General features: G+C 34.5%; 50 protein-coding genes and 9 pseudogenes (2 of these 59 cut by a window edge). 5 read left to right on the top strand and 54 right to left on the bottom strand.

Translation table 11 applies throughout. The features are described 5' to 3' along the window. A pseudogene (locus OTJ99_RS12485) lies at positions 1-69 on the bottom strand (response regulator transcription factor) (it extends 638 nt beyond the left edge of the window). Between the two features lie 165 nt (positions 70-234). Between OTJ99_RS12485 and OTJ99_RS04800 the strand changes: the two are divergent. Next, entirely contained in the window at positions 235-1,626 is a 1,392-nt protein-coding gene (locus OTJ99_RS04800; protein WP_045165021.1) for a phosphoglucomutase/phosphomannomutase family protein, read from the top strand. Positions 1,627-1,670: 44 nt separating this feature from the next. On the opposite strand, the gene OTJ99_RS04795 is transcribed toward OTJ99_RS04800, so the two are convergent. After that, positions 1,671-3,095 (bottom strand): aminopeptidase, encoded by a 1,425-nt coding sequence (locus OTJ99_RS04795; protein WP_045165022.1) that lies wholly within the window; start codon positions 3,093-3,095, stop codon positions 1,671-1,673. 213 nt (positions 3,096-3,308) lie between these two features. On the opposite strand from OTJ99_RS04795, the pseudogene OTJ99_RS04790 reads away from it, so the two are divergent. Then, a pseudogene (locus OTJ99_RS04790) lies at positions 3,309-4,522 on the top strand (Nramp family divalent metal transporter). A gap of 57 nt (positions 4,523-4,579) precedes the next feature. On the opposite strand, the gene OTJ99_RS04785 reads toward OTJ99_RS04790, so the two are convergent. From OTJ99_RS04785 to OTJ99_RS04760, 6 genes and pseudogenes are all read right to left on the bottom strand, one after another. Continuing rightward, on the bottom strand, positions 4,580-4,780 hold the full coding sequence (locus OTJ99_RS04785; protein ID WP_013290141.1) for a DUF6485 family protein: 201 nt from the start codon (positions 4,778-4,780) through the stop codon (positions 4,580-4,582). 19 nt (positions 4,781-4,799) lie between these two features. Continuing rightward, positions 4,800-6,407, bottom strand: a complete 1,608-nt coding sequence (locus tag OTJ99_RS04780) for a B12-binding domain-containing radical SAM protein (protein ID WP_045165023.1) — start codon at positions 6,405-6,407, stop codon at positions 4,800-4,802. 126 nt (positions 6,408-6,533) lie between these two features. Next, positions 6,534-7,010, bottom strand: a pseudogene (locus OTJ99_RS04775) (DsrE/DsrF/DrsH-like family protein). Between the two features lie 15 nt (positions 7,011-7,025). Then, on the bottom strand, positions 7,026-7,250 hold the full coding sequence (locus OTJ99_RS04770) for a sulfurtransferase TusA family protein (protein WP_045165024.1): 225 nt from the start codon (positions 7,248-7,250) through the stop codon (positions 7,026-7,028). A gap of 198 nt (positions 7,251-7,448) precedes the next feature. Continuing rightward, entirely contained in the window at positions 7,449-7,706 is a 258-nt protein-coding gene (locus tag OTJ99_RS04765) for a metal-sensitive transcriptional regulator (RefSeq protein ID WP_045165025.1), read from the bottom strand. A 9-nt stretch (positions 7,707-7,715) separates the two neighbouring features. After that, positions 7,716-7,919 carry a 4Fe-4S binding protein gene (locus tag OTJ99_RS04760; RefSeq protein ID WP_045165026.1) on the bottom strand — a complete coding sequence of 68 codons (204 nt, stop codon included), beginning with the start codon at positions 7,917-7,919 and terminating at the stop codon, positions 7,716-7,718. A 221-nt stretch (positions 7,920-8,140) separates the two neighbouring features. Here OTJ99_RS04760 and OTJ99_RS04755 point away from each other — a divergent pair, with 221 nt between their 5' ends. Together OTJ99_RS04755 and OTJ99_RS04750 are read left to right on the top strand one after the other, a co-directional pair. Further along, entirely contained in the window at positions 8,141-9,253 is a 1,113-nt protein-coding gene (locus OTJ99_RS04755; RefSeq protein WP_045165027.1) for a S1C family serine protease, read from the top strand. A gap of 22 nt (positions 9,254-9,275) precedes the next feature. Beyond that, positions 9,276-11,150: a hypothetical protein gene (locus tag OTJ99_RS04750; protein ID WP_045165028.1), complete on the top strand. Its 1,875-nt coding sequence runs from the start codon at positions 9,276-9,278 to the stop codon at positions 11,148-11,150. Between the two features lie 198 nt (positions 11,151-11,348). Here OTJ99_RS04750 and OTJ99_RS04745 read toward each other — a convergent pair whose 3' ends face one another. From OTJ99_RS04745 to OTJ99_RS12480, 33 genes and pseudogenes are all read right to left on the bottom strand, one after another. Continuing rightward, positions 11,349-12,464: a THUMP domain-containing class I SAM-dependent RNA methyltransferase gene (locus OTJ99_RS04745; RefSeq protein WP_045165029.1), complete on the bottom strand. Its 1,116-nt coding sequence runs from the start codon at positions 12,462-12,464 to the stop codon at positions 11,349-11,351. Continuing rightward, entirely contained in the window at positions 12,461-12,772 is a 312-nt protein-coding gene (locus OTJ99_RS04740) for a YerC/YecD family TrpR-related protein (protein WP_045165030.1), read from the bottom strand. Before OTJ99_RS04740 ends, OTJ99_RS04745 begins: the two co-directional genes overlap by 4 nt. A gap of 98 nt (positions 12,773-12,870) precedes the next feature. Continuing rightward, a complete protein-coding gene (gene ytxC, locus OTJ99_RS04735) occupies positions 12,871-13,764 on the bottom strand; it encodes a putative sporulation protein YtxC (RefSeq protein ID WP_045165031.1) in 894 nt (297 codons plus the stop codon). A gap of 89 nt (positions 13,765-13,853) precedes the next feature. Further along, positions 13,854-14,606, bottom strand: a complete 753-nt coding sequence (locus tag OTJ99_RS04730) for a DUF6873 family GME fold protein (RefSeq protein WP_045165032.1) — start codon at positions 14,604-14,606, stop codon at positions 13,854-13,856. Beyond that, positions 14,603-15,157: an ECF transporter S component gene (locus tag OTJ99_RS04725; RefSeq protein ID WP_045165033.1), complete on the bottom strand. Its 555-nt coding sequence runs from the start codon at positions 15,155-15,157 to the stop codon at positions 14,603-14,605. The genes OTJ99_RS04730 and OTJ99_RS04725 overlap by 4 nt, the downstream gene beginning before the upstream one ends. A 188-nt stretch (positions 15,158-15,345) precedes the next feature. Continuing rightward, entirely contained in the window at positions 15,346-17,049 is a 1,704-nt protein-coding gene (locus OTJ99_RS04720; protein ID WP_045165034.1) for an IS1634-like element ISCsa8 family transposase, read from the bottom strand. A 288-nt stretch (positions 17,050-17,337) separates the two neighbouring features. Beyond that, positions 17,338-18,888, bottom strand: coding sequence for a methyl-accepting chemotaxis protein (locus OTJ99_RS04715; protein WP_045165035.1), 1,551 nt, complete (start codon positions 18,886-18,888; stop codon positions 17,338-17,340). A gap of 30 nt (positions 18,889-18,918) precedes the next feature. Continuing rightward, the gene (locus tag OTJ99_RS04710; RefSeq protein WP_045165036.1) at positions 18,919-19,401 is read right to left on the bottom strand and encodes a chemotaxis protein CheW; all 483 of its coding nucleotides are present in this window, start codon (positions 19,399-19,401) and stop codon (positions 18,919-18,921) included. 9 nt (positions 19,402-19,410) lie between these two features. Beyond that, entirely contained in the window at positions 19,411-21,312 is a 1,902-nt protein-coding gene (locus OTJ99_RS04705) for a chemotaxis protein CheA (protein ID WP_045165037.1), read from the bottom strand. 20 nt (positions 21,313-21,332) lie between these two features. Further along, positions 21,333-21,686: a response regulator gene (locus tag OTJ99_RS04700; RefSeq protein ID WP_013290864.1), complete on the bottom strand. Its 354-nt coding sequence runs from the start codon at positions 21,684-21,686 to the stop codon at positions 21,333-21,335. A gap of 137 nt (positions 21,687-21,823) precedes the next feature. Further along, positions 21,824-22,642 carry a purine-nucleoside phosphorylase gene (locus OTJ99_RS04695; protein ID WP_045165038.1) on the bottom strand — a complete coding sequence of 273 codons (819 nt, stop codon included), beginning with the start codon at positions 22,640-22,642 and terminating at the stop codon, positions 21,824-21,826. A 17-nt stretch (positions 22,643-22,659) separates the two neighbouring features. Continuing rightward, positions 22,660-23,832, bottom strand: coding sequence for a phosphopentomutase (locus OTJ99_RS04690; protein ID WP_045165039.1), 1,173 nt, complete (start codon positions 23,830-23,832; stop codon positions 22,660-22,662). A 34-nt stretch (positions 23,833-23,866) separates the two neighbouring features. Next, positions 23,867-24,529 carry a deoxyribose-phosphate aldolase gene (deoC, locus tag OTJ99_RS04685; protein ID WP_045165040.1) on the bottom strand — a complete coding sequence of 221 codons (663 nt, stop codon included), beginning with the start codon at positions 24,527-24,529 and terminating at the stop codon, positions 23,867-23,869. Positions 24,530-24,555: 26 nt separating this feature from the next. Continuing rightward, the gene (locus OTJ99_RS04680) at positions 24,556-25,881 is read right to left on the bottom strand and encodes a pyrimidine-nucleoside phosphorylase (protein WP_045165041.1); all 1,326 of its coding nucleotides are present in this window, start codon (positions 25,879-25,881) and stop codon (positions 24,556-24,558) included. 33 nt (positions 25,882-25,914) lie between these two features. After that, positions 25,915-26,085 carry a XapX domain-containing protein gene (locus tag OTJ99_RS04675; RefSeq protein ID WP_039764261.1) on the bottom strand — a complete coding sequence of 57 codons (171 nt, stop codon included), beginning with the start codon at positions 26,083-26,085 and terminating at the stop codon, positions 25,915-25,917. 39 nt (positions 26,086-26,124) lie between these two features. Next, a complete protein-coding gene (cdd, locus tag OTJ99_RS04670) occupies positions 26,125-26,532 on the bottom strand; it encodes a cytidine deaminase (RefSeq protein ID WP_045165042.1) in 408 nt (135 codons plus the stop codon). A gap of 4 nt (positions 26,533-26,536) precedes the next feature. Continuing rightward, positions 26,537-27,268 carry a GntR family transcriptional regulator gene (locus OTJ99_RS04665; RefSeq protein ID WP_083943505.1) on the bottom strand — a complete coding sequence of 244 codons (732 nt, stop codon included), beginning with the start codon at positions 27,266-27,268 and terminating at the stop codon, positions 26,537-26,539. Between the two features lie 20 nt (positions 27,269-27,288). Then, positions 27,289-28,217 (bottom strand): annotated as a pseudogene (locus OTJ99_RS04660) (ABC transporter permease). 1 nt (position 28,218) lies between these two features. Beyond that, a pseudogene (locus OTJ99_RS13015) lies at positions 28,219-29,292 on the bottom strand (ABC transporter permease). Between the two features lie 7 nt (positions 29,293-29,299). Further along, positions 29,300-30,810 (bottom strand): annotated as a pseudogene (locus tag OTJ99_RS13010) (ABC transporter ATP-binding protein). 19 nt (positions 30,811-30,829) lie between these two features. Beyond that, on the bottom strand, positions 30,830-31,564 hold the full coding sequence (gene mtnP / locus OTJ99_RS04645) for an S-methyl-5'-thioadenosine phosphorylase (protein ID WP_045165043.1): 735 nt from the start codon (positions 31,562-31,564) through the stop codon (positions 30,830-30,832). Between the two features lie 104 nt (positions 31,565-31,668). Then, positions 31,669-32,691, bottom strand: a complete 1,023-nt coding sequence (locus tag OTJ99_RS04640; protein WP_045165551.1) for a BMP family lipoprotein — start codon at positions 32,689-32,691, stop codon at positions 31,669-31,671. 183 nt (positions 32,692-32,874) lie between these two features. Further along, the gene (locus tag OTJ99_RS04635) at positions 32,875-33,588 is read right to left on the bottom strand and encodes a type 1 glutamine amidotransferase (RefSeq protein WP_083943537.1); all 714 of its coding nucleotides are present in this window, start codon (positions 33,586-33,588) and stop codon (positions 32,875-32,877) included. Between the two features lie 25 nt (positions 33,589-33,613). Next, positions 33,614-34,948, bottom strand: a complete 1,335-nt coding sequence (locus tag OTJ99_RS04630; RefSeq protein WP_045165045.1) for a MurT ligase domain-containing protein — start codon at positions 34,946-34,948, stop codon at positions 33,614-33,616. Positions 34,949-35,055: 107 nt separating this feature from the next. Beyond that, positions 35,056-35,931 carry a site-specific tyrosine recombinase XerD gene (gene xerD, locus OTJ99_RS04625; RefSeq protein ID WP_045165046.1) on the bottom strand — a complete coding sequence of 292 codons (876 nt, stop codon included), beginning with the start codon at positions 35,929-35,931 and terminating at the stop codon, positions 35,056-35,058. A gap of 53 nt (positions 35,932-35,984) precedes the next feature. Next, positions 35,985-36,206 carry a hypothetical protein gene (locus OTJ99_RS04620; RefSeq protein WP_269015426.1) on the bottom strand — a complete coding sequence of 74 codons (222 nt, stop codon included), beginning with the start codon at positions 36,204-36,206 and terminating at the stop codon, positions 35,985-35,987. 727 nt (positions 36,207-36,933) lie between these two features. Next, a complete protein-coding gene (locus OTJ99_RS04615; RefSeq protein ID WP_269015425.1) occupies positions 36,934-37,341 on the bottom strand; it encodes a stage II sporulation protein P in 408 nt (135 codons plus the stop codon). 37 nt (positions 37,342-37,378) lie between these two features. Next, a complete protein-coding gene (locus OTJ99_RS04610) occupies positions 37,379-38,068 on the bottom strand; it encodes a stage II sporulation protein P (RefSeq protein WP_235374620.1) in 690 nt (229 codons plus the stop codon). 95 nt (positions 38,069-38,163) lie between these two features. After that, positions 38,164-39,147: pseudogene (gene gpr, locus OTJ99_RS04605) on the bottom strand (GPR endopeptidase). Between the two features lie 136 nt (positions 39,148-39,283). Further along, positions 39,284-39,457: a small, acid-soluble spore protein, alpha/beta type gene (locus OTJ99_RS04600; RefSeq protein WP_045165048.1), complete on the bottom strand. Its 174-nt coding sequence runs from the start codon at positions 39,455-39,457 to the stop codon at positions 39,284-39,286. A gap of 78 nt (positions 39,458-39,535) precedes the next feature. After that, the gene (locus OTJ99_RS12720) at positions 39,536-40,339 is read right to left on the bottom strand and encodes a PepSY1/2 domain-containing protein (RefSeq protein ID WP_333782734.1); all 804 of its coding nucleotides are present in this window, start codon (positions 40,337-40,339) and stop codon (positions 39,536-39,538) included. A gap of 168 nt (positions 40,340-40,507) precedes the next feature. Continuing rightward, on the bottom strand, positions 40,508-40,870 hold the full coding sequence (locus OTJ99_RS12715; RefSeq protein ID WP_333782735.1) for a hypothetical protein: 363 nt from the start codon (positions 40,868-40,870) through the stop codon (positions 40,508-40,510). 126 nt (positions 40,871-40,996) lie between these two features. Then, positions 40,997-41,553, bottom strand: a pseudogene (locus tag OTJ99_RS12480) (cell wall hydrolase). Between the two features lie 127 nt (positions 41,554-41,680). Here OTJ99_RS12480 and OTJ99_RS12475 point away from each other — a divergent pair. After that, positions 41,681-42,793, top strand: a pseudogene (locus tag OTJ99_RS12475) (MGDG synthase family glycosyltransferase). 132 nt (positions 42,794-42,925) lie between these two features. Here OTJ99_RS12475 and OTJ99_RS04575 read toward each other — a convergent pair. The 13 genes from OTJ99_RS04575 to OTJ99_RS04515 all read right to left on the bottom strand — a co-directional run. Next, complete coding sequence (locus OTJ99_RS04575; protein ID WP_235374623.1) at positions 42,926-43,249, bottom strand: M23 family metallopeptidase; 324 nt, start codon at positions 43,247-43,249, stop codon at positions 42,926-42,928. Between the two features lie 220 nt (positions 43,250-43,469). After that, on the bottom strand, positions 43,470-43,808 hold the full coding sequence (locus tag OTJ99_RS04570) for a hypothetical protein (RefSeq protein ID WP_045165049.1): 339 nt from the start codon (positions 43,806-43,808) through the stop codon (positions 43,470-43,472). Between the two features lie 416 nt (positions 43,809-44,224). Then, positions 44,225-45,928, bottom strand: coding sequence for an IS1634 family transposase (locus OTJ99_RS04565; protein WP_045165050.1), 1,704 nt, complete (start codon positions 45,926-45,928; stop codon positions 44,225-44,227). 337 nt (positions 45,929-46,265) lie between these two features. Next, positions 46,266-47,561 (bottom strand): PDZ domain-containing protein, encoded by a 1,296-nt coding sequence (locus OTJ99_RS04560; protein WP_045165051.1) that lies wholly within the window; start codon positions 47,559-47,561, stop codon positions 46,266-46,268. 20 nt (positions 47,562-47,581) lie between these two features. Then, the gene (locus tag OTJ99_RS04555) at positions 47,582-48,760 is read right to left on the bottom strand and encodes a S41 family peptidase (protein WP_045165052.1); all 1,179 of its coding nucleotides are present in this window, start codon (positions 48,758-48,760) and stop codon (positions 47,582-47,584) included. Between the two features lie 15 nt (positions 48,761-48,775). After that, the gene (locus tag OTJ99_RS04550) at positions 48,776-49,912 is read right to left on the bottom strand and encodes a murein hydrolase activator EnvC family protein (RefSeq protein WP_045165552.1); all 1,137 of its coding nucleotides are present in this window, start codon (positions 49,910-49,912) and stop codon (positions 48,776-48,778) included. A 39-nt stretch (positions 49,913-49,951) separates the two neighbouring features. Continuing rightward, a complete protein-coding gene (gene ftsX / locus OTJ99_RS04545; RefSeq protein ID WP_045165053.1) occupies positions 49,952-50,836 on the bottom strand; it encodes a permease-like cell division protein FtsX in 885 nt (294 codons plus the stop codon). Then, a complete protein-coding gene (gene ftsE, locus OTJ99_RS04540; RefSeq protein WP_045165054.1) occupies positions 50,793-51,512 on the bottom strand; it encodes a cell division ATP-binding protein FtsE in 720 nt (239 codons plus the stop codon). The genes ftsX and ftsE overlap by 44 nt, the downstream gene beginning before the upstream one ends. Before the next feature lie 22 nt (positions 51,513-51,534). Continuing rightward, a complete protein-coding gene (locus tag OTJ99_RS04535) occupies positions 51,535-52,629 on the bottom strand; it encodes a PucR family transcriptional regulator (RefSeq protein WP_045165055.1) in 1,095 nt (364 codons plus the stop codon). A gap of 136 nt (positions 52,630-52,765) precedes the next feature. Then, entirely contained in the window at positions 52,766-53,878 is a 1,113-nt protein-coding gene (locus OTJ99_RS04530) for an ABC transporter ATP-binding protein (protein ID WP_045165057.1), read from the bottom strand. 197 nt (positions 53,879-54,075) lie between these two features. Further along, a complete protein-coding gene (locus OTJ99_RS04525; protein WP_045165058.1) occupies positions 54,076-54,351 on the bottom strand; it encodes a GlsB/YeaQ/YmgE family stress response membrane protein in 276 nt (91 codons plus the stop codon). Positions 54,352-54,411: 60 nt separating this feature from the next. Next, positions 54,412-55,047, bottom strand: coding sequence for a thiamine diphosphokinase (locus OTJ99_RS04520; RefSeq protein WP_045165059.1), 636 nt, complete (start codon positions 55,045-55,047; stop codon positions 54,412-54,414). A 32-nt stretch (positions 55,048-55,079) separates the two neighbouring features. After that, positions 55,080-57,671, bottom strand: partial view of a PolC-type DNA polymerase III gene (locus tag OTJ99_RS04515; RefSeq protein WP_045165060.1) — the 3' portion only. It continues 1,617 nt past the right edge of the window; the window shows 2,592 of its 4,209 coding nt (coding positions 1,618-4,209); its start codon lies beyond the right edge, outside the window; it ends in the stop codon at positions 55,080-55,082.

Genomic DNA, 57,671 nt, shown 5'->3' with positions numbered 1-57,671 from the left:
AAGATACTCAGAAATAATATTCAAAATATCTTTTTCATCATCCACAACATATATAAGATACCTTGACATTGACTATTTCCTCTCTTTTTAAAATATTTCGAAAAATACCTTCTGCTATTTGAAAATTTTTTGAAACTCTTGTATACTATATAGTGGTCAAGCATTCACAGCAAGACCACCTTTCAAGATTCATTATAGCATATTTTCAATTCACATTGCAGGAGGTGAAAAAAGATGATAAAATTTGGAACAGACGGTTGGAGAGCTGTCATTAGCAAGGATTATACCTTTGACAATGTAAAAATTGTTGCTCAGGCAATTGCTGATTATATCAAAGAGATTGACGACAAAAGACCTGTTTTGGTAGGATATGACACAAGGTTTATGTCAGAAGAGTACGCTCGTCTTTGCGCAGGGGTTCTTGTTGCAAACGGCATAAAGACATATCTTACAAAAAAGCCAACACCAACACCTGTTGTATCATTTACTGTCAAGAACATGAATTTAGCAGGAGCTATAATGATTACAGCAAGCCACAATCCACCACAGTGGAATGGTATAAAGTTTAAAGGCGATTATGGAGGTTCTGCTCTTCCTTCTATCATTGCAGAAATAGAGAAGCATTTATATAAAAATGAAGTAAAATTTGCTGAGCCAGAAAGTAGTAATCTCTTTTCTTATATAGACCCTGACAAAGAGTATTTTGAACACATTGAAAAGCTTGTGGATTTAAATCTTATTGCAAAATCCAAGCCTTTTGCTATAATCGACCCAATGCACGGCGCAGGAGTTGGATATGTTAAAACCTTGTTAGAAAAATATGGAATCAAACACATCCAGATAAGAGATGAGCGAAACCCATACTTTGGAGGAGTCAACCCAGAACCTATTTATAAAAACCTTGGAAAATTGATTGATACTGTTGTCCAAAACAAAGCAGACATTGGTCTTGCAACAGATGGAGATGCAGATAGAGTTGGCGCTGTTGATGAAAAAGGAGAGTTTATTGATTCACACAGAATATATGCACTGCTTCTGAGACATTTAGTTGAAGTAAAAGGTTTAAGAGGCGGGGTTGTAAAAACATTTTCAACAACCAATATGGTTCCTATTTTGGCAAACAAGTACGGGCTCAAAATCTACGAAACACCGATTGGTTTTAAGTATATATGTGAGCTTTTCTTAAAAGAAGATATTCTCATCGGTGGAGAAGAAAGTGGCGGCATTGGAATCAAAAATCACATACCTGAAAGAGATGGAATATTGTGTAGCTTGCTGCTCCTTGAAATTATGGCATACCATCAAAAACCAATCAGTCAAATACTTGACGAGCTTTTTAAGGAAATAGGTTATCACTACTATGACAGGGTTGACCTGCATTTGCCAAACGAAATCAAAGAAAAGACGTTGAAGATGATTTCCCAAAACACAGAGTTTGCAGGCAGAAAGATTAAAGAGATTCAAACATTAGACGGCTATAAATATATCTTTGAAGATGGCTCATGGATACTGTTCAGAGCGTCTGGCACAGAACCAGTTTTGAGAGTTTACACAGAACAGTTTACCAAAGATGAGGTCAAAAGACTTTTAGATGAGGCTGTGAAGTTGATAGAGGAGATGAAATAAAAAGGGCTCCTTTGGCGCAAAATGCCAAGAGCCCTTTTATTTTATTAAAACTTTCTCAAAAACTGGCTATAAAACTTATATGTCATATACACATCAACCTTGCTTGTTATTTCAAATGTTGAGTGCATAGATAAAACTGGAACGCCTGAGTCTATTACATTTATCATTTTTCTTGCGATAAACAGAGCTATTGTACCTCCACCGCCTTGATCAACTTTACCTAAAAGACCTGTCTGCCAGCAAATGTTATTTGAATTCAAAAAGTTTCTGATTTTGCCTACATACTCTGCTGTTGCTTCAGAACCACTATATTTGCCTCTAACCCCTGTATACTTTTCAATGGTGACACCATGGCCAATTAACGTAGAATTGAGCTTATCATAAGCACTTTCATATGTGGGGTCAAAGGCTGCTGCAACATCACCCGAAATTGCTGCTGAGTTTTCAAAGCAAATAGCCAAATCAAGGCTACTTTCATACTCACCTAAAGCCTTCAAAAGCTTTGCAACTGATATATCAAAAAAGCTTGCCTCAGCGCTTGATATTCCTACACTTCCTATTTCCTCTTTGTCAACCAAATAGACTATTGCAGTCTTTTCTGGAATTTCATCAATTGAGAATATAGCTTCTGCTGCCAAAAAACTGCATGCTCTGTCATCCTGACCATATGCACCAATTAGGCTTCTGTCAAGTCCCACATCACGCGCTTTTGCAGCCGGCACAACTTCAATGTCAGCTGAAATAAGATCTTCTTCTGTGATGCCATATTTTTCATTCAGGATTTTCAAAATATTGAGTTTTACCTTTTCTTTTACCTTCTCATCATTAAACGGCATACTTCCTATAAGCACATTCAAGTTTTCAGCTGGAATTGCTTCGCTTGCCTTTTTCTGAAGCTGATCAGAAGACAAGTGAACAAGAAGGTCTGTTATATAAAAAACAGGGTCATTTTCATCTTCACCAATTGTAATCTTTACTTTTGAACCATCACTTTTCACAACAACTCCGTGGATGCTAAGTGGTACATTTACCCAGTGATATTTTTTAATACCACCATAGTAGTGTGTCTTCAAAAGAGCAAGCTCACTTGACTCATATAGTGGCTTTGGTTTTAAATCAAGTCGTGGAGAATCTATATGGCTACCTATCAGATTAAATCCTTCTTTCAATGGTTTTTTCCCTATATGAGCAAGCAAAATGCTTTTGTAATTGTTGACAAAATATACCTTATCACCCGGCTTTAACTTTTGGATATTATTGTTAAATTCTATATACCCTTTTTCTTTAGCTCTTTCTATGAAATATTCAACTGCTTCTCTTTCTGTCTTTGCACAGTTCAAAAAGTGCTTATACTTTTCTGCCAAATCAAAAACAAAAGGCTTTTCTTCTTCTTTTAAAACTTCCCATGCATTTTTTGAAGTGTAGGATAATTTTTCATAAAGCTCTTGGCCGTAAGACTTCTCGCTCATTGTCCCTACCTCCAATATTTTAGTGTCGAAAATGCCAAGTTCCTATTTAAATATTTTTTTAGCTTCATATAAACTATGATATCACAATCCTCTTTTTTTGGGTATTAATTCTAATATAAGAGCTTGAGATAAGATTTACTATTTATCTATTCACCACTTTAGAAGATATTCCATAAAATTACTTGAGAAGAAAGGTGTGAAAGGCAGCACAAAATGAAAAACGCAAGGGAAATACTCAAATACATAGGACCGGGCCTTCTTGTCACAGTGGGATTTATCGACCCTGGAAACTGGGCATCAAACGTGGCTGCTGGGAGCCAGTTTGGTTTAAAGCTTTTGTGGGTAGTTTTACTATCAACCACAATTTTGATAGTACTTCAGCACAACGCAGCTCATCTTGGCATTGCAACAGGTCTTTGCTTGGCTGAAGCAACTTCAATCTATCTTAATAAATCTCTTGCCACACTGGTGCTTTCATCTGCCATGCTCGCAACAGTCTCAACTGCTATGGCAGAAATCTTAGGCGCGGCAATTGCTCTTGAGATGCTTTTTAAAATTCCTATTAAGCTTGGGTGTTTAATCATTTTGCCTTTTACTATATTTTTCTTATTTTCTAACTCATATAAAAAGGTTGAAAGGTGGATAATTGCGTTTGTGTCGCTGATAGGTCTTTCCTTTTTGATAGAGCTTTTTCTTGTGAAGGTCCCTGTAAAAGATGTGGTCTTTGGCTGGATAACTCCAAGCATACCTTCTGGTTCACTGGTTGTTGTTCTTTCAATACTTGGTGCGGTTGTCATGCCACACAATTTGTTTTTGCATTCTGAAATAATTCAGAGCAGGCAATGGAACACTCAAGATGAAAAGGTAATAAAACATCAGCTCAAATTTGAGTTTGTTGATACACTTTTTTCAATGTTTATAGGATTTTTAATCAACAGCAGCATGATTATAATAGCTCACGCAACCTTTTACACAAAAGGTATCATTGTTGAATCGCTACCACAGGCTCAGCAGATGTTAAAACCCATTTTGGGAAGTTTATCTGCAACAATTTTTGCATTCGCTCTATTGCTTTCTGGCATATCCTCAAGCATCACAGCTGCATATACAGGTGGAACAATCATGGCAGGCTTTTATAGAAGACCTTACAACATAGAAGAGTTGCCAACTAAGATTGGAATTACCATTCCCTTAGTTTTAGCATCCATTATCATACTTTTTATTTCCAACCCATTCAAAGCTCTGATAATCTCACAGATGCTATTGAGTGTTCAGCTGCCAATCACAATCATTCTTCAAATTTATCTGACGTCATCCAAAAAAGTCATGGGTAAGTTCGCAACTCCTTAGCAGATAAGATAATTCTTGGAATTGTGGCAGCTTTAGTAATAGGACTTGATGTTTTTCTACTCATAACTACTTTATAAAAATAAAAGTGGGCAGATGAAAAGAAAAACACTTTGTCTGCCCACTTCTTTTTTTTTTTACTTCCTTGAAGAATAGTCACGAATGAAGTTTTCTATTGAACGGTCATATGTCCTTTCTGCTTCTTTTGAAAAATAGCAAGCAGGAAGCTGTCCATTTTTCCTGTGATAGTGCAAACACTCGCAGCATCTTCCCTTTCTTGAACACGGCTCATAAGTACATGTGCAGATAGAAAGATTTTTGGAAAGTGTACACTCCATATTACCCTTTTCCCCCTTTTTACTGAAGTTTTATTTTCTTTACTTTCTCTTCGAAAAAGATGTATAAAAAATCTCCATTTTCAATTTTATTATCTTCTATAAACGTTTCAATGTCAAATCCGAATATGCAAGCCCTTGATCTTCTAATAATCTCTTTTGGTTCTCTGAGGTCTTGGTAGCTTGTTGCTTGATATATTGCTTGTCTAATTTTCTCCCTTTCCTCCCCGGATATTGCCAACTCTTCCGGTAAAAATTCTTCTGGAAACCTTCTTAAAATGTCAAATCTGAACAAGCTATCAAATACATCCTTGTCAAAATCAAAATTCTCTTTTATGACTCTGTAAAGCTCTTTTATAAACTCCCTTGTGTTTAAATTGCTATTCACTTTGCTTGAGAGCTTTTCAAAAAATTCTGAGGGAGAGATTTTCTGAAAGATGTATCTTAAAGTAAAATAGAGGTACTGCCTGTTGTAAATTTTGTCTATTAAATCTTCTATTTTTTTAAGCTCATAAATCTCTTCAAAGCTAATGAAGCTATTTGAGATAACCTCATACGGCGGGTCTTTGAAAAACTCATAATTGTATTTAGCTGCTTCTTCTCTTATCTTCGTTCCCTTTAACATTTTCAAAAATCCAAGCTGAACTTCATCAGCAAAATACAATATAGTTTTATCAAGACTTCTTTTAAAACTCAAAAAATCTTCATATGGCAGGCCCGCTATTAAGTCAAGATGAACAATGGCCTTTTTGTTTTCCATAAGCTTTTTCAAGTTTTTATCAATTCTATCTATGTCATAAAATCTATCTATTGCATCAAGAGTTTGTGGATTGAAACTCTGAAGACCTATTTCAAGTCTGAAAAGGTTATCTTTCGAAGTATTTATTGCAGTGATAATGTCACTATCTAAAAGTGTTGGGTCTATTTCAAAGTGAATTTGGGTAGCTTGCGACTTTTGTTTACAAAACTCTATTATTTTTATTGCTCTTTCTTTGTTTGCATTAAATGTCCTGTCAACAAACTTTATAAGTCTTACTTGTTTTTTAAAAAGATAGTCAAGCTCTTCAAACACCTTTTCAAGAGGCACAAATCGAACACCTTTTTCAATGGAAGAAAGACAATACGAACATCTAAAAGGGCAGCCTCTGCTGCTTTCATAATAATAGATTCTGCTTTGGTCTAACTTCTCGTCCTTGTATGCAAAAGGAAGCTTGTTCAAATCAAACGGCGGATACTCTTTTTGAGTATATTGCCTGCCAGCTGCAATATGATCACATAAATCTAAAAAAGGGTACTCTCCCTCTCCTCTGATTATTATGTCAACAAACTTCCACTCATCAAGGCTGTCAAAATACACCTCTGGCCCGCCAAGAATTATTTTTATGCTTTTTTGTGCCTTTTTTAATCCTTCAACAAGCTTTTCGACATAGCTTCTGTTCCAGATATATGTTGATATTGCAACATATTCAGGTTTTTTACTCAGAATCTCATAGATCACATCATGCAAAGACTGATTGATATTAAACTCAACATATTCGCATGGATAGTTTTCTTTACAGAGCTGATAAAGGTATCTGACTGCTAAGTTTGTATGAACATACTTTGAGTTTATTGCAACAAGCAGGATCATAGCGATTTTCCTTTCTGATAATAATAATTATCGTTCCATTATTATATCACAGTTTATATTTCAAAAGAGCAAAAAAAATAAAAAGGCAGGTTTTCTCCTGCCTCTATTAGTTAAGATTCCCCTAACTTAGATAAATAGATTCACACCTGCTTCGCTTGCCTCACCAAGGTATGTGGCAACACCGCCAATCTCAACACCATCAATTAACTCTTCTTTTTTTATTCCCATAACATCCATAGACATTGAACATGCAACCATCTTTATACCAAGCTCTTGCGCCTGTTTTATCATTTCAGGTAACATCATCACATTTTTCTTTTTCATCATATATTTCATAAGCTTTGGACCAATCCCCAAAAAGTTCATCTTGGAAAGTGGAAGCTTTTCAACCCCTTTTGGCATCATAGCACCAAACATTTTTTCCAAGAAAGATTTTCCCTGTGCTTTCTTTTTAGCATCTCTTAGAACATTCAAACCCTAGAATGTAAAGAACATTGTAACCTCATCGCCCATCGCAGCAGCACCAGTTGCAATTACAAACGCCGCCATCACCTTGTCCATGTCGTTACTAAAGACAATAATTGTCTTTTTATCCTCTCTCATCCTTAAAATCACCCTTTATGCTTTTTTTATTCTTGCTTTTATAACACCATTTGCCTCTTCTAAAGACAGGAGCTCATTTTTTGTCTTCTTGCACCAGCTTTCAACATCCTTTTTAAAAGCAGGGTCTGTTACCTCAATTGTAACTATGTCACCACTTTGAGCCTCTTTCATCTGTTTGAAAAGCTGAGTAATAGGCCCTGGACATTGAAGACCTTTTGCATCAATAAAATATTCTGCCATAATTGTACACCTCCACAGATTTTGTTTCTTAGTTTTCCATATTTGTTATCTTTTAGCAATAGAATCTTTTTAACAAAAGCCAAAAACAAAATTTTTTGCAAAAAAGTTTGTCAAAATAATAACACTCTTGGACAAAATACAATGTTTCAAGTAAGTTTAAGAAAGAAAAAAATACTCTCGTTATTTTTTAATGCACTTTTAGCTCAAAAACTTCATCATTATATTTAAAATCCTTTGAATAACCTCTTTGTTTTCTACGCTTGACAAACACTCTGCAGCATGGCTTTCAATTATAAAGTAGCCAACCTTTTCTATTGCTTTTTTTACTGCGGCTATTTGAAGCATAATCTCTTCACACTCTTTTTCCTCTTCTACCATTTTAATGATACCATCAATGTGGCCTCTTATATTTTTTAGTCTGCTAAGAATTTCATCTTTTTTTTCTTTATCAGACATTTCAAACACCTACTCTTCAATAATTTCAATTGCATCTTGAGGACAATACCTTGTACAAACCCCACATCCTGTACACTTTTCTTTGTCTATCTCAATCTCAACATCAAAAAACCCATGCACTTTTCTCTTTATTACTCCAAACTTGCACGAACGTGAAGCTGGACAAAACGGTGACCTATCACATAGATCTTTGTTAAGTACTGCCTTTTTCATTTCTTACACTTTGCTCCTCTCTAAAAATATTTTGTAACTTTTATTTGTAATCCCTATACCATGGGGGTGTATTTCAATTTACAAGTTTATTATAACTCAAAAAGGGAAAATAATCAACTACAAAAATGAAAGTTTGAAAAACCCCTTCTTAGGGTACAACATTTTTGGGTAAAATACGTTATAATTAGATAGTAACAAATCTATGCACGGGAGGTTTTATAATGAAGAAGCTATGTAAGATGTATATTGTTGTTTTTATTGTCTTTTCGCTCATTTCCAACGTGGTATTTGCTCAGTCAATTAAAGTAACTCCAAAAGTAATTGATGGCAAACTGTATGTGGATTTGGACTCTTTGAAAGATTTTTTCGGTTTTGATTATGTAAAATTCCAAGATGGAGTGATCATTCAAAAAAAGGACTTATCTGTAAGCGAAGTAATTGATAAAGTTAACAAATCTGTTGTAGCGATAATTGGTGACAGCAAAAAAATAAAAGCAGAGGACTTCTATTACAGCAAGATACCTGCAGGGCTTACGCACGGGTCTGGTGTTGTCATTGACAAAAACGGTTTAATTCTCACAAACAACCATGTTGTAGAAGACATGAAACAACCTTATGTGATTTTTTATGATGCTAAAGCATATAAAGCAACAGTATTGTATAGAAACAAAGACATAGATTTGGCTATTTTGAAAGTTAACCGTACAAATTTAAACCCAATTGAAATTGAAAATCCTAAAAACATAAAAGTTGGGCAAGAGGTATTAGCAATTGGAACTCCACTTTTCTTAGGTTGGCAAAACAGCGTAACAAAAGGAATAATCAGTGGCCTCAACAGACCAGTGGATGAATCCTATACATTCTTGCAAACAGATGCAGCTATAAATCCCGGAAATAGTGGAGGTCCTCTTGTAAACATGCAAGGAAAGCTGGTTGGCATAAATACCTTAGGTATTGAATATTTTCAGGGAATTAATTTTGCAATTCCTGCTGAAAATATTCTTTATTTTCTGGATCATTATAAAAAATTTGGGAAAATAAGAAGATGTTACCTAGGACTTGAATTTGAAGACAGCTGGCTTTCTATTGTTGGCTTGCCCTCTACACTTGGACTGAAAATAATTGATGTAAAAGAAGATAGCCCTTTAAAAGGATTTGTTCAAGAAAACGATATACTTGTCTCAATTGACAATTATTCTGTTAATTCAATTGCAGAATACAATCAGCTTCTGATGAGGTACCTTCCCGGAGATAAGGTAAAGCTTAAAATAAAGAGGAATGGAAAGATAATTGAAAAAGAAGTAGTTTTAAAAGAATATCCAGAAAATAAATAAAATATAGAGAGGATGGTATTTAATGGTGGCGAAATTAAAAAGGTTTTTTACAGCTTTACTTATTGTTACTTTTATCATATCTTCAACTACTTTTTTGAGTTATGCTCAAGATGACGATGGAGTTATCGACTTTTACACAGTTTTTTCAAAAGATGATGTCAACAAAAATAGAGTTGGAAATAGTATCTACAACTGGTCAATATACATGCCCCAAGATGCTTATATTAACAAAGACCCAAAAGGAAGTTATTTTTCAATGTCAAGCAGCAGTTATAAAGCAAATATAAGCGTTGAAGCAATTCCAAACAAAGAAGGCTTTTCTTCCTTAGATGAAATTTTGTTGTACGGCTCAGACATTATAAATAATTATGGCTCGGTTTCTAAAATATATTCGTTGAAAAAAGGTAAAGATAAAAATGGGCAAGAGTACATCGAAATCACAAGTGTCTATACAGATTCTTTTTACGTTTTTGTAGATGAAGAAGAAAGTTCTGGTAATTTTAATCTTACGCGAATTTACCTTAGCAAGAATAAAAAATATAACTATATTTACAGACTCACTATCAGCATGGACCTAAATTTCTATACCGAACACAAAAACCTTCTGTACAAAATAGCTGATTCATTTGAACTTCGGTTTGATTCAAAAAATCCTAATATAAAGGATTTAGCAGACAACGTAACAAGCTGGAGAGTTCATAAAAATACAAGTTACGGCTGGCAGATTGACCTGCCACCTTACTGGAAGTCAACCGATATTTACAATTTTGAATATAACTCATCAACTCAGTCTTTTGCACCACTTTATACAGACGAAGAAATGGGGTTAAATACTCAAAAACAGCAAGATGTGGTTACAACACCATCACAAGTCGAGCAGCAAGAGTATGACGAATACCTCTCTGTCAGTTTTGTTGCTAATTCAAATGCAAGTTTTGACAAATGGGTTGAACTTGAGATGAAAAATGTGAAGCTTTATAATAAATCTCTTTGCAAGATAACTTCTTCTAAGGCTTTAAATATAAACGGTGCAAAAGCCAAACTCTTTAAGCTCAATGTTAGAAAAAGCCTTCAAAAAAGTTTTATTGAAAAAAGAATGTATGTGGACTTCAATAACAACAAATATTTCGTGAAGCTTTATGTTAGAGAGGATAAATATAAGAAAGATAAACAAAAGTATGACAGGATTATAAATTCATTTAGGCCAATACCGACAAAGAGTAAATACCTCGATTCTATACTTTGGACAGGTGACTTAAAACCACAAAGTACTTTTAAAACTGTAAAGCTCAACAAAGCACCATTTGAAATGAATATATCCAAAGACTATAAAACAAATATTCCATACTATTACTACAGTTATTACACTCAAGTAATAAATGCATCTACTTTTCCAATTTCTCAAGGAATATCCGATGTTGAAACAATTATGCTTTACAATACACCATATTCAACTTTAACAATAAACGGGGGTATCAATCTTGATCCAGCTGAGAAAATCATAAAAAATACTATGCAACCTTGGATTGAAAGCAATGAATATAAAAGTAAAACAGCTGATATGAGCCTTCAAAAGTACTCAACTGGTGAACTTACAATTTACAAATTCACTTATGTATACAACCTAAGCAAATTATCTGACTTAGCAAAAGGAAATCTTAACCGAGACTTTAATTTCTTAAACCTCCAAAACAGGGTAATATACATGATAAAGTATAAGCAGTACTACTACACTATTGATTTATCTGTGCCTGTTCTTTATTGGAATAGTGTTACATTAGACGATTTTACAAAGTCAATAAATACAATCAAAATTGACAAAGTAAACTTCTCTAAACTGAATATGAAATTTGTCAATGAAGATTTAGAAAAGTTTAAGAAAAAAGATAATGAATAAAAGTCAAAAAGGGCTGCATATCAATTTAAAAGAAGCTGCAGCCCTTTTAGGTTCTTATCACTATGTACACTCTGGTTTCTTACTGATTCTGAGCAAGTTTTAAAATCCTTATTTCAACCTCTTAGCCCTTTAACATTACTTGTCACTCATTTTTGCTTTGCGCTCATCAGAAATAAATTATGGAGGTTTTTCATTTTATCATACTTGAATATAAAAATAAAGGTAAGTTTTAATCTTTCCATTGTAAAGTTTTCTATTTTTGTCTGCCTTTCTGCCAAACGCTTTTTCAAACTTATCATAGCCAGATAAAATAAAAAATCTCCAACCCCTAAAATCTCTTAGACATTTTCCAAAATCCCTATAAAGATTAAAAATGTCAATACTATCTATCCTCTCTCCATAAGGTGGATTTGTAATAATTATGCCTTTGTCCGAAGATTTTTTGATTTTTCTGCCATCTGCTCTAAAGAATTTTATATCCTTTTCAAGCCCCGCAGCTTTTGCATTGGTCTTTGCAATATAAATCATTTTTTCATCTATGTCAGAAGCTAAAATATTAAATTTACTGTTATAATCAATTTTTTCAATGGCAACAAGTCTTGCCTTGTTCCATAAATCTTGAGAAACAAAACTATTTTGCTCAGCTAAGAATGTCCTATTCAAACCTGGTGCAATATTTTTAGCAATCATAGCTGCCTCAATAGGAATTGTCCCAGAACCACAAAAGGGATCCCATAAAACCTCTTGCTGAGGTCTCCATCTACTTAAAATAACCATTGTGGCCGCTATGTTTTCTTTTAAAGGTGCAACTGATTGAAGCTTTCTATATCCTCTTTTATGCAAAGACTCTCCAGTTGTGTCAAAAAGTACATATGCAATATCACTTAAAAGAGCAATTTCAATCTTATAAAGATTTCCTGTTTCCTCAAGCCACGATACATTGTAGCTTTTCTTTAATTTTTCAACTATGGCTTTCTTTGTTACTGACTGGCAACTTCTTATACTAAAAAGCTTTGAGTTCTCTGACCTGCCAGTAACTAAAATCTTTGCATCGTTAGGAAGAATATCCTGCCATTCAAAGCTATAAACGCCTTCAAAAAGGTCATCAAAACTCTCTGCTCTAAACTTTCTAAGAACAGCAAAAATCCTGTTTGCAGACCTCAAATTTATGTTAAGCTTTGGAATATCTTCTAACTCTGCCTCCACAAATATCTTTCCATTCTCAACTTTCAAGTTTTTATATCCTAATCTTATTAGTTCTTCTTTTGTAACACTTTCAACTCCTAAAGGCATTGCAATAAAAAGTTCTATCACTTTTTCTCATCCAATCTCGTTTTTTGTTTTATCCTCTCTAATACAGTTTTATATCCATCTGCTCCATAATTCAAACATCTATTCACTCTACTTATAGTTGCAGGTGAAGCTCCTGTTTTTTTGGTTATCTCACTATATTTTGCACCTTCAAACAACAGCTTTGCCACTTCAAATCTTTGTGAAAGTTCTTGTATCTCCCTTACAGTACATAAATCCTCAAAAAAGTTATAACACTCTTCTATGGACTTTAGCTCAAGTATTGCCTCAAAAAGATGGTCTGTCATTTCATTTTTAAGCTTTTGATTCATCCCTTTTTACACCTCTTTTGAGGATATTCCTTCAAAATTATATCACTTTAAATAATTGAAGTAAACTTGTTTTGTTTTAAAAACAAAAAAGTGAGGATTTATTCCTCACTTTTGGGTACAGTCTTTGAGTTTTTAATCTCACATTCGTCACAAAAATGAATTCTATCTTCAAATAGAAGAGAAAGCATCTCTAAAATGTCCTGAGAAAAGCCTACATCACCATGTTTGTGAAAGATAACTTGCCGCGGTGAAAGAGAAATAAGTCTGCTGAGTAAAATATCTTCCTTACTCAGATTTAACCTTAAATTTTTAGATAACATCTCAAAAAATTCATCTTTTATCTCTTTAAATTCTTTATCATATAAGATATACGCTTTTTCATCTGGCAGGACGTGAACCAAATCTATTTTTGCATTTTGAATACCTACAAAATATCTCAACAGGTTTACAAATTGGATATATTCTCTTTCAAAAAAGTATTTATTAGCTACATCTTCAATAATATTTTCGATAATTTTGAGATATTCCTTCAGTCTGAAAGTCAAAAATCCCTCAAAATTGAATTCAAAGTTAGAATCAAGAAAGTCTAAAATTTTTTTAATTATCTCATATTTCACATTTGAAAAGCCATTACTTTCAATTACTTCATTCACTTTTTTCTTGCTTTCATATAAGATTTTTTCTTTTTCTATATTATCTAAAAAATAGTAATTTTCTTCTATCAGTTTACCAATAAGTTTTTCCTGAGTATACTCAACTATCACATTGCATATTGCTGCTGCAATAAAATATTTTATTCTTTCATATTTGTGCAAATCAAGGTTTTTCTTTATCTCCTCATCACTCAAAAATATTCCATAAAAAGTTATTTCCCCACTTTGTTTTTGCTCTATTGAAAGTCCTTTTAAATTTTCAAGTTCATCAAATTGCTTTTTCAAGCTGCTATATACAAAGAAGGGTTCTTCTGCCACTCCCAAACTCAATATTTGCATATCTGTCACATCCCAGCTAAAAATATTCTCTGAGAAAAGGAACTATAATAAATATACCCCCAAAACACTTTTTTAAGTATGCTCTTTTTTTACTGCTGACACAAAGGAATGATTGAACCTATATCTGAAAGCTCAAAACCTTCTGCACACAAATACTCAACTTTATGCTTTTTTAGAAACTCTTTTATTTTTTCATAATCTGGGTGCTTTGCTATATCGCCGTTAAAAACTAAGACATCTCTGTCAATCAGCCCACCACAACCACCAATAAAACCGTAGTTTAAACCTTCTAACTTTATAAACCCGGGTACTATCAAAAGTGCATCAATGCCTTGCCCAAGTGCTTTTCTATAAATTTTCTTGTCTGAGGTAATAATAGCGCTTTGATTTACAATTAATATTGAGCATTTTGCATACCCCTGATTTATTTGTATTTTTTTGAGATTATCCTTTTCAATGTGTCTCAAGATAATTCTATCAGTAAATTCAAAATTGTGAAAGACATACTCCCCAATTCTTGCCAAATTATATCCAATGTCCTCAGGATACTTCTCAGATACATTTTTCTCACCAAATATTATATTGAACCCCAGCTTACAAAGTTCTCGAGTGGTTTTTTCTGGTGAGTTGGGAGCGGCAAAAATCAAATTATTTTCATAATGAAAATAAAATATATCCGGATGAGAAGATATAGCATCATATACATCATCTGACTTCTCGCAAAAGATTATATTTATCTTAGAGTCTTCTAATAAGTAGACTGTCTTATTATATGCTCTTTTATCAAGCAAAACATGGGTTACTTTACTGCTTGGCAGATGAGGAAATTTTAAATATCTCAAACTCTCATCTTCCCAATAAATTTATTCTTATAAAGCGGAACAATCAATATTACAGCAACTACAGCAGACAAAATTCCCTGAAGCAAATTAAACGGAAAATTTACAAGGGCAGTTTTGAAACCAAACTGAAGGTCTCTATTAACATTTAATGCTGATGAAAGATATTTTAACACAAAACCTTCTGCTAAAAAATATCCCACTGCCATCCAAATGCCACTAACCACGCTTGAAATAATAAAACCAAGATTTTGTTTTTTATCTTTTCCTAATTTTTCAAATATAAGACCACAAAAATAGCCTTCCAAACCTTTAATAATAAATGTAAAAGGAGCATAGATAAGATACCCAGCTGCTAAATCTGCCAAAGCAGATCCAAAAGAACCAGCCAAAAATCCAATGCCTTTACCAAATAAAATGGATGCGATCATAATGATAACATCACCAATATTAAAGTATCCTGTTAAAAGTGGTATTTTAATTGCAAATGTCAAAACAAAAACAGCTGCAGCAAGTAACCCTGCAAATATCCAAAACTTAGTATTTCTGCCCATACTTTCACCTCAGCATTTAAAAATTTTTTTCACAACAATTTTACATTTAAAAAAAATAAAAAGCAAAACATTGACTATTGACTGTATCGATGCAATAAATAAAATACTCTTGACTTTGTCAGTTTGAAACTCAAAAAGCTTGGGGGGACTGGGATTGACAAAATATGGACCTCAATTTTGTCACTACATCATTTGCTAATACCAATAAATTCTAAGCCTTCCTCATATGTGATGAAATTTTTTGGCCCCTTTATCTTCATCACATTCAGTATATCTCCAGCTCCTCCTTCTGTCCTTTGCTTTATCAAATATTTCTTCCCTTTTATCTCTATTTCAATAAAATTCATTGAATCTATTGCTTCCATTATCCCTTCACTACTTATTCCTTTACCTTTTTTCCTCAAAATATATTCCAATGTCCTCTGTAATAAAAATGCCAAAAAACATATCACAAAATGTCCTTTTATTCTGCTTTCTGTAAAGTGATATATCGGTCGTACTTCTAAACAGCTTTTCATTACTCTGAAAGACTGTTCTATCTTCCATAAATCGTGATATGCTCCTAAAACTTCTTCTACATCCATATCCTTTTTGCTCGTTTGTATTGCATAGTAACCGTCAAACTTCTCATCTCGTTTTATCGCTTCCTCATCCAATACATATTCTTCTGACTTTGATTTCTTCTTCAAATATTTCCTCGCACCTTTTTTCTCTAAGGCTGTTATACTTCCTTTGTTCTCTAAAAGCTCTTTGGCTTTTGATACCAATCTCTCTCTGTCTTCTTTGTCTTTCTTAGCTCTCTTGCTTGAATAGGTTATTATCAGTCTCTCTTCTATTTTAAACTCTTTACACTCTTCATCCTTGATAACATTTGTTCTTTCCAATACCTTATATTTGAATTCATCTCCATAAATTTCTTCAGCATTCAAACAACTTTTTCCATCAAGCCTTTTATATCCTTCTTGCTCAAATACTTCATCTAAAATTTCTTTACTTGCATTCTTTAATCTGCTTGCTACTATATAATCGTATCCCGCTTCTTTTATCATCTTTAAATTTAATCTGCTGTTGAGCCCTTTGTCTGCTACTATCACTATCTTATCTATACTAAATTTTTCTTTCAGTTTCCTCAGTATCTTTACCATTGTTTTGCTATCTATTGTATTGCCAGGAAAAAGTTCATAACCTATCGGCCTGCCTTCTTTGTCTACCAAAAGCCCTAACACAACCTGTACTTCATTTATCTTGTTGTCTTTGCTAAAACCAAAATTTTTAAGTTCATCGGCTCTACAACTCTCAAAGTATATTGTCGTCACGTCATAAAAAACTACATCAACTACCATCTTAAATAAATCCCTATTTTTCTGATACAGATACGTCTCTAAATCTTCTTTTATACTGTCAAGAAAATCTAAACACCTGTACAACTGATTTAAATCTATATCCTCTTCAAATCCAAAATATTTATTTCTCTGATGATAAGTTCTTAGTTTGCTCATAGGTTCTATCAATCTCTGTATGGTCATTAAAAAACTTACTTTGTCTACATCAAATTTTATCTTTCTCCCTTTTGTTGCTTTCTCTTTTGAAAACTTATCTATTTCAAGTTCTTCCCATAACTTTCTGAATACAATGTATCCCCAATTTTTTATAACTGCATCCGATACATCCTCTTCAGATTCAATAGTAACAGCTTTTGTATTTCCAGTAGTTGTTTTTTCAACAATGTCGGATAGTTTTTTTACAATGTTTTTAAAAGCAGGATCACTTTTGAGAAGATCAAGTCTACCAAAATTAAATAACACTCTTTGTTTTACCTTGCCATTTTCACGATAGTTTTCGACTAATCTAACATACTGGTAACCGCCAGCATTAGTTATTTTGACAAACATATGGTAACTCCTCAAAGGTATTTTGAGTAATTGTACCACAAAATATTCAAAATGTCAAGTATTTATAGCATATTTCAGACTATAATTTGCCACTACAATTTTTAAAATTTTTTATTTTTCTATTCTCAAAACCCGCATAAATTAAGACTTTGTTATTTTTTGTTAGCTCAAAAACTCCTCCTAACTGACAAAGTCAAGAAAAATCAAATTTTTAAGCTAAAACTGTATCGATACAAAAATAAAAGGAGCTGGTTTCCCCCAGCCCCAACTAGCTTTTTATGATTTTTTTCAGCTTCTTGTTTTAAATCTTTCAACAAGGTTTTTAAGAGTGTCTGCTTGACTGTAAAGTTCTTCTGAAGCAGCAGCTGTCTCTTGAGAGTTGGCTGAATTACTCTGCACAACATTGGCAACTTGGTTTATTCCCTCTGTAATCTGAGCTATTGCTTCAGATTGTTCTTTTGAAGAATACATTATATCATTCATGATCATGGCCATTTTATCGATGTTCTTTGTAATCCTATCTAACGAGGTGTATGTTTGTTTCGCAATACTGTTTCCCACCTCAATCTTTTTGATTGTAGATTCAATAAGGCTGCTTGTTTCTTTTGCTGCATTTGCACTTCTGGTGGCCAAATTTCGCACCTCTTCAGCCACAACCGCAAATCCTTTCCCATAGCTTCCTGCCCTGGCTGCTTCAACTGCAGCGTTGAGCGCTAATATATTTGTCTGAAAAGCAATTTCATCTATTGTCTTAATTATTTTTGATATATTGGACGAAGCAGTATTAATTTCTTCCATAGCCTTCATCATTTCTTCCATTTGCTGCATACCTATTTTTGCATCATCCCTAATCTGGTTAGCAAAATTAGTTGCTTCTTCTACGTTTTTGCTATTCTGTTTTGTTTGAGCAGATACCTCTTCTATTGAAGCATTTAGCACCTCGATAGAGCTTGCCTGGTCAGTTGCACCCTGAGCAAGACTTTGACTTGCATCCGCAAGCTGTTTTGCACCAAGTGCAACCTGTTCTGCAGATGATTTTACTGAAAAGATAAGCTGAGATAATGATTCTACCATCTTAGAAAAAGCTTCTGACAAAATCCCAACCTCATCTTTTGAATCAACACTTATATCAACTGTTAAATCTCCATCTGCAATTTTCTGGGCAGCAAAAACCATTTTAGAAAGTGGTCTGCTGATAGCTGAAGAAATAATCAGTCCTAAAAAGAGAGATATTGCTATGCACAGAATAATTATTATTATCATTGATGTTACTGTACTTCTTGCAAGGGCATCATTTTGAAGGTTTGACTCTTCGATGTATTTTTTTTCAAGATCATAGAGGGTATTAATTGAGTTTTGAACTTCAGTCACAAGCTGGGCTGAACTTGGCTTGAACATAAGGTCAATTGCTGCTTTTTTATCACTTTTTGCAAGTTCAACTATCTGATTTGTTAGACTCTCGTATTCACCAAATAAAGAAATCAACTTTTGATATTCTTTTTTTATGTCCTCTTCATTTATCAATCTTGAAAATTCTTCAAGATTTGTTTTATAAAAATTTTTTATCTCATTAGTTTTTTGAAGATACGTATTCATCTCTGCAGAATTTCTCGCAAGTAAAATATTTCTATAGTTTATACGCTGTCGTTCAAAACCTCCAAGCACATTGCCAATTGCAATAAATGCCTTCACATTAGCTTGATAAACCTCTTTATATGCATTGTTTATTCTGTTGATATTTGTAACAGCAATTGTACCCATTAAAAGTATCAAAATTAAAACTATTCCAAACCCCGCTAAAATCTTTGTAGAAATCTTAAGATTTCTAAATAACCTCATAAACCATTTATCCCCTTTCATATTAGATTTTTAAAGATTTATCCTATCCGGCTTAACAAAAGTTTCACAATCAATTATCAACACAAGTCTTTCGTTTAAGTTTGCAACACCTCTAAAAAACCTTTCGTCTATTTTCTCATATGTGGGTGGCAAAGGACTAATTTGGTCCTTATTTATCACAGCAACCTCGCTCACATGGTCAACAATAATACCAGCTAAAAAATCATCTATACTTATAACAATTACACAGGTCCTTTCGTTATATTCTTTTTGTGGTTTGGAAAGTCTCATTCTTGCGTCTATCACAGGAATGATTTTCCCCCTCAAATTAATTATTCCTTTAACATATTCCTCTTGATTTGGCACATAGGTTATGGGTATAAGTCCTATAATCTCTATGACATACTTAATCTCTATCCCATATAACTGGTCATCTACTTTGAATATAAGATACATATCTTTCATAGTTTCTTCAAACTCAGCTACTTTATTACTTAACAATTCTTCTTGCATTTTTCTCACCTACCTTTCAAGTAAAGCATCAATATCCAAAATAAATGCTATATTCCCACTTCCAAGGAGTGTACATCCTGAAATGCCTCTTACCTGCTTTAAAATAGCAGGCAGAGTTTTTATAACTATCTGTTGTTGCGAAATCATATTGTCAACAAGCAAAATACCATTTTTTTCACCATTCGTAATAAGTATTCCTAAATAATATGTTTTTTCTTTATTACGTATATCATTTCCATAAAAAATCTTGTTCAAATCAATTACACTAAAACATGTGCCTCTTCTGTACACAAACGGAACTTCGTTTTCCAATACTATCTGCTGCTTTTCAAGTTTAAATGTCTCTACTATTGAGCTCAATGGTACAACAAAAACATTGCCGTCAACATCAATTAACATTCCATCAATTATTGCTAAAGTGAGAGGGATTCTAATTGTAAATCTTGTACCTCTGTCCTTTTCAGACTCAACAAAAATTCTTCCCCCAATTTTTTGAATGCTATTTTTAACAATGTCAAGACCCACACCTCTTCCTGAATATTCTGTAGCTTCTTCTTTAGTAGAAAATCCTGGCTGAAATATTAATTCAAAAATTTCATCTTCTCCAATATCATCAGGTGAGTTTATAATACCTCTTTCTAAAGCTCTTTGTAATATTTTCTCTTTATCAAGACCTCTACCATCATCCTCAATGCTAATAACCACTTCAGACCCGCTATTTTTAGCACTTATATATACATTACCAGTTATATTTTTGCCTTTTTTTAATCTTTCTTCTTTGTCTTCTATTCCATGATCTACAGCATTTCTAATTATATGAATCAGTGGATCTGTTAAGTGTTCTATCAAAACTTTGTCAAGCTCAGTTTCCTCACCGGTGATATGAACATCAACTGGTTTTTGAAGTTTTGCAGACATCTCAATAACGGTCCTTTTTAGCCTTTGAAATGTTGAAGAAAGCGGTAGCATACGCATCGACATTGCAACTTCTTGAAGTTCTCTTATTAGCTTTGACATCTGAAGCGTTAAATTTTTGAAACTGCTATTCTCATCAGTTTTTATTTCTTGGTGTTGCACAATCATTGAAAAAGTTATTACCACTTCGCCAATGAGGTCTATTAGCTTATCAACTTTTTCAATATTAACATTTATCAGTTTATGAGTAGATTGTACAGCATTCTGCCATGAACTTATCTCTTTTGTTAAAGAAGCTTTTTCTGATACTTCTTCAATTTTAATATCTTTTACCCATGCAAAGTTTTCAAAAAGTTTAACTATATCTTCCTTTTTAAGTAAAGTTTCAATTGAAATAAAAAAACCATCTTTTTTGATTTTTTCTGAAGATGCCATATTAACCTCAATATCAGAAGGCAGGTATTCTAATACTTTGACATACTGTTTCAAATTTTGGACAATTAGAAAGGCCCTCAAATTCTCCATTTCCCAGCCTTCTTCAAAAAGCAACCTTATGTGATATCTTTTCTCGCTTTCGGTTTGCGCCTTACCATTTTCTGCTAAACTCATTTCAATCTTTTCGAAAACCTCTTCGATATTTTCTGCATCTTGAGGCTGCTGCAAGTTTTCTATACGATTTATCTGAATGGTTAAAAAGTCAACTAACTTCAACATGTCTAAAATAAAATTATCAAGGTTTATTGGTTGTTTACCTTCATCTCTCATACAAACAAAGATGTCTTCAACTCTGTGACAAACCTTAGATATGTTGTCAAACCCCATCATCGCTGAAGAACCTTTTAATGTATGGAAAAATCTTAGAGCTTCTGTTACTGCTACATCAAAGTTTCTGTTTCCTTCTTTGAGTTCGATAAAAATCCTCTCAAGTGAATTTACTATCTCTTTTGCTTCGCTCATAAATACCTCAAACATGGGGTCTTTTTGTACTTCATTCACAGTCTCACCTTCTCATCCTTTTATAAAGAGGCCAAGACCTTAACCAAATGTTCTTCTTTGTATGGCTTTACTATAAACCCTTTTGCTCCATTTAATACTGCCTCTTTTACTTTTTCTTCTTGTCCTAAAGCAGTTATCATGACAACTTTTGCATTCTTGTCAATCTCCATAATCTTTTTCAAAACTTCTATACCGTTCATCTCAGGCATTGTAATATCAAGAGTTACAATATCTGGATGGAGTTGCTGAAAAAGTTTTATGCAGCTTTTCCCATCACATGCTTCACCCACAACTTCAAACCCATATTTTTCTAATGTCTGTCTTAGAGAATACCTTACAAATGCTGCATCGTCTACTATTAAAACTTTTTTCATACAGCAATTTTCCCTCCCCGCAGGAAAAATAATATTCCTAATTTATTTTTACCCGAATTTTTTGTATAATAAACAAAAATCCTACACTGCACAAAAACTTTGCAGTGTAGGATTTTTAAGTATTTACCTTTCTTTATTTAAATAATCTCTATCAAATCCCTAATTATTTTTATAAACTTTTCCTCAACTAACTTTGTAACTTCTATGACCTCTTGATGTGAAAGTTTTTTTTCAAGAATCCCTGCTGCCATGTTTGTTATACATGAAACTCCAAATACTCTCATATTCATTTGTCGTGCTGCAATAACTTCCAAAACTGTTGACATACCAACAGCATCTGCACCAATAATTTTTAGCATCTTTATCTCCGAAGGCGTTTCATACGAAGGACCTTTTAAAAATGCATATATACCTTCTTTATAATCAACTCTATTTTTTTTGTAGACATCTTTTGCTTTTTCAATCATTTCTCTGTCATATGCATATGTCATATCAAAAAATCTTTCACCAAATCTCTCTGCTTCAGGTCCAATTGCCGGATTTTCACCTGAAAGATTTATATGGTCTTTTATCACCATCAAGTCTCCAGGAGAAAGCAGAGGCGAAATTCCCCCTGCCGCGTTTGTAACAATTAGGTTTTTCACGCCCAAAAGTCCAGCTGCCCTCACACCAATTACAACCTCTTGAGCCTTATACCCTTCATAAAGATGAAATCTTCCCTGAAAGGCTAAAACCTTTCTTCCTTTTACTATTCCAAAAACCAAGTTGCCCTTGTGTCCTTTGACAGTAGACACAGGAAAATGAGGTATCTCTGAATATTTAATCTCAATTCTATCTTCCATTGCCTCAACAAAGTTGCCAAGTCCACTGCCCAGAATAATAGCAACCTCTGGCACACTTGGAATCTTACCTTTTATAAACTCTGATGCTTCTTTTACTTTCTCATAATACGACATAAAAATCACCTCAATAGCTATTTTATCATAATTTCTTTTAAAAAACTCTCTCCAAACTTTAAAGGTTTTATATTCAAATATTCTGCTATTGTCTGACCAATATCAGCAAAGCTTTTTCTTGTTCCAAGGTCATGTCCTTTTTTAACATTCTGACCATATACAATAATTGGCACATATTCACGCGAATGATCTGTTGAAGGTGTTGTCGGGTCACAACCATGGTCTGCAGTGATTATCAAAATATCATCTTCTTTAAGCTTTTTCATGATTTCGGGAAGCCTTGTGTCAAAGTCTATTAAAGCCTTTGCATAGCCATGAGGGTCATTTCTGTGACCATAGAGCATATCATAGTCAACAAGGTTAGTAAATATAAGCCCGTCTTTTACTTCATCCATCATCTTGAGGGTTTTGTCAATCCCATCCATGTTCCCCTCTGTATGAATGCTTATGCTCAATCCTCTTTTTGCAAATATATCTTCAATCTTGCCAATACCTACAACTTCAAGTCCTGCCTCTTTTATATTATCAAGCAGTGTCTCATAAGGTGGTTCAACTGCAAAGTCTTTTCTGTTATATGTTCTGACAAAACTACTTCTGTCTTTTCCAACAAAAGGTCGTGCAATAACCCTTGCAACAAGCCATTTACCAACCAACATTCTTCTTGCTATCTCGCATATTTTATAAAGCTCATCAAGAGGAATGACCTCTTCATGAGCAGCAATCTGAAATACAGAATCTGCCGAGGTATACACAATAGGGTAGCCAGTTTTCATATGCTGCTCTCCAAGCTCTTTTATTATTTCAGTACCAGATGCCACTTTGTTCCCCAGCACTTTTCTGCCAATTTGTCTCTCAAATTCTTTAATAAGTTCCTCTGGAAACCCCTCAGGAAAAGTTTTAAACGGTTCTTCCAACACAACCCCTGCTATCTCCCAGTGTCCTGTTATTGTATCTTTACCTTTTGATTTTTCCTTGCTTTTCCCGAATACCCCAATTGGATTTGGATTTGGGGGTGTGCCTTTTATATCTGTAATATTTCCTATTCCAAGCTTGTACATGTTTTTTAGCTCTATGCCACCAACAGCATAAGAAGTATTTGACAAAGTGTTGCTGCCTTCATCACCATACAGTTTAGCATCTTCAAGTTCGCCTACCCCTACACTATCAAGCACAATCAAAACCACTTTCATCTTTGGATAATCTCCTTCCCAAAAATTAATTCGATTAGTCCTCTGAAACAATTGCAACACCAGAACTTGTACCAATTCTGCTTGCACCTGCTTCTATCATTTTAAGTGCATCTTCATAGGTTCTTATTCCACCTGAAGCTTTTATCTTTATTTTGTCACCAACAACTTTTCTCATCAAAAGTATATCCTCATACTTGGCACCACTTTTGGAAAAGCCTGTTGAAGTCTTTACAAAATCAGCTCCTGCAGCCATCACTATTTTACATGCTTCTATCTTCTGTTGGTCACTTAACTCAGATGTTTCAATAATCACTTTTACAATCTTACTTTTATACCCCCTTGCAATATCAACAATGTTTTTTATCTCTTCGTATACATAGTCTACATTTCCTTCTAACAAAGCTCCAATATTTATAACCATGTCTATCTCATCTGCTCCATTTTCAAATGCTTCTCTTGCTTCAAATATTTTAGTTTTCATAGTAGTTGCGCCAAGAGGAAAACCTATCACAGTTGCAACCTTCACAGATGTATCTTTTAAATACTCCTTGCAAACCTTCACATAGTATGGATTGACACAAACTGAAGCAAAAGAGTATTGGATTGCCTCATCACAAAGCTTTTTTATTTCTGCATGTGTAGCATTTGACCTCAATAAAGTGTGGTCAATAAACTTTGCAATCTCTATTTTTGTCATTCTGTTTATTCACTCCTTATAATATTTTACATTTCAATAATAGCATCTTTTGTTATTTTAGCAAATATAACCTTTTTCTTCTCAACATATTCACGTGAAAACTCAAAAGCCTCTTTGACATCTGAAATAACTTCACTTAACTTCTTTTCATCGTTAGCATAAATTTTCGCATAAGGTTTCCCTTTCTCAATCCTGCTACCTATCTTACCAAAAAGCTGTATTCCAACTGAGTAGTCAATAACATCTTCCTTTTTCTGTCTACCGCTACCAAGTTTCAAAGCAGTTATTCCAAGTTTCAAAGCATCTATATCTTTTATATATAGGTCTTCTTCACATATCAACTCATAAACATATTTTGCCTGGGGCAGTAGTGAATAATCATTAACAACCTCAGGATTTCCACCTTGGTTTTGAATTATCTCTTCAAACTTTTTGAGCGCCCAGCCTTTTTCAATGCTTTCAATAAGTCTTTCTTTTGCTCTTTCTCTATCTTTCTCAATACCCGATAAAATCATCATCTCTGTTGCAAATTCAGTACAAAGGTTTCTCAAATCCTCATGCCCTCTTCCTTTTAATACCTCTATCGCTTCAATAACCTCTAAGGAATTCCCTATCATCAGTCCAAGCGGCTGATTCATATCAGTCACATATGCCACTGTTTCCCTGCCAGCCAAACTGCCAATCTCAACCATTGTCTTGGCAAGTTCTTTTGCATCCTCATATCTTTTCATAAAAGCACCTTTTCCAAATTTGACATCAAGAATTATCTTATCAGCCCCTGCTGCTATCTTTTTGCTCATAACAGAGGATGCAATGAGCGGAATTGACTCAACTGTTGCTGTAACATCTCTCAGAGCATAAATCTTTTTGTCAGCAGGAACAAGGTCTTTCGACTGTCCAACAATTGCCGCTCCAACCCTGTTGACAGCTTCAATAAACTCATCTTTAGAAAGCTCTGTCCTAAATCCCGGAATTGACTCTAACTTGTCAATTGTGCCACCTGTGTGTGAAAGTCCTCTACCTGACATTTTAGCAACCTTTACTCCAACTGATGCTGCAAGAGGTATTAGTACAAGAGTTGTTGTGTCAGCTATCCCACCGCTTGAATGTTTGTCAACCTTTATCCCCTCTATTTTACTCAGGTCTACCATCTCACCTGACTGAGCCATCAGCATTGTAAAAGTAGTCAGCTCTTCTTTTGTCATTCCTCGAAAATAAACTGCCATCAAAAATGCTGCCATCTGATAATCAGGAATTTCATCATTAATATACCCATTTATTAGAAACTCTAATTCATCCTTATTAAGCTCAAACCCATCTCTCTTTTTGCGTATAATTTCAGTTATCAACATAAAAATCTCACCTTCTTATTCATCTTTAAAGATTTATTTTGTAAACAATTTTAAAAGCTGCTCTACAGCAAAAGCACCTAAGAAAATCCCAAAAATACCCGCAATACCTGCCAGAGCATTTGGTGCAGGAATAGGTAGCTTGAGAATCTTAAATATTGCTCCAACTATAAAACCTGTGAGAAGCGAAAGAAGTATTGCCTTCAACCTTTGTGTACCCTCCTGAAAATCATTTTGTTTGACACTCTATAAATTAAAGCCATAAGGTAAAAGTTCTTTCGCGTTAGTTTCGATAATTTTAGTCATATCAAAGTTTGAAAGATATATTGTAGCATCTTTTGCAAGCTCAAGTATCACCTGCCTACACGCACCACACGGTGAAATAGGTTCATTTTGAGGACCGATTACAAAAATAGCTTTAATATCCTTGTGGCCCTCTGAAATTGCTTTGAAAAGAGCAACTCTTTCAGCACAGATTGTCAGAGAATACGAAGCATTCTCAATATTACAGCCTAAATACACTTTTCCACTTTGTGTTAAAACCGCTGCCCCAACTTTAAAGTTTGAATAGGGTGCATAGGCTCTATTCTGCTGTTCTTTTGCTAAATTCAAAATACCCTTTAATGTATCATCAATCTCGGTTAAGTATTTCATCTTTTTATACCCTCTTTCTTACAATGTAGAATCTAAACTTTTTGGGTGAAAAGAAATTTGAAGAATATAATATAGGAGTATCACTTTGGTCAAAATGTATTTGGTCAAACAAAAGTACGACATCGTTTTTTTCAAGCTTCAACTTTTTATATACTTCATTTTTTTCAGCAAGCATTGGAATTATATCAGAAATTGCATATGCAATATATATTCCCAAATTATCATTTAAATAGTCAAAAAGTGACTCTCCTTTAAATTCAAATTTCTCACCAAAAAGCTTAGCAGGAAGTCTATCTATGCAGTATACAACTGGTATGTTGTCGGCAAGTCTTACACGTTCAATTTTTATAATCTCTTCATTTTGATTAATTTTCAACATATGTGCTTCTTTTGCATTCGGGTAAGTCCGTGTAACAATTACATCTTTTGTATGTGGTTGATACCCTTGCTTTTTCATAAGTTTTGTTATGCTTTGTAGTTCTTCCATACCTGTTTGTAAAATGGGTCTTGATGCAACAAAAGTGCCTATTCCATGTTTTCTAATAACATATCCTTCCTCTTCTAATATCCTCATTGCCTCTCTTAAAGTAGCTCGACTGACTCCGAAAAATTTCGCAAGTTCTACCTCAGACGGAAGCTTATCTCCCTCTTTGAATTTTTCTTCGATAAGGTGCTTTAACTTTCGCAACACCAATTCATACCTGGGTGGATAAACAATGCTCTCTGCACTCTCCACAGTCCACCCACTCCTTTCCCTTATTTTTTAGGTCTGTAAGGTATACCGTCAGCTGCCGGAGCAACACTTTTGCCGCCTATTCCAATCAATGCCAAGATTGTAACCACATAAGGCAACATCATGATAATGTTTTTTGAAATTGATGATTCTTGCAAAGTATAGCTCAGGGCCGTTGCAAAACCAAATAAAAGTGATGCTAAAAATGCCCCAACAGGTGTCCATTTACCAAAAATCATGGCAGCTAAAGCTATATAACCTCTTCCTGACGACATCTCAGGTGAAAAACTGTTCAAAACACCAATTGAAAGATATGCCCCACCAAGGGCTGAAAATGCTCCACCAATAATTACACCAAGATACTTCATCTTTACAACATCTACACCAGCTGTTTCAGCAGCTTCTGGATTTTCACCAACAGCTCTCAGTCTCAGCCCAACAGTTGTTTTAAACAAAAACCACTGGCTGAGTACTATCAAAACAAACATAATATAAACCATCACATTTTGACCACTTAGAACCTGGCCAATTATAGGAATCTTATCTATAATAGGTATCTTAACATCAGGGAGTTTTGGTGTGTCAAAAGGTGTCCCTTCAGGACCATATATTGGATTGAAAAGATAAGCAGTGATACCCGATGCAAATATGTTAAAAGCCATACCAAGGACTATCTGGTTTGCGTACATTTTTGCAGCCGCCCACGCAAATACATATGCTACCAAAATACCTGAGATTACTCCAGCTAAAAGCCCAAGCCATGCATTGTGAAAATATGCTGAAAATGCAACAGAAACAAATGCAGAAATTAGCATTATCCCTTCCATAGAAATATTAACAACACCAGCTCGTTCAAAAAAGTTCCGCCAATTGCCGGAAGTGCAAGCGGCACTGCCATTGCAATGGTTGATGCCCACAAATATGGATTTGTAAAAATACTGAGTATATTCATCTTACTCTTGACCTCCTACCGGTTCCAACTTTGATTTTCTGGTTTTTATCTTTTCCATAATAATCCTGTAAAGCTCTTCAATTGCAATAAAGAAGATTATAAGCCCCACTACAACATCAGCGAGCTGGCCAGAGATATTTGTTTGCATCTGCATTTCCTGCGCCCCTGTTGAAAGTCCTGCCAAGAAAAGTGCTGCTATCACAACACCAATTGGATTGTTATTTGCAAGAAGTGCAACAACTATAGCAGTATAACCATAACCTGAAGTAAAGCTATCATATAGCCTGTGCTGCACTCCCATTATCTGAACAGCCCCTGCAAGACCTGCAAATGCACCCGAAAGTCCCATAGCCAAAACAAGTTTTTTTTGCAACATTTATACCTGCATACTTTGCAGCTCTCATATTAAAACCTACTGCTCTGAGTTCATAACCTATTGTGGTTTTGTACATGAGAATATAAACCACCACAACTGCTAAAATTGCAATAAAAAGTCCACTTGACAGCTGTGTATTTGGCACTAAAATACTTAGCTTTGCACTGTCTTGAATTAGCGGCGATTGAGGTATTGTCCCTTTGTCTATCATCGGCCCGCCTTCTAATAGATAGTGGCTAAAATAGATAGCTATGTAGCTCATCATCATAGTTGTAATAACCTCATGAGCACCAGTGTAAACCTTTGCCAACCCCGGAACAAGTCCACCCCACAGTGCACCTGCTATCATAGCACAGACAATTATTAAAGGAATGTGCAGATACCATGGAAGACCTTTTATCTGGTACCCAAGATAAGTCGCAACAATTGCACCTATCCAAAACTGTCCTTCAGCACCAATATTAAAAAGACCAGAGGAAATGCTATCGCAACACCAAGGCCTGTTATTATCAGTGGTATTGCATTTGTCAACGTTGTTGCAAAGTCCATTAGATTCCCATAAGCGCCGCTAAAAAGTGCCAAATACGCATAAATAGGATTTTGTTTTGCTGTGATTAATATCACAATTCCGCCTACAATCATTGATATAAAAATAGCAATAAGTGGCATTAAAATACTCTGTAAAGCTTTTTTTACCATCACCATTTTAAGCCTCCTTCTTTTTCTTGCCTGTCATCAAAAGTCCTATATCTTCTTTTGTTGCAGTTTTGCTATCTAATATATCCATAATTCTTCCAGAGTACATCACAGCAATCCTGTCAGACAGGTTCAAAATCTCGTCAAGCTCCAAAGAAACAAGTAGTATTGCCTTACCACTGTCTCTAAGCTCAATGAGCTTTCTGTGGATGTACTCAATCGCACCTACGTCCATCCCTCTTGTCAGCTGAACAGCAATTAAAAGCTCTGGGCTGCTTGAAAACTCTCTTGCCAAGATTACCTTTTGCTGATTGCCACCTGAAAGGTTCTTTGCAAATAGTCTAAAATCTGGTGGACGCACATCAAATTCATGAATGAGTTTATCAGCCTTATGAGTTATAATCTTATAATTTAAAAATCCTCTATTTGAATATGGTTTTTTGTAGTATCTTTTAAGCACAATATTTTCTGCAACTGTAAAGTTCAAAACAAGTCCATCCTGTTGCCTGTCTGCTGGAATATAAGCAATTCCTTTTTCATAACGTTTGCGTGTGGGAAGGTTTTGAATCTCCTGGCTATTGAAAATTATCTTTCCTGTCGATGGAATAAGTCCTACAATAGCTTCTACAAGTTCATTTTGTCCATTCCCATCTACACCTGCTATACCAAAAATCTCTCCTCTTCTTACTTCAAAACTTACATCTTTGACCTTTCAATATCGTTTTTCAATTTAACTGTCAGATTTTCAATCTTTAAAACAGTCTCACCTAACCGCGGTTCACTCTTTTCAACCACAAGTTTAACCTCTCTTCCAACCATCAAATTTGCAAGTTCCTGTTCGTTGGTTTCTTTTGTATTCAAGGTCTTTATTGTTTTTCCTCTTCTCATAACAGTTACTCTATCTGAAATTTCCATAACCTCATCAAGCTTATGGCTTATAAACAGTATGGATATTCCCTGCGCCTTGAGGTTATTTATAATTTTAAAAAGCTCTCTTGTCTCTTGAGGTGTGAGCATTGCTGTTGGCTCATCAAGTATTAAAAGCCTTGCATCTCTATAAAAAGCCTTTAATATCTCTACTCTTTGCTGCATACCTACACTTAAATCTCCAACTTTTGCTTTTGGGTCAATTTCTAAATTGTATTTCTTGGAAATTTCAAGAATTTTCTTCTCAGCTTCCTGAACATTAAATCTAAAACCTTTTGGTTCAAATCCCAAGACAATATTTTCAGCTACCGTAAATACAGGTATCAACATAAAATGCTGATGAACCATTCCTATTCATTTTACAATTGCTTCATGAGGTCCTTTGACCTCAAGTTTTTGCCCTTCAAAATATATTTCTCCAGAATCAGGTTCATAAAGACCATAGATTATATTCATCAAAGTAGACTTTCCAGCACCATTTTCTCCAAGTATGGCATGTACCTCACCTTTTTTAACATCTAAATACACATTATCGTTTGCTTGAATATTACCAAACCTCTTAGAAATACCTTTGATTTGCAAAATATACTCCATATCCCTGTCCCACCTGTCTTTATATTCTTTTTATTATTTCAATGACAACCTTTTTTAGCTTCTCTATATTTTCTGAAAACACTCTCAAAACCTCTTCATGCGAAACAGGTTTTACACCCGGGTCATCTTCTAAACCCGCATCATAGTCCGTCACAAGAGTTACATTTAAATACTTTATTCCAAGCTCATTTGCCAAAGCTACCTCAGGATACTGAGTCATTCCAATAACGTCAAACCCCATCTTGGAGTACCATCTGCTCTCAGCTAAAGTAGAAAATCGCGGTCCCTGAATAACTACACATGTACCTTTTTTATGAAATCTATATCCAAGTTCTTCTAAAACATTAATTGCAATTTCTCTCATCTGCTCATCATAAGGCTGTGCCATTGAGGTGTGCTTTACATTTCCAATATCCGAAAATGTGTCCTCTCGTCCCCATGTTCTGTTAACAAATTGGTCAACAATCACGAAATCACCTGGTGAAATTTCTTTTTTTAGACTCCCACAAGCTGTTGTGGATATAATCCTGTCAACACCAAGTTGTTTTAATGCATATATGTTTGCTTTGTATGGAACTTTGTGTGGGGGATAAATATGCTTTTTACCATGTCTCGGAATAAACGCAACTTCTTTTCCTTCCACCATGGAAATTGCTATTTTATCACTTGGTTTGCCATAAGGTGTTTCAATCTCAATCTCCTCAAAATTTTCCAGAAAAGAGTAAAATCCAGAACCACCTATTATTCCTATCATATGGATTAAATCCCCTTTCTATTCGTATCATAAACCTGTATATTGTCGAAAGGCCTGCTGTGATATTAGATATTGCCCAGCAGGCCTTTAAAACTTACATGGTATTACTTTACTTCTGTTGGTATCTTTATCTTACCAGCTTTTATATCAGCAATTACCTTGTTTATTTTGTCGCTCACACTCTTTGGAACACCTTTCATAAATGGTGCAAGTCCAACACCGTTGTTCTTTAAATCAAAGTAAATAATACCACTCTTGAATTTACCATTTAATGTATCTTTTATAACACTATATGTTGCAACATCAACTCTCTTCATCGCAGAGGTCACAACAGTGGTTGGTGCAACATAACTCTGGTCTGAGTCAACACCAATTGCATAAACTCCCTTTTCTTTTGCAGCTTGGATAACACCAAGACCTGTCTGTCCAGCTACCTGGAATACAAAATCTGCACCCTGTGCTATTATAGAAAGCGCTACTTGCTTACCTGATGCTGGGTCATCAAACTTACCAGTGTATTTGATTATAACCTTTGCCTTTGGAATCTCTCTCAAAACACCAGCTTTAAAACCTGCGATGTATCTGTCAACAGGTGGAATCTTCATACCACCGACAACTCCAAATACATTCTTTCCAGTTGTTTTGCCAAATTTAGCTTTTTCAAGCAAAGCTGCTGCAACACCTGCTAAGTACCCTGCTTGTTCCTCTCTGAACATAGCTGAAGCAACATCAGGAAGATTAGAAATTTCAGAGTCAATAATTAAAAATTTTGTCTTTGGAAACTGCTTTGCAACTGTCACAACTGAATCGTGCATTAGAAAACCAACTGCAATAACTAAATCGTAATTAGCTTTTGCAAGTTTTTGTATGTTTGGAATATAGTCTGTCATCTGCTTTGATTGAATAAGAGTTGCTTTGATTTTAAGCTCCTTTTCAGCTCTTTTCAATCCTTCATATGCAGACTGGTTGAAGCTTCTGTTATTGACACCCCCAACGTCAGCGACAAGGCCTACTTTAAAGACTTTTTGCGATGTAGACCCATTTGCCATGTTCCAAGATACATTCAAGCTTAGCAAGAGTGCAGCAATCACAACAAGACTTAACACCGCAAATAATCTTTTTTTCATATTCTTCATAAAATGCAAACCTCATTTTTTATTTTTTAGATGTCAGACATCTAACATCTGACATCTGACACTATTATTTTATAATTTTTGTTCAAAAAAGTCAATATGAAAATTTGTAAATTTGTGAACTATAATATAAAAGGCTGCTTCATTGTGTTACAGCCCCTTGCTACAATTATTGTTTTACATATACAATTCTTTTACCTTCTCGTGAACCATGTACTCTAAAGTGTCATCCAATTTTTGAAATTGCAAAGTATCAAAAGAATATTTTCTTTCAAGAGCTTTTTTGAGCATATAATCTGCAATATGTGGATTTTTAGGTAGAAGAGGGCCGTGCAAATATGTGCCTATAACGTTTTTATAAATTAGCCCCTCAAACCCGTCCTTTCCGTTATTGCCAAAACCTTTTAGGACCTTGCCAAAAGGTTGATAACCATGATATGTTCTACCACCGTGATTTTCGTAACCAACAACTGTTTTTGGAAAAACATCTAATGTTGTTTCAATGACTATATTCCCAATTAGCCTTTTACCTTCAGACTTAGTATAAAAATCTAATACTCCAAGTCCTTTTATTACATTTTGGTTTGCATCAATATAAGCCTCTCCCAAGAGCTGATACCCTCCACATATTGCAAGCAGGCAAACTCCATCTTCGATCAAACTTTTAAGCAAATCTTTTAAGCTTAGCAAATGACTGTACATAATTCCTTGCTCCCTGTCAGATGCCCCTCCTAGCAGGATTATATCTGCAGTTTTTAAAATGTCTGCGTTAGAATTGAAACTATATTCAACTATATTTGCTTTTATACCTCTCCATTCACATCTTTTTTGTAGCGTAATAATATTACCTCTGTCACCATATAAGTTTAAAGCTTTTGGAAACATATTCACAATGTTTAGTTCCAAATCAATCACCTCACGGTCTTTTCAAATTCTCTATTATTTTTTTGGTCTTAAACAAAGCTGTGTACGTGGGAAGAATGTAAATCTTATTAACTCCTTCTAACGCAATTACTTTTTTCAAATCTCTTTCAAAATCAAGAAACTCAAAGTCTTTTAATTCAAAACTACTGTATTTAACTCTCAGCGCTATATCCTCTTTTCTTTTGCCACCAAAGAATAAAGCTTTTATATTCTTCACTTCGCTCAAAATATCAAAATCAGCATCCCAAATCCACGATACATCTTTACCATCAGCAGCGTTGTCATTGAGAATAAAAACAATTGCTTTAGGACAAGGATCCTCTGCTATTATCTTCAGCGTTTCACTCATACCAATTGGATTTTTGACAAGAGATATTACTACTTGCTTACCATATACCTCTATTTCTTCCATACGCCCAAGTTTGTTTGTAAAAGTCTCAACACGTTCTTTTATTTTATTCGTTTCTATCCCCAGTAACATAGCTACAGACATTGCTGCACAGACATTGTAAAGGTTATAAATTCCGCCTAACTTCAACCTGATCTCTTGAATTTTTGTGTCATGTTCTCTATCAATAAAGTCAAATATAAAACCGTTATTTTTAGCCCTTATGTTGGTGATAAAAAATCTACTCTCAGGATTTTTATATCCGCATTTTAAACAGTAGTATTTACCCAAGTGTCCCACGTTATAAAATGTATACTCAAGCTTACCATTACAAACTGGACAAAATCGTGAATCAAGCGTTACATTTGCCAACCTGCTGAGCGCATTCTCATCAACACTGTAAAAAACCTTCTTTTCTCCATTGTAACTTGCTAAATTCGGGTCATCTGCATTTATCAGTGCCAAAGCACCATTTATATGCCCCAAGATAAGCTCTTTTACTTTGTCAAGCTCGCCATACCTGTCAAGCTGATCTCTGAAAATGTTTGTGGTTACAAAAATGTCAGGTTTTAAATGCTTAGTAACCCTTGGCAACGACCCTTCGTCAATCTCAAAGCATCCTATGTCATAACTTTCTTTAAGATTATTTAAAAAAGCTCCCACAAGTCCATTTGCCATATTAGAACCTTTTAGGTTAGAAAGGACAACTTTATCACTATTTATTAGCCAATGTATTAAATTATTAGTTGTAGTTTTCCCATTTGTACCAGATACAAAGATTTTCAATTTACATCTTCTATCAATCTCTTTTAAGATATCCGGACAGATTCTCAAGGCAATCTTACCAGGTGCGCTTGTGGCATCTTTTCTTAAGAGCTTTAGTAAAAATCTCACTGTATTTCCTGCAAAAATAGCAATATAAAACCTTAAATTTTTCAATCCCTTTCATCTCCTTGTCCAAAACTACTTTATAAAGATAAAAAGCAAGGCATAACCTTGCTAACTTTCATGATCAATATTGCATTTTTTATACTCAGCTACAGACCTTACGCACGTGGATGCGCTTTTTGATAAACCTCTTTTAACTTAACATTTGCTATCTGAAGGTATCGCTGCGTAGTTGAAATATCAGCATGCCCAAGCATCTGCTGGACAGCTCTAACATCTGCTCCATTTTCAATTAGGTGTGTTGCAAAAGAGTGTCTTAATATGTGTGGGGTTATTTCTTTGTTTATCCCAGCAATTGCAGCATAGAATTTTACAATCTTCCAAAAACCTTGTCTTGTCATTCTTGATCCATTGAAATTTAAAAAAAGAGCCTCTTGTTCTTTATTTCTTGCAAGATATGGTCTTGAATGCTTTAAATATTTCTCCACCGCCTCAATTGCATAAGTGCCGATTGGAATAACCCTGTCTCTTTTTTTATTTCTACATATAATGTAGCCATGCTCAAGATTGATGTCTGAAAGATTAAGATTAATTAGCTCACTTACCCTGATGCCTGTTGCATACAACAACTCAAGCATTGCCTTGTCTCTAATGCCTTTTATGTCATCTTCTTTAGGACAACTTAAAAGTTTTTCTACCTCATCTTTGGTTAAGATTTGTGGAGGTGTTTTTTCAAGTTTGGGTGGGTCAATCTCTATCTTCCCTATGTCTACTATGTTTTGGTCTTTTAGAAACTCATAGAACACTTTTAGCGAAACAATTGATCTTGCTATCGTGCTGTTTGACTTTCCACTCTTTTGCATATTGATAATATATGTGATAATGGTAGCCTGAGAAGTATTCTCAATTTTTATCCCAATACTATCTAAAAACTCTATGTATTTCTTTACATCTCTTAAATAAGACATTACTGTATTTTGTGAAAACCTCTGCTTTTGACATAAATGCTGGTGAAAAACTTCTACTACATTCATCTATATTCAAATCCCCTCTTCTTATAGATTCCACAAATTACTCTTGTAAAACCTCAAATTAAAGTACATGCAAATCTTGACACTATAGAGCCAATTATTACTATTCCGCACATCAACACTGTTACTACCAATCCTATTATGAGATTTAATTTTCTTTCAAATCTAAACGACCTTTCCTTAGCTACAAAGTTGGTAAATGAGTACAAAATAAGTATAATCAAAAGTAATAAAACAATCAATTCTCTTAATAATAGATAGACAAAAAAAAATGCCATTGCACGAAAACCATAAACGCCGAAAAAAAATGGCTGTTGTTAGCCCAAATACAAACCCTTTCAAAACAATAACTCCAATATTTAAAACTTGCAAGTACTTGTTGAGATTTGAAAGCCCCCATATTGTAAGGTATGATAAAATAGAAAATATAGAAAAAAAGACTACATTATTCCAATATTGATTATTAGCATTTTTTGCATTGTTTATTAAAAGGATTACAAAATCTTTGAGTTGGCTTTTTTGTTCTTTGCTCAGTAAAAAATAAAAATTTACACCAAAAGTAATACTTAGCAAATAAAGTATTAAAATAAACAAAAATAACAGTTTAATCTTTTTTTCATTTTCTCATTCTTTGCTTGGGTCTTTAATTTATAGTAAAATAATATGTCAAATACAAGACAATTATTACCAACCAGAGGGAGAATAGAATATATAACCTCGTGATTTAAAATAGAGATAATTTACACTCTTGTATAGGTTATTTATAAGTGCTTTATCAATTCTCAATACAATCTTACCATCGTACAACTTAAAGGTGGTCTTATCGTAACCTGGGAGAACCTTGAACATATACCTATCTTCTGGTAAGAAAATTTGCTTGCGAAATTCCACTGTCAAAAAAAGAATAAGAAAAATTAATAAAAGCAGCAGCATACCTCCTCTTGTTATTCTAACATAGGACTTATACTTAAGATATCTTTTGTATCTGCTTTTTCTCAAAAACTTTCACCTTCCCATAATAGCATCATCTAAAGCCTTTGCAACAATATGGCAGCTTTTTAATGCCTCATCAAGTGTATTGCCATTGGTTCCAATCTCAATTATCAATGCATATGGTGATATGTGCTGGTTGTACCTTGCTGCTGAAATATTTATAGGTTTTGTAATTTGCGGGCAAATCTTTATAAGATTTTTTTGTAGGTGAAGTGCAAAGGTTAAATTTTCACGCCAAAAAGGATGATAAAGCCCCAGCTTGTCTGTTCCAACAACAAGCATAACCTTTGCAATCTGCTGCCCAAATGCAACTGTTGAAACTTTTATCTTTTTTGAGCCATCTCCTATTGCGTCTCTGTTTGTATCTATAAAAACTTTTATATCAGGATAATCTTTTTTACATTTTTCAATTACCTTCAATGACCTTGCATAAGACCCTTTATATCGGGATAGTCGTTTATATCTTTGCTGTGATACACCTTGTATCCATACTCCTTTCAAGAATCCTTTTAAGTTCTTCTCCCACCCTTACAACATTGTAATTGAAATCTAAGGTTCTATCGCTTGTACCTGAGGTATAAACAAACTTCTTCGAATGATTTTCATAACTTTCGGTTGTATGCGTGTGATAGATGAGAATAGAAGGCCTTTTGCCATTGTAAATCTTAAACTTTGTACTGAGTGCCATAGCAATGTCTATTTTATAACCTGTTTGATTCATAATCTCAATGTTGTAGAAAAAAGAAGAATTAGACTGAATATTGTTTAGATACTTTTGAAATTCAATATTTTCATAAATCTGATCTTGTTTAGATTCGCTGTCGTAATGTTCTTTCTTCTGGTCATAAATGATTACAACTGCATTATCTTCATACAAGTTTTGTTCTTCAAGTGTTTGAACACAATATGTTGCAAAGATTGGATGAAAAAATCTTATTAAATTTTCTATTTTGAGAAGATTATTGAGGTTCCCCTTATTCGCTAAAAAAGGTGCGTTAAAAGAGATAAGTTCTTTTGAATATTGAAAACAAAGACTTATCACACTCTTGTTTGAAAACACAAATCTATTTACCAAAAGCTCTACAACTATTAATACACCAATCATTACAACACACCCAAATCTTTTCAAATCAATAACCTTCACCATTTACACATATCTCCCTCAAAAGCAAGACCAGTAAAAGCTTTCTTGTAAAATCTCTATTCACATAAAAAAGAATTTATTCTCTCTCGGTAAAAAACTCAGTTCACATATCTAAACTGGTCATTTTCTTTGACCTTGGGATGAATCGCCATATTGATGCCATCAGCAATCACTGTTGAGAGATTCTCAACAATTCTATCTATGTCTTTTGGTGTGACAAATAAATTGCCATAATAGGGAAATATAACTTCTTTGATTAGATTAAACCTATCTTCATCAGGTATACTCTCAAGAAGCTGGTACAAGGGTGAAGATTTCTCTATTTCACTTTTAAGTCTTTCAAGTAAAAGGTCTATTGCGTCATTTGCAATGATTGCAGCATCAACCACCATTGGTACACCTATAGCAACAACCGGCACTCCAATCGTTTGCTGTGTAATACCTTTTCTTTCATTCCCAATTCCAGCTCCTGGAAAAATTCCTGTTTCCGCTATCTAAATTGCTGTTGAGATTCTCTCAAGCCTGCGGGAAGCTAAAGCATCGATTGCAATAATCAAATCAGGATAAACTTTTTGAACAATTTCCTGAATTATCTCGCTTGTTTCAATACCAGTAATACCCAAAACACTAGGTGAGATTGCACACACAGACCGGATGCGTCTATCTTGTACCCTTTCAGGAACAAATTCAAATAAATGGCGGGTAATCAAAACCTTTGAGACAACCTTAGGCCCCAGCGAATCAGGTGTTACATTCCAGTTGCCAAGACCTACAACAAGTATTGTACTTTTTTGAGAAAGCTTCATTAAGCTTTCTAACTCATCAGCTAATATCTTTGAGACCTTTTCTTGTACTTCAAAGTCCTCATCACGCAACCCATCAGCCTCAATTGTAATGTAATTTCCCATAGGCTTTTGTAAAATTGCCTCACCTTTGACTGAATTTATCTTTACTTTTGTTATCTTTATTTTTTCATCAAATTCTCCTCTTTCTTCAACTTCAACACCCTCAATTTCTCTTCCCAAACCCTTTTGAACAATCTCTCTTGTTTCAAGGGCAAGGTCTGTGTGAATCTTAAACATTCCTATCTCTCCTTCATAGAAACTCTCTTCTGAAATATTATTATCAACAGGTTTGAAATTATTAAACCTTAAAAAACATATCAAAAGGGAACTGTAGCAAAAGATGTTGCCACAGCTCCCCTCTTTCAAAAGGGGGTTATTGCCTTTCTTTCAAGGCCTTTTCTGCCATCTCGATAGCTTTTCTGACGATGTTTCCACAGTCGCGAGATTTTACCTCTCCCCAACCATACTTTGCGACAACGTCGTACACTCCAAGTTCTCTTGCTATCTCCATTTTAAGCTCTTCTGACATAATCTTTTGCCTTGCCAAGGCTAACCCCCCTTTGCGGTTTTATCACCGCAATTTTTAATATGCCCAAATGAGTCTCTTTTTATTATTTTTCATACTTTACATCGAGAGGATACCATTTGGGTCTTTTATTATCTCTAAGATGTTTTCTTCTCTGCCTGTGATTGCATTGATATATTCTGCAAAATATTTTCTATCGTATTTTTCCATAAATTCGTACGTGAATACTTCTCTGCCTGACTCAAGTGGAATTATGCTAAGTGAAACACTTTGAACATCAAAATTTCTGCTCATAAGTCTTCTTGCTTGTGCTTCAGTTATTGCTGGTTTTGGAATTTTTCTGTTTGTATGAGACATATAATATGCTGTTGCGTCAAAGCCAACCACCTGCCCTGTATCAAGTGCTATTCGCACTTTAACCATGTCAGAATATATCTTTACACCATTTTGCTGATAGATATAGTTTATAAGAGCTGTGTTGTCTTGTTTTAGATAAAAAGTATCTACCATGTTGGTAAATCCTTTGCTTTTTAAAAACTTCAAAACATTTTCTTTTGCCTTTGAAACACCAATTTTAGCTACAGAAGTAGCTTTGTTATCTATCATCCAGATAACCTTTCCACCTTTTTTAGAAATTGCTATTGTGATGGTTCTATCTCTTGCTCTTCTGTCAGGGATTATCTCAAAATTAAAGGTTTTAATCCTGTCACCTGAAAGCCCCAAATAGCTAATCACGTCAGCCTTTTTGATATTCAAAAAATCAAGTGCAATTTTCTTTGCCTCATCTCTATTGATTATATTATCTGGAAGTCCTCTTGGCACCTGCCTTGCAATATGGTCGGAAAAAGGTCCATCATATATCAGAGTTGGATAATCTTTAAAACCTGCTTCCACTGCAAGCATACGGCTGCTTGTGACATTTTGACTAATTCTTCTAAACCTTGACGTCCCAACTATTCTTACCTCACCCCATCTAAGTCTTTCTTGGCTTATCTCAATAGCAAGTTCATTTAAGCTGTTGCTCAGCTTATCTGCATAGCTGCGAAGTTTTTTTAGTTGTGCTTTTTGCTGTTAAGTTTCCTTTTTACCGTTCATAAGTTGCTTAGAAAGCGAAAAACTCAAATCACCGACCTGCGTCAGATACTTTGCTGTCTTCTCAAGTGCAACATTATTTTCAATAGGAAGCTGACCAAGGTTTTCCTGAGCTGCAAAAGCATTTCGCCAAACTTCTGTATATAAAATAGCTCTTGGTTTATCATCAGCAGAAACATCAGCTTTTGATAAAAGCGATTGTATGTTTTGAACATACCCAACCATATCAAAAAATGCTCTGTGCCACATATTGGTAAGATAATTGTGATAGTTTGCTTTGCCCTTATACCGATTTACACCCCAAAGAGCTAAGATCACTAAAATTCCAAGCACAGCTGCCATAATACTCCAAAGCCTTACGCTCTTGAGCCTCTCTTTTAACTCTTTATATCCACCTAAAATACTTAAAGCAGTATCAGCTCTTTAAGTTTAGTAGTAAAATTTTGTATTTATAGCTTTTAAGATAAGCTATTTTGCAAATCTATGTTTGCCAATCACGAGTACAACCTTTCTACTCCATATCCACTTATTTGTAGTTTTTGCAGGATTATAATAGTAAATGCATCCATTTGTTGGATCCCAGCCATCTAATGCATCTCTTGCAGCCTTTAATGCTGTTGGTTCAAGCTTTGCATTAATTTGTCCATCTGACACACTCGTAAAAGCGCCCGGCTGGTATATAACACCGCTTATTGTTTTTGGAAAACCGGGATGTTTTGTCCTGTTTATTATAACCGCTCCAATTGCAACCTGACCAATATATGGCTCTCCTCTTGCCTCACCATTTATAACTCTTGCCAATAAATACAAGTCTTTGTTTTGATAACTTGTTGATGCTTGTGTTGTGATAGACTCTTCTTTGACTTCTTTTTCACTTCTTTCAAAGCTTTTTCAAGTCTTTTTTCAATTCTTTCATCATTTGCTCTTTTGAGGTCATACATAAACTTTGCAGAGTAAACACTTAGGAAAAATCCAATTATCAATAGGAAAATAAAAATGGTATATTTTTTCAAAAGCTTTTTCACTTTTACAAAACCCCCAGTTAAAAAGTCTTCTTAAAATTATTTTTTGTAAGCTTGTTTTTATTATTCAGGTTTGTGATAAAATAAATTTAAAATTGAGTTTTTAAAAAGAAAATGAGGGAACAAAAACATGAATATTTTGATACTGAGTCTTGACGCTGGGTGAGGACATTTTGCCGCATCAACTGCACTAAAAACTGCATTTTTGCAAAAAGATCCACAAGCAAAAGTAGAAATTGTAGACACCCTCAAAATTATTAGTCCAATACTTGACAAACTTGCAGTTGGAACGTACTTGAAAGCTATAAAAACAGTTCCATTTATATATGGCCTTGTGTATGATTCAACAGACAAAGACCCGCCCACACGCTTTAGCAGGACACTTTACGAAAAGTTTTACTTTGCATTCTACAAACTTTACAATATCATCACTGAACTAAACCCCGACGTGATAATTGAAACACATCCATCACCAGTTGATATGGTAAGCCAGCTGAAAAAACGTGGACAAATTAATATCCCTATAATTAGCATAGTTACAGATTTTACAATACACCCTTATTGGATTAACGAATATGTTGACTATATAATTGTCCACCACGAAAACTTGGTATATGAAGCTATTAAAAAAGGAGCTGTCGAAAAAAAAGTCCTACCTCTGGGCATTCTTATTAACCCATCTTTCTCAATAAATTACGAAAAAAAGCAAATTCTTGCTGAGTTAAACCTTGAAGACAAGCCAACAATTTTAATTATGGGCGGAAGTCTTGGTCTTGGAAATATTGAGGATATAGTTGAAATGGTTTGCAAAATATGCGATGAAATCTATCAAATAATTGTTGTTGCTGGAAAAAATAAAACTTTGAAGAAGTCATTAGAAGAAAGAGATTTTGGAAAAAAGATACATGTATTTGGTTTTATCGATTTTATAGACAAGCTCATGGCAATAAGTGACATCTTGATTACAAAACCAGGAGGACTTACTTGTGCTGAAGCACTTTCTCGTAAACTTCCAATGATTTTAATTTCTCCTATCCCTGGCCAAGAGGAAAGGAATACATTATATCTTATCAACAATGGTGCTGCGGCATATGTAAGAAATATTGAAAGTTTTGACATAGTCTTTAACCAAATAATAAAAAACCTTCAAAGGCTTGAACATATGAAACTTGCGTGTTCATTTTTAGCAAAGCCAAATTCATCAAATGACATTGTAGAATTTATAAAGGGAATGGTGCTCTAAAAGGCCCCATTCCCCTCTCTATAAAGACTTCTTTTTTTTATTTGTGGTTGTGGCAGAAACTTTGCTGGGTTTTGGTTCTCACCGTTGTATAAAATCTCAAAGTGTAAATGTGGTGGGTCCATATATTCTATATTAGAGCTTGTCCCCCACCTCACCAATTTTTTGCCCTTGCCTAACTATATCTCCAACTTGGACATATTTTAAGTCTTTCAAGTTAAAATATTTTGAAATATATCCATCGCTGTGGTCAACAACAACATATTTGCCATAGAGAGGATCTTCACCTAAGTCAATTATAGTACCGTCAAAGCAAGCTTTCACATCGCTACCTTCTTCTGCTTCAATATCAATCCCTGAATGTTCTGTCCATTCATCTAAGGTTTTAGAGTACACAAGTGACTGGTCAGAAAACTCTCTGATTATCTTACCAGAAACAGGATATATAGGCTTGAACACAAGAGGATTTATTACTTCTATTTCGTCTCCTAAGCTATTTCTTCCCTGATTTTCCTCTGCAGTTGTATTAGCCTTTTGTTGTGCATGCTGTTGTTTATTAGCATTGCTTGCGGCGTCATTCTTAGTTGTTAAAGAACTTTCATTCTTTTTTGAACTGTAAGCTGAGTTTGAGCTATGAATACTTTGGGTATTGTCTTCTGATTTCCTTTGAGATACATTTTTATTTCCTGTTTTTTTCAGTTGTTGCAGGGCTATTTTTTAATTTATCTTGTTTGGTCACTTCTTGCATACCAACTTGTGGAATTGCATTAGAGGTATCGCTGTTGTTCAGGCTTACATTATTATCTTGCTTTTCTTCAACCTCATACTTCATAAAATCAGTAGTTGCAATTGTATAAATTGAAAAACCAATTACAAAAAGACAAACAACCACAATTATATAAAATCCTTTGGTGTCAAAAAAGTTTATCAATCTTTCTTTCCAATCCTTTTTATTTATCTTGACTTTGCACCTCCTTCCATATACATATTCTTGCCAGCTATTTCTCAAACTATACATACATAGCAACTTCAATATCCACATTTTTTCTTTTTAGAATAGAATTTGATATGATTTATTTTGACAATCAGTTATGTAAACCTGAAATGAGGTGCAAATCAGTGGAAAAGCAGAAAAGTAAAAAAAGGATATTTGCAAACATTTTTCCTGTTTCGAAAAAGGTTTTTTTAATCATAGGTATAATTTCTATTATAATGCTTTTGTTCGGTATAAAATTCTATTTTTTATCCTTACGCTATGTTTCTGATAAGATTGATTTGAACATCTTATCCCAGGGACTTATGCAAAATTCACTTTACATATTCATAAGAAGGGTTAGCAGCTGCTATCATAATTCTTGACTTTGTCAGTTTGAAGCTCAAAAAGCTTGGGAGGACTGGGATTGACAAAATATGGACCTCAATTTTGTCACTACATCATTTGCTAATACCAATAAATTCTAAGCCTTCCTCATATGTCATGAAGTTTTTTGGACCCTTTATCTTCATTACATTCAGTATATCTCCAGCTTCTCCCTCAATTTTTTGCTTTATCAAATATTTCTTCCCTTTTATCTCTATTTCAAAAAAGTTCATTGAATATATTGCTTCCATTATCCTTTCACTACTTATTCCTTTACCTTTTCTCCTCAAAATATATTCCAATGTCCTTTGCAGTAAAAATGCCAAAAAACATATCACAAAATGTCCTTTTATTCTGCTTTCTGTAAAGTGATATATCGGTCGCACTTCTAAACAGCTTTTCATTACTCTGAATGACTGTTCTATCTTCCATAAATCGTGATATGCTCCTAAAACCTCTTCTACATCCATATCCTTTTTGCTCGTTTGAATTGCATAATAACCGTCAAATTTCTCATCTCGTTTTATCGCTTCCTCATCCAATACATATTCTTCTGATTTTGATTTCTTCTTCAAATATTTCCTTGCACCTTTCTTTTCTAAGGCTGTTATGCTTCCTTTGTTCTCTAAAAGCTCTTTGGCTTTTCTTACCAATCTCTCTCTGTCTTCTTTGTCTTTCTTGGCTCTCTTGCTTGAATACGTTATTATCAAATTCTCTTCTATTTTGAACTCTTTACCCTCTTCATCCTTGACAATATTTGTTCTTTCCAATACCTTATATTTGAATTCATCACCATAAATTTCTTCAGCATTCAAACATCTTTTGCCATCAAGTCTTTTATATCCTTCTTCATTAAAAACTTCATCTAAAATTTCTTTACTTGCATTCTTTAATCTGCTTGCTACTATATAGTCGTACCCAGCTTCTTTTATCATCTTTAAATTTATTCTGCTGTTAAGCCCTTTGTCTGCTACTATTATTATCTTATCTATACTAAATTTTTCCTTCAGCTTCCTCAGTATCTTTACCATCGTCTTGCTATCTATCGTATTACCAGGAAAAAGTTCATACCCTATCGGTCTGCCTTCTTTGTCCACCAAAAGCCCTAATACAACTTGCACTTCATTTACCTTGTTGTCTTTGCTAAACCCAAAATTTTTAAGTTCATCCGCTCTACAACTCTCAAAGTATATTGTCGTCACATCATAAAACACTACATCAACTACCATCTTAAATAAGTCTTTATTTCTCTGATACAGGTATGTCTCTAAATCTTCTTTTACACTGTCAAGAAAATCTAAACACCTGTACAATTGATTCAAATCTATATCCTCTTCAAATCCAAAATATTTGCTTCTCTGATGATAAGTTCTTAGTTTGCTCATTGGCTCTATCAATCTCTGTATGGTCATTAAAAAACTTACTTTGTCTACATCAAATTTTATCTTTCTCTCTTTTGCTGCTTTCCCTTTTAAAAACTTATCAATTTCAAGCTCCTGCCATAACTTTCTGTATACAATGTATCCCCAGTTTTTTACAACTGCATCCAAAATATCTTCTTCAGATTCAATAGTAACAGCTTTTGCATTCTCAGTAGTTGTTTCAGCGACAATATCAGATAGTTTTTTTACAATGTTTTTAAAAGCGGGGTCATCTTTGAGAATATCAAGTCTACCAAAGTTAAATAGTACTCTTTGCTTTACTTTACCATTTTCACGGTAATTTTCGACTAACCTAACATACTGATAACCGCCAGCATTAGTAATTTTGACAAACATATGGCAACTCCTTGAAGATAGTTTGTTATATTGTACCACAAAATATTTAAAAAGTCAAGCAAATTCAGTATATATTAAGCTAAAATTTGTCCCTACATTTTTTAAAATTTTTTATTTTTCTCTTCTTGAAACCCGCATAAATTAAGACTTTGTTATTTTTTGTTAGCTCAAAAACACCTCTTAACTGACAAAGTCAAGACTTTACATATTCATAAGAAGGGTTAGCAGCTGCTATCATAATTGATTACTTGGCAAAGACAAAAAATTAAAGGGCAAAGCTACTTTGAATTTAGCCTTGCCCTCATTTTCTTTGTAAAGCGTTTTAAAAGTAACTTTTTTAGGTTCCTTTATTATTGAACAAAAACCTTTTTATTTTGCTGGCTATACTTTTAATAAATATAAAATAACCCTCAGTGTCAATTTCATAGTTTGGCATCACATTTTTGGTAATGACTATTATACCAAGGTTTCTTATCCCATTTTCATAGTCCTGATAGTAAAGCTCTTTAATTTTCCCTCTTTTATCCTTTACCTTCACCCACATATAAATCTGTGCATCTGAAAATATCCTCTCAAGTTCGTTTTCTGATTGAATTAAAACACCATTTATAGAAATCAATGTGTCACCCGGTCTAATTCCCATCTTTTCAGCAACGCTATTTTCTTCAACATACAACACCTTAATTGTATTCTCCTCTGCCTCAAATATTGATTTTCCCTCTTTTTGCTTTTTTTGCTGAAAAAGTATTATGCTCTCATGAGCAATAGGTGCAAACAAAGCTGCAATCCATTTAAAAGCATAGATTCTATATGAAAGTGCACTTAAAACAAAAAGTACAATGCTAAATATACTTAAGGTAAACGCACTCTTTTTGCTAATCACATGTGGCTCATCAGAAACAGCCAAATCGCCATAACCAAGTGCTGCTACAATAGGTGTCAAAAGAAGCAAAGTAGTAGGAGTTACCTGCTGGGGTTTGAACAAAGGCCACCATGAAGGTTCAAACAAATTAATCTTTACTGTGGGTGCAGATACCTGAAAGTTAAGCGCAATAATAACCATCGGAATAGCCCAAAACCTTTGCATAAGGTAAGCGCCTGTAATCGAATGGTTATCTAAATACCCAGTAGATTCGTCCTTTTTTCTTCGTTTTATTACAACAGGTATTGCCCCTCTGAAACCGTCTAAAAATATTAAAAGACTCTCAACAAAATGCAAAATTGCAACAATTAATAGTATCCCAGAAATATCTACAGCTGGTTTTTTAAATATCAAAGATACTATTGAAATAATTCCTGCTGAATATGAAAAACAAAGATACCTTGGATTTATAAGAGCAAGAATCAATGCAATATACCAAAGATAAAGAAAGCTATCTACATCAACCACTATTCCAAAAAATAGAACAATTAAGCTCACTATATACCCACCTACAAGCCCTGCAATAGACGACTCAATCACTTTGTAAATTAATGTCCTACGATTATAGCCCAACACATTTTGCTCAAATTCTTGCTCTCTTTTGTATAAAAACGCTATTAAAATAATTATTACCCAGAAATTCCAACTAAAAAGAAGGCTAAATATGTTAAGCCCTGTTAGCTCAAATATCTGCCAGAAAAACTTAAACATAAACTGCACCTCAAATCTTCTCAAATACTACTTTTTAGAATTTCAATTGCCTTTTTAAGCTGCAAGTCCTTATTCAGTGGCACGTTCATTTTGTCCTGATACTCTTTTGGCTGTAAAACCTGAATGTCAGGTTTTATCCCTTTCTTGTTGATATATGCACCGCTTGGAAGCAAGTATTGACTAACTGTTATCTTTATTGCTGACCCATCACCAAGTTCAAATACCTGTTGAACTACACCTTTTCCAAAAGTCTTCTCACCTACAATTTTAGCTCTTTTTTGGTCCTTTAAACATCCGGCTAAAATCTCTGAAGCAGAGGCTGAATATCTATTTGTCAAGACAACAAGAGGTGTTACAGTATCTCCATTTTTATATGATTTAAAATACTGCTTGTTATTGTATCTATCCTTAAGATAGACTATAAGCTGTCCTTTTTTGAGAAAGTTGCTTGCAACATCAACAACAGACTCCAAAAGTCCACCTGGGTTAAATCTAAGGTCAATAATAAGTCCTTTGCAGCCTGAACTCTTTAACTTGTCATATGCGTTCATAAAATCTTGTGGAGTGTTTTCGTCAAAGTTTGTTATCTTTATATACCCTATGGTATTGTTAAAGATTTTGCTACTCACTGTCTTTATCTTTATTTCATCTCTGATTATCTTAAAATCTATTGGTTTTGAACTCCCATCTCGAAGAATTGTGACAGTAACTGGTGTGCCTTTTGGCCCTCTCATAAGACTTTCTGCCTTGTCAATATCCTTCGCAGTGAGATTAATACCGTTTACTCTTATAATCTTATCACCTGGTTTAATACCTGCCTTATATGCAGGTGAGCCTTCAAACGGAGTTACAACTTCAATATAATGCTCGCCTGGCTCTATTGTGACACCAATTCCAAAGTATGTTCCTTTGCTCTGAATCATAAACTCGTCAAATTCTTTTTTTGTAAAGTACTCGGTGTATGGGTCATCTACACTCGCAGCAATTCCGTCAATGGCACCATCTATTAGCTTTTGGTCGTTTAAATCTTTTGGTTCATAGTAATACTTTTTTAAAAGCCAAATGACTTTAGAAAGCTTAGGATTTGCCACTAAATTGTTGGCATAAAGTGGACTTCCAAAGTAAAGATATGTTGTAAAAATGTATGTTGCCACTGCAGTTATCAAAATTATTGCTATAGTATTGAGTCTTTTTTTCATGTTTTCTTCAGCCCCTTATTTCAGATAATTCAATGGGTCGACAACATCGCCGTTGATTCTCACTTCAAAATGAAGGTGTGGACCTGTTGAATACCCTGTTGAACCCACATTCCCTATACACTCACCTTTTTTTACCTTTTGCCCGACAGAGACATTTATTGAAGAAAGATGAGCATAAAGCGTGCTAATGCCACTTCCATTGTCTAAAATAATAGTTTTCCCATATCCAGAAACCCATCCAGCTAAAATCACATCGCCATCAGCTGCTGCTAAAACCCTTGTACCATAAGGTGCAGCAATGTCAATCCCTGTATGCATCTTGTTCTTTTTCAAAATAGGATGAAATCTCATCCCAAAATATGATGATATATCATAGTAACCCTCAAGTGGCCATAAAAGCTTTCCACCTGAATATATTCGCTTTGTCTTTTGTCTTGCCAAAATCTCTTTTATTTTTTTGGAAAGTTCATTCGAAACTCTTTCCAGTTCATCAAGCATATTTTCTAACTTGTCCTGCTCTTTTTCTAAGTCAGACAAAAGCTTCTTCTTTTCTTGTTGCTCAGCAATGAGCGAATTTTGATATTTTTCAAGTTCTGCTTTTTTGTTATTCAAATCTTGTCTTAGCAAAACTAATTCTGCCTTTTTCTTTTTTATATTCTCAATAGATTTTGTATACTCATTTAGTATTTGCTTATCATACTCAATTATATCGTTAAAAAGATACATTCTCGTAAAAAAGTCAGACAAATTTTTCGAGTCAAGCAAAATCTCTATATACGAAACCGAAACATTGTTCATCTCATATATTGCTCTGATTCTGTCTTTGAACTTTTGGTAATATGCCTCCTTTTTTGCCTGCTCAAGTTGAAGTTGCTCTTGGGTATGTTTAATCCTGTTCTCAACAATGAGGATATTGTTTTTTAACAAATCAATTTGGCTTTTTGTTTTGTCAATCTCCCTATCAATATCATCTATCTGATCTAAAATCTGTTGCTGTTTATTTTCTATTTCAGCAATTTTTTGCTGAGTCTTTTTTTTGTTTTTTTCAACAGACTTGAGTTTATTCTGATAATCTTTTAGTGTATCAGAAATAGCACTTTCAAAAAGCAACACAAAAATCAAAACTAAGGCCACAGTCTTAAATTTTCTCATCAACATAAAAAACCTCCTTCTCAGGAAAAAGAGGCCATTTTAAGCTTTGAGATATCTTCTTAGCGAAATTAGACTTCCTAAAATACCAACCATACTTCCAGTTAGAATAAACAACCCTAATATCTTGTACTTATAAGTAGAGATATTTACAAAGTCTACAAAGGTAATTGTTTGTGAGAGATATTTTATCGAGTAATGGTATATTAAAAGCACTATAGCATATGCAAAAGTTGCCCCCAGTATTCCAATTATAAAACCTTCTACTACAAAGGGACCACTTATAAACCTATTTGTCGCACCAATATATCTCATTATTGAAATTTCCCTTCTTCTTGCAAAAAGTGTAATCTTTATGGTATTCGCTATTATAAATATTGCTATTATGTACAGCCCTAAAATCAACGCTATACAAAAGATGTTCAATATTTTTATTATCCTCTTTAGCTTGTCAACTGTCTGAGAAGGAAAGTAAACCTGGTCAATCCCTTCTAAAGTTTCTAACTGTTTTGCAAGACCCTTTGTGTACTCTAACTTTACAGGTCTTACAATAAAATAACCCCGCAGCGGATTGTCTTTTTCAAGCCCTTCTAAAAGAAAAGAATTTTTCCCAAGCTTTTTCTTAAAATCTTCAAGCGCCATCTCTGGACTTATATATTCAAAGCTTTGAACATAGGCATTTTTTCTCAAAAATTCTTCTAATATAGGAACTTTATCTTCTTGCCCTTTTTGGAGAATTACCCTTATATCAACAGTCTTTTCTATTTGCTGCGCAATATATTCCAAATTAAGTCCAATCGCAATGAATATGCCAACTACAGTTAAGGCTGCTACTACAATTGAAATAGAAGCAGCAGCCATAGTTTTGTTTAAAAATATATTCTTAAATCCATCTTTGCAAAAGTACTTGATTGTCTGAAGTCTCATAGCTGTAAACTCCTTTAGTCTGATCTTTGACAATTCTGCCGTTTTCAATTGCAACAACTCTTTTTCTCATACTATCTACAATCTCTTTTGCATGTGTTGCAACCAATACTGTTGTACCCCTTTTATTTATATCCTCTAAAAGTCTCATTATTTCCCACGAGGTATCAGGATCAAGATTTCCAGTTGGTTCATCAGCAATCAGTAAAGTTGGCTTGTTGACAATTGCTCGCGCCAAGGCAACCCGCTGCTGCTCACCACCAGACAGCTCGTGCGGGTAACACTTTGCCTTGTGCGCAAGCCCAACAAGCGACAGTACAAAAGGAACTTGCCTTCTGATAAGCTTTGAAGGTGCTCCTGTTATTTGCATAGCAAACTCAACATTTTCATATACCGTCTTGTTTGGCAAAAGCCTAAAGTCCTGAAATACAATACCAATTTTTCTTCTGTAATAAGGTATTTCTTTCTTGGTAAGTTTATTTAGATTGTACTCTCCAACAATTATCTCTCCTTCGGTTGGGTCAATCTCTTTCAAAAGAAGCTTTATCAATGTAGATTTCCCCGCACCACTTGAACCTACCAAAAATACAAACTCACCTTTTTCTATTGTCAGGTTTACATCACACAGAGCAAGTACCCCATTTGGGTATCTTTTGCTCACATTTATAAATTTTACCATTTAAATTCACCTGCAATATTCTTCAAAATGTGATATTTCCTTTTGTATACTCAAGGTATTGATTTACAAGCATAGCCATTTTGAAGATGACAGCATCTTCAAATTTTCTCAAATCAAGACCTATCATTCTCTCAATCTTATCAAGCCTGTATACCAATGTATTTCTATGGATGTAAAGTTGCCTTGCTGTCTCGGAGACGTTTAAGTTGCACTCAAAGAACATCTCAACAGTCTGTATTAGCTCTGGGTCAAAGTCAGAAAGTTTCACATCCTTGAAGACTTCTTCTAAGAACATCTCACACAGTTTTGTTGGCATTTGATATATAAGCCTTCCAAGGCCAAGCTTGTGATAGCTTACTATATACTTGTCCTTTTCAAAGATATAACCAATTTTAAGCGCTGCTTCAGCTTCTTTGTAGGACATTGAAAGTTCTTTTATATCATCAACAATGGAACCAATTCCAATATACGCTTTCAAAAGAAGCTCAGAGTTGAGAGTGTCAAGTATAATCCTTGCCACCTTGTATGCATCTTCGTCAGTTGAACCTGGTTTTAATTCTTTTATGAACACAAGTATGTTATTGTCAAGCTGGATTATGAAATCTTTTGTACTCTTTGGAAAGATGCTTGTTAAAACCTCTGCAATGTTGACATCTTTGATTTCTTTTGCATTTGGAATATATATAGCATAAACAACTCTTGTAGCACCTGTTGCAATATGAAGTTCTCTTGCCTTTGTGTAAATCTCACCTGGCAGTATATTGTCGTACAATAGGTTTTTTATGAACAGCTTCTTATCATAAGCAGAAGCTGGCTCTTTTGCTTTCATCACAACAAGGTTTAGTATGTCAAGAAGCTTCTCAGCGTGTGGTTCTGTGTTATTTATATACAGCACATATGTGTCGGTTTGACTTCTGTAAACTTTATATGTGCGTCCTTCAAAGATTTCAAGGTCAGTATCTGTTTTTATCATGTCAATTGCAACTGTGTTGATTCTGTTTTGAGAAAGCGGGTTAGAACTGTAAACAACTCTACCATCAGCCTCTATATATCCGAATTCATCCTCAATGATATCCTTTGCCTGTTCTAATACATCAATCACCTTTTGTGTCATCATAACGCTATACCTCACCCTTTTCCAAATAGTATTTTATAACTCTATTATACTTTTTTTCTTTGCAATTGTAAAAGGTTTTTAAAAACAAAAAACCCCTGCCACTTTGAAATTTTGGCAAGGGCTATTTTGACTTTTATTAGTGAACAATAGCCTTTTCTGTTTCTTTATCAAAGAGGTGAATCTTATTAACATCAAATGCAAGCTTAATCTTATCTCCACTCTTTGCCCTAGACCTTGGGTCAACTCTTGCAATGAGATTGAGACCATCAACAACTACATACAAGAGTGTCTCAGAACCAAGCATCTCAACAACATCAACATTAGCATCAACAACAGCATCCTGAGCTGTCTGCAAGAATATTTCTTCATCGTGTAAGTCCTCAGGTCTGATACCCATTATAACCTCTTTACCAACATAGCCAAGCTCTTCAACTTTTTTAGCCTTTCCTTCAGGAAGTTTAATTGCATTGTCACCAAATACAACATAGAGGTTCTTATCTTTCTGTTCAATTCTTGCCTCAATGAAGTTCATCTGTGGTGAACCAATAAAGCCCGCAACGAACAAGTTAGCAGGTTGCTCATACAATACTTGTGGAGTGTCTACTTGTTGAATGTATCCATCTTTCATAACAACAATTCTTGTACCCATTGTCATAGCTTCTGTCTGGTCGTGTGTAACGTATATAAATGTTGTTCCAAGTCTCTTGTGAAGCTTAGATAGCTCTGCTCTCATCTGGACTCTGAGTTTAGCGTCCAAGTTTGAAAGTGGCTCGTCCATCAGGAACACCTTTGGCTCTCTTACAATCGCACGACCCAACGCAACTCTCTGTCTCTGACCACCAGATAAAGCCTTTGGTTTTCTGTCAAGTAAGTGTTCAATACCTAAGATCTTTGCAGCTTCATAAACACGTCTCTTTATCTCATCTTTTGGAAACTTTCTCAGTTTAAGACCAAATGCCATATTCTCAAAAACAGTCATATGTGGATACAAAGCATAGTTCTGGAAAACCATCGCGATATCTCTGTCCTTTGGAGGAACGTCATTTACCAGCCTGTCTCCAATATAAATCTCGCCCTCTGTGACCTCTTCAAGCCCTGCAATCATTCTAAGAGTTGTTGTCTTACCACAACCAGATGGTCCAACTAAAACTATAAATTCCTTGTCTTCAATGTCAAGGTTGAAATCTGCAACAGCTGTAACACCACCCGGATATCTCTTATAAACACCTTTTAATCTTACACTTGCCACTTTTCTTTTACCTCCTACACAGTATTTGTATATTAATTCGCAAAAATTTTCTTCTACTATAGACTATACAATTATTTGCGGCCAAAAACTATTGATTTTTTAAACAAACTTTTTAAAAACCTTTTAGGTAACATGTCTAAACTATCTTACCAAAAACAAAGGCTGATAAGGAGTTGTACCTTATCAACCAATTGTTACTATTGCTGTGGTTTGCTTACCTCTTCAGCACCTTTTCTAAACAGTCCTAATATAAAGATGAATATCGCGGCACCAAGTATAGTTGGAATAATCGGAATTCCAGCTATAACAGGTCCAAGCTTTTTGAAAAAAGGAATATATGCACCAATCCATGAACCAACAAGTCCTGCAATCATTGCTCCAATAAAACCACCTGGCATCTTGTACTTAGTCAGTGCATCACCAATATAACCTGCAATTGCTGCAACAATCAGGGTCATTATAAATCCAAGCATAAGTTTGACCCCCTTTTTAAAAAGCGACTCTACTCTTTAGTATGATTATTTTTATCGAATTTAATCACTTGATAATATTACCAATAATACCCCTTCTTTTACCTCAACAATTGCTTCATCTTCTATAATAACATTTGATATGCCATAAGGATTGCCAAACTCCATGCTACCATCTTTTAGTGGATAATACAACCCCTTCGTTGAAATACCTCTTACAGTTTTGGTATATGGTAGCAAAGATAAAATGGATCCCTTTTTACCTTCAATCTTTATTTTGTCTTTTGTCATTGTAATTATGTTATTTCTATCAGCAATAAAACTTTTTATATTGCGTTCAAGAAGGTAGTATAAAAGTGTTATGTTTGCCAGTACATGGTCAATTCTTTTCCCTGTACAAGAAAGCATGATTACCTCATCAAAATCTTTCCCAGCTAAGTACTCAACAGCAATCTGAGTATCAGTTTTGTCTTTTTCACGAGGATATTCCAAAATTTCTACATTTTTGCTTCTAAAATATTCCAAAACATTTTTATCAACAGAGTCAAAGTCTCCTATTATTAAGTTTGGCAAAAAGCCATATTTATATGCGACATTTGCACCGCCATCACAGCAAATAACAAAATCTGCCTTATTCAAATACTCTTCATAAAAAGCCTTGTCTTCTACATTGCCATTTGAGATAACAACTGCCTTCATCTTAATGTTCCTTTCCATAATTTTTCTAAAATTTAAAAGAAACTCAGCTGGCTTGTTTGAGGAAGGTCTTTCAAAACCTTATACTGTGTAAGTATCTCAATTACCTGTTTGTTTAGTTTTGCCCTTCTTTGAAGGTCATCAACCGACAAAAATCTTCCTTCTTTTCTCGCCTCAACAATATTGCGTGCAGCAGCAACTCCAATGTTTGGCAAAGCATTAAATGGAATCAAAAGTCCACCATCTTTTATTATAAACTTCTCTGCATCTGACTCGTTTAAATCAACCGGATAAAACTTAAGACCTCTTGCTAACATCTCATTTGCTATCTCAAGCACTGTCAGAAGGTTTTTGTCCTTTGGAGATAAAGTATTTATTCTATTTTCCATATCTCTAATCTTTTGTCTTATAAATTCTCTTCCCTTCATTATGGTTGCATAGTCAAAGTCATCTGCCCTGACTGTAAAATAGGTGGCATAAAAGGCTTCTTTATAATGAACTTTAAAGTAGGCAATCCTAAACGCCATCATAACATATGCTGCTGCGTGAGCTTTTGGGAACATGTACGTAATCTTCTTACAGCTTTCTATATACCACTCTGGCACACCGTAGCTTCTCAAAAGCTCTTCGTCTTCTGGCTTTAATCCCTTACCTTTTCGAACATCCTCCATTATTCTAAAACTGTCTTTCGGTGGAACACCTTTTTGAATAAGGTATAGCATTATGTCATCACGAGTCGAGATTACCTCTTTTAACGTTGCAATGCCATTTCTAACAAGGTCCTGTGCGTTGTTTGTCCACACATTTGTTCCGTGAGAAAGCCCTGATATTCTGACAAGCTCTGCAAACGACTTTGGCTTTGTCTCTATTAGCATCTGCCTTACAAATCTTGTGCCAAATTCTGGTATGCCAAAAGTTCCAACCTCACAGTCGATATCCTCTGGTGAAATTCCCAGTGCTTCTGTGCTTGTAAAAATTGATAATGTCTCTTTATCATCAAGTGGGATTGATCGCGGGTCAACTCCGGTTAGGTCCTGAAGCATTCTTAAAACTGTTGGATCGTCATGGCCAAGTATGTCAAGTTTCAATAACCTTCCCGAGATTGCATGATAGTCAAAGTGGGTTGTAATCACATTCTTGTCTTCGCTATCTGCAGGATGCTGGATTGGTGTAAAATCAAAAATCTCTTTGTCTTTTGGAACAATCATAAGTCCACCCGGGTGTTGACCTGTTGTACGTTTAACACCTGTGCATCCCTGTGAAAGTCTTAAAATCTCTGCAGGGTGCAAGTTCAAACCTTTTTCCTCTGCATACTTTGTAACAAACCCGTGTGCAGTCTTTTCAGCAACCGTTGAAATTGTCCCTGCTCGGAAAACATATCCTTGACCAAAAAGCTCTTCTGTATATCTGTGCGCAATTGGCTGGTACTCTCCGGAGAAGTTCAAATCTATATCAGGTTCTTTGTCACCATCAAAACCTAAAAAAGTCTCAAATGGTATATCATGCCCGTCTTTTCTAAGTTTTGTACCACATCTTGGGCAGTCTTTGTCCTCAAGGTCATAACCACAGCCAACTGTTCCATCTGTCACAAACTCAGAATACTTACAGTTTGGACAGACATAGTGCGGTGGCAGTGGATTTACCTCTGTAATTCCACACATTGTAGCAACAAGCGATGAACCAACAGAACCACGAGAGCCAACTAAATAACCATCTGAAAGTGACTTTGTCACAAGCTTTTGTGCAATTAAATACATTACAGCAAATCCATTTTTTATGATAGAATTTAGCTCTTTTTCAAGCCTTTGCCTTACAATATCAGGAAGTGGATCTCCATAAATTTCATGTGCCTTTTTCATTGTCATGTTATAAATCTCTTCCTCGGCGCCTTCAATCTTTGGTGGAAAGGTCTCATCAGGTATCGGTTTTACATCTTCTATCATATCAGCAATTTTGTTGGTGTTCTCAACAACAACCTCATATGCAGCTTCTTTACCAAGATATTCAAACTCTTTTAGCATCTCATCGGTTGTTCTAAAGTACAAGTAAGGATCATTTTCTACATCATTATATCCCTGGTTGTGCTTTAGAATCTGCCTCAAGATTCTCTGATGAGGATGGCAATAATGTGCATCAGATGTTGCAACAACCAATTTGTTCAACTTCTTCCCAAGCTGATATATCTTTTTGTTGATTTCTCTTATTTGATCTTCATCTTTTAAATACCCTTCTCTAATTAGAAAAGAGTTATTCTCAACTGGCATAATTTCAAGAAAATCGTAAAGTGAAGCTATCTTTTCAATATCCTCATCACTTTTTCCTTCCACAATAGCCCTGAAAACCTCTCCTGATTCACAGGCACTTCCTAAAATAAGACCATCTTTTAATTGAATAAGCAAGCTTTTTGGTATTCTTGGTCGTTTATAGAAATATTCAAGGTGAGAATATGAAACAAGTTTATAGAGGTTCTTGAGCCCCTGCTGATTTTTAACAAGTATTGTAGCATGGTAACTATGTGATTTTAAATCTGCCTTTGCATTTGTCTCAATAGTATTGAGTTCTTTCAAATATTTGTATCCTCTGCTTTTTAACTTTTCAATAAGACTTATAAAGATTTTCGCAGTGGT

This window comes from Caldicellulosiruptor naganoensis (assembly GCF_026914285.1).
In the GTDB taxonomy this organism is placed as follows: domain Bacteria; phylum Bacillota; class Thermoanaerobacteria; order Caldicellulosiruptorales; family Caldicellulosiruptoraceae; genus Caldicellulosiruptor; species Caldicellulosiruptor naganoensis.
This window is presented reverse-complemented; position numbering and strand designations above follow the sequence as displayed.

What these genes read in the sequence shown, in the direction of transcription:
- OTJ99_RS04800 (WP_045165021.1), top strand. Translation starts at nt 235, where the DNA reads ATGATAAAATTTGGAACAGACGGTTGGAGAGCTGTCATTAGCAAGGAT.
- OTJ99_RS04795 (WP_045165022.1), bottom strand. Translation starts at nt 3,095, where the DNA reads ATGAGCGAGAAGTCTTACGGCCAAGAGCTTTATGAAAAATTATCCTAC.
- OTJ99_RS04785 (WP_013290141.1), bottom strand. Translation starts at nt 4,780, where the DNA reads ATGGAGTGTACACTTTCCAAAAATCTTTCTATCTGCACATGTACTTAT.
- OTJ99_RS04780 (WP_045165023.1), bottom strand. Translation starts at nt 6,407, where the DNA reads ATGATCCTGCTTGTTGCAATAAACTCAAAGTATGTTCATACAAACTTA.
- OTJ99_RS04770 (WP_045165024.1), bottom strand. Translation starts at nt 7,250, where the DNA reads ATGGCAGAATATTTTATTGATGCAAAAGGTCTTCAATGTCCAGGGCCT.
- OTJ99_RS04765 (WP_045165025.1), bottom strand. Translation starts at nt 7,706, where the DNA reads ATGTCTGATAAAGAAAAAAAAGATGAAATTCTTAGCAGACTAAAAAAT.
- OTJ99_RS04760 (WP_045165026.1), bottom strand. Translation starts at nt 7,919, where the DNA reads ATGAAAAAGGCAGTACTTAACAAAGATCTATGTGATAGGTCACCGTTT.
- OTJ99_RS04755 (WP_045165027.1), top strand. Translation starts at nt 8,141, where the DNA reads ATGAAGAAGCTATGTAAGATGTATATTGTTGTTTTTATTGTCTTTTCG.
- OTJ99_RS04750 (WP_045165028.1), top strand. Translation starts at nt 9,276, where the DNA reads ATGGTGGCGAAATTAAAAAGGTTTTTTACAGCTTTACTTATTGTTACT.
- OTJ99_RS04740 (WP_045165030.1), bottom strand. Translation starts at nt 12,772, where the DNA reads ATGAATCAAAAGCTTAAAAATGAAATGACAGACCATCTTTTTGAGGCA.
- ytxC (WP_045165031.1), bottom strand. Translation starts at nt 13,764, where the DNA reads ATGCAAATATTGAGTTTGGGAGTGGCAGAAGAACCCTTCTTTGTATAT.
- OTJ99_RS04725 (WP_045165033.1), bottom strand. Translation starts at nt 15,157, where the DNA reads ATGGGCAGAAATACTAAGTTTTGGATATTTGCAGGGTTACTTGCTGCA.
- OTJ99_RS04720 (WP_045165034.1), bottom strand. Translation starts at nt 17,049, where the DNA reads ATGTTTGTCAAAATAACTAATGCTGGCGGTTACCAGTATGTTAGATTA.
- OTJ99_RS04715 (WP_045165035.1), bottom strand. Translation starts at nt 18,888, where the DNA reads ATGAGGTTATTTAGAAATCTTAAGATTTCTACAAAGATTTTAGCGGGG.
- OTJ99_RS04710 (WP_045165036.1), bottom strand. Translation starts at nt 19,401, where the DNA reads ATGCAAGAAGAATTGTTAAGTAATAAAGTAGCTGAGTTTGAAGAAACT.
- OTJ99_RS04700 (WP_013290864.1), bottom strand. Translation starts at nt 21,686, where the DNA reads ATGAAAAAAGTTTTAATAGTAGACGATGCAGCATTTGTAAGGTATTCT.
- OTJ99_RS04695 (WP_045165038.1), bottom strand. Translation starts at nt 22,642, where the DNA reads ATGTCGTATTATGAGAAAGTAAAAGAAGCATCAGAGTTTATAAAAGGT.
- OTJ99_RS04690 (WP_045165039.1), bottom strand. Translation starts at nt 23,832, where the DNA reads ATGAAAGTGGTTTTGATTGTGCTTGATAGTGTAGGGGTAGGCGAACTT.
- deoC (WP_045165040.1), bottom strand. Translation starts at nt 24,529, where the DNA reads ATGACAAAAATAGAGATTGCAAAGTTTATTGACCACACTTTATTGAGG.
- OTJ99_RS04680 (WP_045165041.1), bottom strand. Translation starts at nt 25,881, where the DNA reads ATGTTGATAACTGAAATTATACGCAAAAAGAGAGATGGGTTTGAGCTT.
- cdd (WP_045165042.1), bottom strand. Translation starts at nt 26,532, where the DNA reads ATGAAATACTTAACCGAGATTGATGATACATTAAAGGGTATTTTGAAT.
- mtnP (WP_045165043.1), bottom strand. Translation starts at nt 31,564, where the DNA reads ATGATAGGAATAATAGGTGGTTCTGGATTTTACTCTTTTCTGGAAAAT.
- OTJ99_RS04640 (WP_045165551.1), bottom strand. Translation starts at nt 32,691, where the DNA reads ATGAAAAAAAGATTATTTGCGGTGTTAAGTCTTGTTGTGATTGCTGCA.
- xerD (WP_045165046.1), bottom strand. Translation starts at nt 35,931, where the DNA reads ATGAATGTAGTAGAAGTTTTTCACCAGCATTTATGTCAAAAGCAGAGG.
- OTJ99_RS04620 (WP_269015426.1), bottom strand. Translation starts at nt 36,206, where the DNA reads ATGGCATTTTTTTTTGTCTATCTATTATTAAGAGAATTGATTGTTTTA.
- OTJ99_RS04610 (WP_235374620.1), bottom strand. Translation starts at nt 38,068, where the DNA reads ATGGTGAAGGTTATTGATTTGAAAAGATTTGGGTGTGTTGTAATGATT.
- OTJ99_RS12720 (WP_333782734.1), bottom strand. Translation starts at nt 40,339, where the DNA reads ATGCTTGCAGTGGAAGCAGGTTTTAAAGATTATCCAACTCTGATATAT.
- OTJ99_RS12715 (WP_333782735.1), bottom strand. Translation starts at nt 40,870, where the DNA reads ATGGCAGCTGTGCTTGGAATTTTAGTGATCTTAGCTCTTTGGGGTGTA.
- OTJ99_RS04570 (WP_045165049.1), bottom strand. Translation starts at nt 43,808, where the DNA reads ATGTATAGTTTGAGAAATAGCTGGCAAGAATATGTATATGGAAGGAGG.
- OTJ99_RS04565 (WP_045165050.1), bottom strand. Translation starts at nt 45,928, where the DNA reads ATGTTTGTCAAAATTACTAATGCTGGCGGTTATCAGTATGTTAGGTTA.
- OTJ99_RS04560 (WP_045165051.1), bottom strand. Translation starts at nt 47,561, where the DNA reads ATGTTTAAGTTTTTCTGGCAGATATTTGAGCTAACAGGGCTTAACATA.
- OTJ99_RS04555 (WP_045165052.1), bottom strand. Translation starts at nt 48,760, where the DNA reads ATGAAAAAAAGACTCAATACTATAGCAATAATTTTGATAACTGCAGTG.
- OTJ99_RS04550 (WP_045165552.1), bottom strand. Translation starts at nt 49,912, where the DNA reads ATGAGAAAATTTAAGACTGTGGCCTTAGTTTTGATTTTTGTGTTGCTT.
- ftsX (WP_045165053.1), bottom strand. Translation starts at nt 50,836, where the DNA reads ATGAGACTTCAGACAATCAAGTACTTTTGCAAAGATGGATTTAAGAAT.
- ftsE (WP_045165054.1), bottom strand. Translation starts at nt 51,512, where the DNA reads ATGGTAAAATTTATAAATGTGAGCAAAAGATACCCAAATGGGGTACTT.
- OTJ99_RS04535 (WP_045165055.1), bottom strand. Translation starts at nt 52,629, where the DNA reads ATGATGACACAAAAGGTGATTGATGTATTAGAACAGGCAAAGGATATC.
- OTJ99_RS04525 (WP_045165058.1), bottom strand. Translation starts at nt 54,351, where the DNA reads ATGCTTGGATTTATAATGACCCTGATTGTTGCAGCAATTGCAGGTTAT.
- OTJ99_RS04520 (WP_045165059.1), bottom strand. Translation starts at nt 55,047, where the DNA reads ATGAAGGCAGTTGTTATCTCAAATGGCAATGTAGAAGACAAGGCTTTT.